At 45.9% G+C, this 56,856-nt stretch carries 62 protein-coding genes, 1 pseudogene and 1 riboswitch (2 of these 64 running past the window's edge); of the genes and pseudogenes, 46 read left to right on the top strand and 17 right to left on the bottom strand.

The window, feature by feature from the left end; all coding sequences use genetic code 11:
• The 4 genes from AC0OMU_RS17585 to AC0OMU_RS17570 form a co-directional block, all read left to right on the top strand.
• Positions 1-977, top strand: partial view of a M3 family oligoendopeptidase gene (locus tag AC0OMU_RS17585; RefSeq protein ID WP_474241378.1) — the 3' portion only. 820 nt of this gene lie to the left of the window's left edge; 977 of the gene's 1,797 nt are visible here — the last part of the coding sequence; its start codon lies off the left edge, out of view; its stop codon occupies positions 975-977.
• Positions 978-1,085: 108 nt separating this feature from the next.
• Positions 1,086-1,523 (top strand): YusW family protein, encoded by a 438-nt coding sequence (locus tag AC0OMU_RS17580; protein ID WP_017696422.1) that lies wholly within the window; start codon positions 1,086-1,088, stop codon positions 1,521-1,523.
• Positions 1,524-1,739: 216 nt separating this feature from the next.
• Complete coding sequence (locus AC0OMU_RS17575) at positions 1,740-2,567, top strand: ABC transporter ATP-binding protein (protein WP_010886609.1); 828 nt, start codon at positions 1,740-1,742, stop codon at positions 2,565-2,567.
• Positions 2,568-2,591: 24 nt separating this feature from the next.
• The gene (locus AC0OMU_RS17570; protein WP_003228549.1) at positions 2,592-2,879 is read left to right on the top strand and encodes a YusU family protein; all 288 of its coding nucleotides are present in this window, start codon (positions 2,592-2,594) and stop codon (positions 2,877-2,879) included.
• 19 nt (positions 2,880-2,898) lie between these two features.
• On the opposite strand, the gene AC0OMU_RS17565 is transcribed toward AC0OMU_RS17570, so the two are convergent.
• Positions 2,899-3,786, bottom strand: a complete 888-nt coding sequence (locus tag AC0OMU_RS17565) for a LysR family transcriptional regulator (RefSeq protein WP_474241377.1) — start codon at positions 3,784-3,786, stop codon at positions 2,899-2,901.
• Between the two features lie 133 nt (positions 3,787-3,919).
• Between AC0OMU_RS17565 and AC0OMU_RS17560 the strand changes: the two genes are divergently transcribed.
• Together AC0OMU_RS17560 and AC0OMU_RS17555 are read left to right on the top strand one after the other, a co-directional pair.
• Positions 3,920-4,660 (top strand): SDR family NAD(P)-dependent oxidoreductase, encoded by a 741-nt coding sequence (locus tag AC0OMU_RS17560; RefSeq protein ID WP_047183151.1) that lies wholly within the window; start codon positions 3,920-3,922, stop codon positions 4,658-4,660.
• Positions 4,661-4,678: 18 nt separating this feature from the next.
• Entirely contained in the window at positions 4,679-5,062 is a 384-nt protein-coding gene (locus tag AC0OMU_RS17555; RefSeq protein WP_015483672.1) for a tautomerase family protein, read from the top strand.
• A gap of 35 nt (positions 5,063-5,097) precedes the next feature.
• Here the strand turns inward: AC0OMU_RS17555 and mdtP are convergent, their stop codons facing one another.
• The 4 genes from mdtP to AC0OMU_RS17535 form a co-directional block, all read right to left on the bottom strand.
• Complete coding sequence (gene mdtP, locus AC0OMU_RS17550) at positions 5,098-6,723, bottom strand: multidrug efflux MFS transporter MdtP (protein ID WP_015384597.1); 1,626 nt, start codon at positions 6,721-6,723, stop codon at positions 5,098-5,100.
• Positions 6,720-7,187, bottom strand: coding sequence for a MarR family transcriptional regulator MdtR (gene mdtR, locus AC0OMU_RS17545; protein ID WP_042974696.1), 468 nt, complete (start codon positions 7,185-7,187; stop codon positions 6,720-6,722). Before mdtR ends, mdtP begins: the two co-directional genes overlap by 4 nt.
• A 157-nt stretch (positions 7,188-7,344) precedes the next feature.
• Positions 7,345-7,677 (bottom strand): spore coat protein, encoded by a 333-nt coding sequence (locus tag AC0OMU_RS17540; protein ID WP_003222766.1) that lies wholly within the window; start codon positions 7,675-7,677, stop codon positions 7,345-7,347.
• Positions 7,678-7,689: 12 nt separating this feature from the next.
• Positions 7,690-7,935 (bottom strand): hypothetical protein, encoded by a 246-nt coding sequence (locus AC0OMU_RS17535; RefSeq protein WP_003228567.1) that lies wholly within the window; start codon positions 7,933-7,935, stop codon positions 7,690-7,692.
• A gap of 94 nt (positions 7,936-8,029) precedes the next feature.
• Between AC0OMU_RS17535 and AC0OMU_RS17530 the strand changes: the two genes are divergently transcribed.
• Complete coding sequence (locus AC0OMU_RS17530) at positions 8,030-8,938, top strand: proline dehydrogenase family protein (RefSeq protein WP_015384595.1); 909 nt, start codon at positions 8,030-8,032, stop codon at positions 8,936-8,938.
• A gap of 24 nt (positions 8,939-8,962) precedes the next feature.
• Here AC0OMU_RS17530 and AC0OMU_RS17525 read toward each other — a convergent pair whose 3' ends face one another.
• On the bottom strand, positions 8,963-9,109 hold the full coding sequence (locus AC0OMU_RS17525) for a YuzL family protein (RefSeq protein WP_003240817.1): 147 nt from the start codon (positions 9,107-9,109) through the stop codon (positions 8,963-8,965).
• Positions 9,110-9,283: 174 nt separating this feature from the next.
• On the opposite strand from AC0OMU_RS17525, the gene AC0OMU_RS17520 reads away from it, so the two are divergent.
• The 21 genes from AC0OMU_RS17520 to AC0OMU_RS17420 all read left to right on the top strand — a co-directional run bounded on the left by AC0OMU_RS17520 (position 9,284) and on the right by AC0OMU_RS17420 (position 28,638).
• A complete protein-coding gene (locus AC0OMU_RS17520; protein WP_474241376.1) occupies positions 9,284-11,653 on the top strand; it encodes a 3-hydroxyacyl-CoA dehydrogenase/enoyl-CoA hydratase family protein in 2,370 nt (789 codons plus the stop codon).
• Between the two features lie 10 nt (positions 11,654-11,663).
• Complete coding sequence (locus tag AC0OMU_RS17515) at positions 11,664-12,839, top strand: acetyl-CoA C-acetyltransferase (RefSeq protein WP_015384592.1); 1,176 nt, start codon at positions 11,664-11,666, stop codon at positions 12,837-12,839.
• A 14-nt stretch (positions 12,840-12,853) separates the two neighbouring features.
• Entirely contained in the window at positions 12,854-14,638 is a 1,785-nt protein-coding gene (gene fadE / locus AC0OMU_RS17510; protein WP_251217559.1) for an acyl-CoA dehydrogenase FadE, read from the top strand.
• Positions 14,639-14,747: 109 nt separating this feature from the next.
• Positions 14,748-15,104 (top strand): arsenate reductase family protein, encoded by a 357-nt coding sequence (locus tag AC0OMU_RS17505; RefSeq protein WP_003222779.1) that lies wholly within the window; start codon positions 14,748-14,750, stop codon positions 15,102-15,104.
• A 66-nt stretch (positions 15,105-15,170) separates the two neighbouring features.
• Positions 15,171-15,554, top strand: coding sequence for a glycine cleavage system protein GcvH (gene gcvH, locus AC0OMU_RS17500; RefSeq protein ID WP_003222781.1), 384 nt, complete (start codon positions 15,171-15,173; stop codon positions 15,552-15,554).
• A 55-nt stretch (positions 15,555-15,609) separates the two neighbouring features.
• Positions 15,610-15,846: a YusG family protein gene (locus tag AC0OMU_RS17495; protein WP_003228581.1), complete on the top strand. Its 237-nt coding sequence runs from the start codon at positions 15,610-15,612 to the stop codon at positions 15,844-15,846.
• 77 nt (positions 15,847-15,923) lie between these two features.
• A complete protein-coding gene (locus tag AC0OMU_RS17490; protein WP_015483668.1) occupies positions 15,924-16,286 on the top strand; it encodes a toprim domain-containing protein in 363 nt (120 codons plus the stop codon).
• A gap of 1 nt (position 16,287) precedes the next feature.
• Positions 16,288-16,608 carry a thioredoxin family protein gene (locus AC0OMU_RS17485; protein WP_003228585.1) on the top strand — a complete coding sequence of 107 codons (321 nt, stop codon included), beginning with the start codon at positions 16,288-16,290 and terminating at the stop codon, positions 16,606-16,608.
• 106 nt (positions 16,609-16,714) lie between these two features.
• A complete protein-coding gene (locus tag AC0OMU_RS17480) occupies positions 16,715-17,059 on the top strand; it encodes an SCP2 sterol-binding domain-containing protein (protein WP_003228587.1) in 345 nt (114 codons plus the stop codon).
• A gap of 114 nt (positions 17,060-17,173) precedes the next feature.
• A riboswitch (SAM riboswitch) is annotated at positions 17,174-17,280 on the top strand.
• Positions 17,281-17,385: 105 nt separating this feature from the next.
• Complete coding sequence (metN, locus tag AC0OMU_RS17475) at positions 17,386-18,411, top strand: methionine ABC transporter ATP-binding protein MetN (RefSeq protein WP_085185820.1); 1,026 nt, start codon at positions 17,386-17,388, stop codon at positions 18,409-18,411.
• Positions 18,404-19,072: a methionine ABC transporter permease MetP gene (gene metP, locus AC0OMU_RS17470; protein ID WP_003228593.1), complete on the top strand. Its 669-nt coding sequence runs from the start codon at positions 18,404-18,406 to the stop codon at positions 19,070-19,072. The genes metN and metP overlap by 8 nt, the downstream gene beginning before the upstream one ends.
• 13 nt (positions 19,073-19,085) lie before the next feature.
• The gene (gene metQ / locus AC0OMU_RS17465; RefSeq protein ID WP_021480560.1) at positions 19,086-19,910 is read left to right on the top strand and encodes a methionine ABC transporter substrate-binding lipoprotein MetQ; all 825 of its coding nucleotides are present in this window, start codon (positions 19,086-19,088) and stop codon (positions 19,908-19,910) included.
• Positions 19,911-19,994: 84 nt separating this feature from the next.
• Positions 19,995-20,372, top strand: a complete 378-nt coding sequence (locus AC0OMU_RS17460) for a carboxymuconolactone decarboxylase family protein (RefSeq protein WP_014477920.1) — start codon at positions 19,995-19,997, stop codon at positions 20,370-20,372.
• 193 nt (positions 20,373-20,565) lie between these two features.
• Positions 20,566-20,703: a YuzK family famiily protein gene (locus AC0OMU_RS17455; RefSeq protein WP_003228600.1), complete on the top strand. Its 138-nt coding sequence runs from the start codon at positions 20,566-20,568 to the stop codon at positions 20,701-20,703.
• A gap of 193 nt (positions 20,704-20,896) precedes the next feature.
• Complete coding sequence (gene sufC, locus AC0OMU_RS17450; RefSeq protein ID WP_014477918.1) at positions 20,897-21,682, top strand: Fe-S cluster assembly ATPase SufC; 786 nt, start codon at positions 20,897-20,899, stop codon at positions 21,680-21,682.
• A gap of 17 nt (positions 21,683-21,699) precedes the next feature.
• Positions 21,700-23,013: a Fe-S cluster assembly protein SufD gene (gene sufD, locus AC0OMU_RS17445; RefSeq protein ID WP_014480787.1), complete on the top strand. Its 1,314-nt coding sequence runs from the start codon at positions 21,700-21,702 to the stop codon at positions 23,011-23,013.
• Positions 23,013-24,233, top strand: coding sequence for a cysteine desulfurase SufS (gene sufS, locus AC0OMU_RS17440; RefSeq protein ID WP_015714668.1), 1,221 nt, complete (start codon positions 23,013-23,015; stop codon positions 24,231-24,233). Before sufD ends, sufS begins: the two co-directional genes overlap by 1 nt.
• The gene (gene sufU / locus AC0OMU_RS17435; RefSeq protein WP_003222809.1) at positions 24,223-24,666 is read left to right on the top strand and encodes a Fe-S cluster assembly sulfur transfer protein SufU; all 444 of its coding nucleotides are present in this window, start codon (positions 24,223-24,225) and stop codon (positions 24,664-24,666) included. The genes sufS and sufU overlap by 11 nt, the downstream gene beginning before the upstream one ends.
• Positions 24,667-24,686: 20 nt before the next feature.
• Positions 24,687-26,084: a Fe-S cluster assembly protein SufB gene (sufB, locus tag AC0OMU_RS17430; RefSeq protein ID WP_003228608.1), complete on the top strand. Its 1,398-nt coding sequence runs from the start codon at positions 24,687-24,689 to the stop codon at positions 26,082-26,084.
• A gap of 457 nt (positions 26,085-26,541) precedes the next feature.
• Positions 26,542-26,880 carry a nucleotide pyrophosphohydrolase gene (locus AC0OMU_RS17425; protein ID WP_474241375.1) on the top strand — a complete coding sequence of 113 codons (339 nt, stop codon included), beginning with the start codon at positions 26,542-26,544 and terminating at the stop codon, positions 26,878-26,880.
• 3 nt (positions 26,881-26,883) lie between these two features.
• Entirely contained in the window at positions 26,884-28,638 is a 1,755-nt protein-coding gene (locus tag AC0OMU_RS17420; RefSeq protein WP_474241374.1) for a DNA/RNA helicase domain-containing protein, read from the top strand.
• Positions 28,639-28,983: 345 nt separating this feature from the next.
• Here the strand turns inward: AC0OMU_RS17420 and AC0OMU_RS17415 are convergent, their stop codons facing one another.
• Positions 28,984-29,259 carry a hypothetical protein gene (locus AC0OMU_RS17415; RefSeq protein ID WP_003243521.1) on the bottom strand — a complete coding sequence of 92 codons (276 nt, stop codon included), beginning with the start codon at positions 29,257-29,259 and terminating at the stop codon, positions 28,984-28,986.
• Positions 29,259-29,405 carry an acid-soluble spore protein SspG gene (gene sspG, locus AC0OMU_RS17410; protein WP_015384584.1) on the bottom strand — a complete coding sequence of 49 codons (147 nt, stop codon included), beginning with the start codon at positions 29,403-29,405 and terminating at the stop codon, positions 29,259-29,261. The genes AC0OMU_RS17415 and sspG overlap by 1 nt, the downstream gene beginning before the upstream one ends.
• Positions 29,406-29,563: 158 nt before the next feature.
• On the opposite strand from sspG, the gene AC0OMU_RS17405 reads away from it, so the two are divergent.
• From AC0OMU_RS17405 to frlD, 7 genes are all read left to right on the top strand, one after another.
• The gene (locus tag AC0OMU_RS17405) at positions 29,564-30,682 is read left to right on the top strand and encodes an NAD(P)/FAD-dependent oxidoreductase (protein WP_181220111.1); all 1,119 of its coding nucleotides are present in this window, start codon (positions 29,564-29,566) and stop codon (positions 30,680-30,682) included.
• Positions 30,683-30,784: 102 nt separating this feature from the next.
• Complete coding sequence (locus tag AC0OMU_RS17400; RefSeq protein ID WP_474241373.1) at positions 30,785-31,159, top strand: nucleotide excision repair endonuclease; 375 nt, start codon at positions 30,785-30,787, stop codon at positions 31,157-31,159.
• 215 nt (positions 31,160-31,374) lie between these two features.
• Positions 31,375-32,361, top strand: a complete 987-nt coding sequence (gene frlB / locus AC0OMU_RS17395; protein WP_047183145.1) for a fructosamine deglycase FrlB — start codon at positions 31,375-31,377, stop codon at positions 32,359-32,361.
• An 80-nt stretch (positions 32,362-32,441) separates the two neighbouring features.
• Positions 32,442-33,710: an ABC transporter substrate-binding protein gene (locus AC0OMU_RS17390; protein WP_474241372.1), complete on the top strand. Its 1,269-nt coding sequence runs from the start codon at positions 32,442-32,444 to the stop codon at positions 33,708-33,710.
• A gap of 57 nt (positions 33,711-33,767) precedes the next feature.
• On the top strand, positions 33,768-34,646 hold the full coding sequence (locus AC0OMU_RS17385; RefSeq protein ID WP_014477910.1) for a carbohydrate ABC transporter permease: 879 nt from the start codon (positions 33,768-33,770) through the stop codon (positions 34,644-34,646).
• A gap of 3 nt (positions 34,647-34,649) precedes the next feature.
• Positions 34,650-35,552, top strand: coding sequence for a carbohydrate ABC transporter permease (locus AC0OMU_RS17380; protein WP_474241371.1), 903 nt, complete (start codon positions 34,650-34,652; stop codon positions 35,550-35,552).
• A gap of 13 nt (positions 35,553-35,565) precedes the next feature.
• Complete coding sequence (gene frlD, locus AC0OMU_RS17375) at positions 35,566-36,420, top strand: fructosamine kinase FrlD (protein WP_015384577.1); 855 nt, start codon at positions 35,566-35,568, stop codon at positions 36,418-36,420.
• A 24-nt stretch (positions 36,421-36,444) separates the two neighbouring features.
• Here the strand turns inward: frlD and frlR are convergent, their stop codons facing one another.
• Positions 36,445-37,173, bottom strand: a complete 729-nt coding sequence (gene frlR, locus AC0OMU_RS17370; protein ID WP_014480777.1) for a transcriptional regulator FrlR — start codon at positions 37,171-37,173, stop codon at positions 36,445-36,447.
• A 181-nt stretch (positions 37,174-37,354) separates the two neighbouring features.
• Here frlR and AC0OMU_RS17365 point away from each other — a divergent pair, with 181 nt between their 5' ends.
• Positions 37,355-38,458 (top strand): ABC transporter ATP-binding protein, encoded by a 1,104-nt coding sequence (locus AC0OMU_RS17365; protein ID WP_322839876.1) that lies wholly within the window; start codon positions 37,355-37,357, stop codon positions 38,456-38,458.
• Between the two features lie 33 nt (positions 38,459-38,491).
• Here the strand turns inward: AC0OMU_RS17365 and AC0OMU_RS17360 are convergent, their stop codons facing one another.
• Together AC0OMU_RS17360 and AC0OMU_RS17355 are read right to left on the bottom strand one after the other, a co-directional pair.
• A complete protein-coding gene (locus AC0OMU_RS17360) occupies positions 38,492-39,358 on the bottom strand; it encodes an endonuclease I family protein (protein ID WP_015483662.1) in 867 nt (288 codons plus the stop codon).
• Positions 39,359-39,439: 81 nt separating this feature from the next.
• A pseudogene (locus AC0OMU_RS17355) lies at positions 39,440-39,560 on the bottom strand (hypothetical protein); the annotation flags it as partial.
• Between the two features lie 244 nt (positions 39,561-39,804).
• Here AC0OMU_RS17355 and allC point away from each other — a divergent pair.
• From allC to pucE, 7 genes are all read left to right on the top strand, one after another.
• Positions 39,805-41,043 (top strand): allantoate deiminase, encoded by a 1,239-nt coding sequence (gene allC / locus AC0OMU_RS17350; RefSeq protein ID WP_474241370.1) that lies wholly within the window; start codon positions 39,805-39,807, stop codon positions 41,041-41,043.
• Positions 41,044-41,059: 16 nt separating this feature from the next.
• Positions 41,060-42,310 carry a (S)-ureidoglycine--glyoxylate transaminase gene (gene pucG / locus AC0OMU_RS17345; RefSeq protein ID WP_474241369.1) on the top strand — a complete coding sequence of 417 codons (1,251 nt, stop codon included), beginning with the start codon at positions 41,060-41,062 and terminating at the stop codon, positions 42,308-42,310.
• Positions 42,311-42,536: 226 nt separating this feature from the next.
• The gene (locus tag AC0OMU_RS17340) at positions 42,537-43,529 is read left to right on the top strand and encodes an XdhC family protein (protein ID WP_474241368.1); all 993 of its coding nucleotides are present in this window, start codon (positions 42,537-42,539) and stop codon (positions 43,527-43,529) included.
• The gene (pucB, locus tag AC0OMU_RS17335; RefSeq protein ID WP_474241367.1) at positions 43,526-44,143 is read left to right on the top strand and encodes a xanthine dehydrogenase accessory protein PucB; all 618 of its coding nucleotides are present in this window, start codon (positions 43,526-43,528) and stop codon (positions 44,141-44,143) included. The genes AC0OMU_RS17340 and pucB overlap by 4 nt, the downstream gene beginning before the upstream one ends.
• A complete protein-coding gene (pucC, locus tag AC0OMU_RS17330) occupies positions 44,140-44,973 on the top strand; it encodes a xanthine dehydrogenase subunit C (RefSeq protein ID WP_474241366.1) in 834 nt (277 codons plus the stop codon). The genes pucB and pucC overlap by 4 nt, the downstream gene beginning before the upstream one ends.
• Complete coding sequence (pucD, locus tag AC0OMU_RS17325) at positions 44,974-47,211, top strand: xanthine dehydrogenase subunit D (protein ID WP_474241365.1); 2,238 nt, start codon at positions 44,974-44,976, stop codon at positions 47,209-47,211.
• Positions 47,202-47,723 carry a xanthine dehydrogenase subunit E gene (pucE, locus tag AC0OMU_RS17320; RefSeq protein WP_003228648.1) on the top strand — a complete coding sequence of 174 codons (522 nt, stop codon included), beginning with the start codon at positions 47,202-47,204 and terminating at the stop codon, positions 47,721-47,723. The genes pucD and pucE overlap by 10 nt, the downstream gene beginning before the upstream one ends.
• Positions 47,724-47,928: 205 nt before the next feature.
• Here the strand turns inward: pucE and yuzJ are convergent, their stop codons facing one another.
• The 6 genes from yuzJ to pucR form a co-directional block, all read right to left on the bottom strand.
• A complete protein-coding gene (yuzJ, locus tag AC0OMU_RS17315) occupies positions 47,929-48,060 on the bottom strand; it encodes a YhzE/YjcZ family sporulation protein YuzJ (RefSeq protein ID WP_009968115.1) in 132 nt (43 codons plus the stop codon).
• Between the two features lie 383 nt (positions 48,061-48,443).
• A complete protein-coding gene (gene uraH, locus AC0OMU_RS17310; protein ID WP_015384566.1) occupies positions 48,444-48,788 on the bottom strand; it encodes a hydroxyisourate hydrolase in 345 nt (114 codons plus the stop codon).
• Positions 48,788-50,272 (bottom strand): factor-independent urate hydroxylase, encoded by a 1,485-nt coding sequence (gene pucL, locus AC0OMU_RS17305; RefSeq protein WP_474241364.1) that lies wholly within the window; start codon positions 50,270-50,272, stop codon positions 48,788-48,790. Before pucL ends, uraH begins: the two co-directional genes overlap by 1 nt.
• Positions 50,273-50,284: 12 nt before the next feature.
• Entirely contained in the window at positions 50,285-51,577 is a 1,293-nt protein-coding gene (gene pucK, locus AC0OMU_RS17300; protein WP_046160815.1) for a uric acid permease PucK, read from the bottom strand.
• A 5-nt stretch (positions 51,578-51,582) separates the two neighbouring features.
• Positions 51,583-52,932, bottom strand: coding sequence for a uric acid permease PucJ (gene pucJ, locus AC0OMU_RS17295; protein WP_015384563.1), 1,350 nt, complete (start codon positions 52,930-52,932; stop codon positions 51,583-51,585).
• Positions 52,933-53,076: 144 nt separating this feature from the next.
• A complete protein-coding gene (pucR, locus tag AC0OMU_RS17290) occupies positions 53,077-54,672 on the bottom strand; it encodes a purine catabolism transcriptional regulator PucR (RefSeq protein WP_014477890.1) in 1,596 nt (531 codons plus the stop codon).
• Between the two features lie 174 nt (positions 54,673-54,846).
• Here pucR and AC0OMU_RS17285 point away from each other — a divergent pair, with 174 nt between their 5' ends.
• The 3 genes from AC0OMU_RS17285 to AC0OMU_RS17275 all read left to right on the top strand — a co-directional run.
• Complete coding sequence (locus tag AC0OMU_RS17285) at positions 54,847-56,187, top strand: allantoinase (RefSeq protein WP_015483655.1); 1,341 nt, start codon at positions 54,847-54,849, stop codon at positions 56,185-56,187.
• Between the two features lie 96 nt (positions 56,188-56,283).
• A complete protein-coding gene (locus AC0OMU_RS17280) occupies positions 56,284-56,631 on the top strand; it encodes a YunG family protein (protein ID WP_015483654.1) in 348 nt (115 codons plus the stop codon).
• Positions 56,632-56,668: 37 nt separating this feature from the next.
• On the top strand, positions 56,669-56,856 hold the 5' portion of the coding sequence (locus tag AC0OMU_RS17275; protein ID WP_003243895.1) for a DUF72 domain-containing protein. It continues 661 nt past the right edge of the window; the window shows 188 of its 849 coding nt (coding positions 1-188); it begins with the start codon at positions 56,669-56,671; its stop codon lies beyond the right edge, outside the window.

Here is a 56,856-nt window from a genome sequence, read left to right as displayed (position 1 = left end):
TCATCACTGAAAACAAGAAGCCGTTCGTTCAGTTTTTGAACCGGAAAGCATCCATGCTCGGCCTTGAAAAACTCAGTTGGTACGATGTCGAGGCACCGATCGGTTCTGACGGAAAGGTCTATTCATATGATGAAGCCGCAAATATCATTACCAGCCAGTTTTCAACGTTTGGCAAAAAGCTGTCCTCATTCACTGAAAAAGCGTTTCGGGACGGCTGGATTGAGGCGGAAGACAGGAGTGGAAAAAGAGTCGGCGGCTTTTGCACGAGCTTTCCAGACAGTGGGGAATCCCGGATTTTCATGACATTTTCGGGCAGCGCCTCAAATGTCTCTACTCTTGCGCATGAACTCGGGCACGCGTTCCATCAGGAAGCAATGCTCGACGTCAGGCCGTTAAACCGCTCCTACGCCATGAACGTTGCAGAAACAGCTTCAACGTTTGCAGAGATGATAGTGGCGGACGCGACTGTCCAGCAAGCCGAGACCAGGGAAGAAAAGATTGTTCTTCTGGAGGATAAAGTGCAAAGAAGTGTTGCGTTCTTCATGAACATTCACGCAAGATTTCTATTCGAAACGAGATTCTACGAGGAACGAAAGCGGGGAGTGGTACCGGCCAGCCGCTTGAATGAGCTGATGGAAGAGGCGCAAAGAGAGGCATACTGCAATGCGTTAGAAGAATATCATCCGCTTTTTTGGGCATCAAAACTTCACTTTCACATCACGAGGGTGCCGTTTTACAATTTCCCTTATACATTCGGCTACCTGTTTTCTCTTGGCATTTACGCGCTGGCGCTTGAAGAAAAAAACGCATTCGAAGAGAAGTATATGGCGCTATTGCGAGATACGGCTTCTATGACAGTGGAGGATTTGGCCATGAAGCATTTGGGTGCTGACATCACGAAGCGCGATTTCTGGGAGAATGCCATCAAGCTGGCTGTGCGTGACGCCGAAACCTTTTTGCAAATGACCGAATCTTAAAGAAAAGCCGTGGCGTTATATGCCTCGGCTTTTTCAATCCTTCTCTGAATGAGGATTTCATTCTCTGGATATACCTAAAATAAATGGAATCCTACAGGGGGGAAACATATGCATTTGGTCAGAGCAGCCGGGGCTGTATGTCTCGCAGTGGTTCTGATTGCGGGCTGCCGTCTCAATGAAGATCAGCAGCAGGCAGAAGGAGAAAATACAGCCGTCACCCAGCTGAAATCCGTTCCTTACAGCAATTTTTCGCTTCGTGTGAGCTACGGGGATGGTGAGCATAACCGTTATGAAGGAATCTATACAAAGAACGGGACTCAGGAAAAAGCGGAAATACAGGATAAGCTCTCCGGTGTCAATCAGGAGGGAGAAGAAGCATTGGATGAGATGAAAATGATTCTGAGCGAGCTTTCCGTGACAGACCAAATGGCTGAAACAGAAGTGATACACAGTGTGCTGGCAGCATTTAATCTGGACAGTCATTATGATCATATCGATTTAAAATTGAAACTGAAGGACGGCTCCATCAGAGAAATCAAGAAGTAATCTTGTGATAAAAAACCCATAAACGTCAATTATGTCCATAAAACTAATTGAAAATGATTTTCAAAGTCAGTGTTTTCTGCTACAATGAGGGATATATGACCATATCAAATGGCTGAATATCGGAATCACTTGCATTGATGACAATTGACTTAAAAGCATGTATATAGAAAACGTGCAATACATAGTGCTGCTAAAAGCCAGCAAAAAGGAGCGGTTATGGGTATGAGTGCAATTTCTACAGAAACGCTGAGCTTAGGATACGGGGATGCCGTTATTATTGATGAGTTGAATTTAACAATTCCCAAAGGTGAAATTACCGTATTTATTGGCAGCAATGGCTGCGGAAAATCGACACTTTTACGTTCATTAGCGCGCCTGATGAAGCCGAGAGGCGGTTCAGTACTGCTGGAAGGAAGAGCCATTGCCAAGCTTCCGACGAAGGAAGTCGCAAAAGAGCTCGCAATCCTGCCCCAAGGTCCTTCGGCTCCAGAGGGGCTGACGGTGCATCAGCTGGTGAAGCAAGGAAGATATCCTTACCAAAACTGGCTGAAGCAATGGTCAAAAGAGGATGAGGAAGCAGTTGAAAGAGCGCTTAAAGCAACAAAGCTTGAGGACATGGCTGACCGCGCCGTTGATTCTTTGTCAGGCGGACAGCGCCAGCGGGCTTGGATCGCGATGACGCTTGCCCAGGAAACGGATATCATCCTTCTTGACGAGCCGACGACGTATTTAGACATGACGCATCAAATTGAAATTCTTGATTTGCTGTTTGAGCTGAATGAAAAGGAAGACCGGACGATTGTTATGGTTCTCCATGACTTAAACTTGGCGTGCCGCTATGCGCATCATCTTGTGGCCATAAAAGACAAACGGATTTATGCAGAAGGCCGTCCGGAAGAGGTCATCACTTGTGATCTTGTGCAAAATGTGTTTTCTATGAACTGTCAGGTTACACAGGACCCGCTCTTCGGAACGCCTCTTTGCATTCCTCATGGCAGGGGCAGATGCATTGTCCAGGAAGCGGCTTTCACATCACATGGATAAATAACGCTGCGAAGGAGCTTTCAATTGAGAAAGCTCCTTGCTGTTTTTTCGAAAGGAAGATGGAAAATGGAACAAAAACTTCAGGAGCAGCTGGATGGATTGCTGGAGAAGTATACTGAGCTTCTGCTTGGTGAAACAAACGATGAGCTAAAAGAAGAAGTGAAGCAATGGATTTTGTACACCCATATAGCCAAAAGCATGCCTCCGCTCGCTAAGCATTGGAATGCGACATACCCCGACGCAAAGCAGGGCATTAAAGAGATCATTCAGCATATTAAGGAGTTAAATGAAGCGCATCGAAACAAACAATAGCCAAAAAGCAGTCTGTTCATTATAGCAGACTGCTTTTTTGTGATTCAGCCGTTTTATCTGGCGCAAAGGAATCCATAAAGGTTCTCAGCGCGCTGCTGATAAACGAATCTTTTCGAACAATAAACTCTGTTTTCATCTGGCTGAGAGCTTCAGGCAACGGGTACAATCGAATTGATCCTTCTGCTTCATGTTTCTGCACAACCGTTCTTGGCAGCAACGAGATGCCAAGACCTGCTGTAACCCCGCCGATAATTGCTTCAAGCGTCCCAAATTCCATAATGACCGGCTGTGTGACACCGACGGAGCGCAGCCATTTTTCAAGTGTTTCTCGATACGAGCAGCCTGTGCTGTATACGAGAATCGGCTTTGTGATGGCTTCCTCAACATCGGGCACGGAGGCAGCCGAAACAACTACTGGTTCTTCTTCAAACGCAGGATAGGATTCGAGCTCAGGATGATGGCATTCGCATCCGATAAACGCGCCGTCCAATTCATAACGAAGAACTTTATCAAGGAGAAATTGCGTATGTCCTGTTGTTAAAGACAGCTGGACGTTTGGATGTTCTTCATAATAAGATGCCAGGAGCTTTGGAAGCCTTACCGCGGCTGTTGTCTGAGTGGAGCCGATCATAAGCGGCCCGCTTGGTTCTGCTGAGGATGAGAGCGCTTTAGACGCTTCATCCAGCAGGCCGATAATTTTATTTGCGTAGTCCAGCAGCAATTTTCCGCTTGCAGAAAGTGTCATGCCCCGATTATGGCGCAAAAACAGTGTGGTACCCAGCTCAGCTTCCAATTGTTGAATTCTGGCCGTGACATTCGATTGCACATAGCCAAGCTGCAAGGCTGCTTTCGTAATGGTCCCTTCACGGGCTACCAATTGAAACACACGTAAATCTCCGCTTTCCATTTTGAACTCCTCCGTTCGTTTGCTATCAATCTGAGTGATATCTAGTATCTTTAACAATCATTATACGTAACATCAAAGCTGGATTACAATGGAATCAGAAATATACTTTAGTCAACAGCAAGGAGTGGCGGCAATGAATGTCTTGAACAAAATAGCTCTCGTAACGGGGGGCGGCACAGGAATCGGAAAAGCAGCCAGTATGGAATTGGCAAAGCGCGGGGCGATTGTGGCGGTGAATTATTCACGCTCGCAATCAGAAGCGGAGGAAACAGTGGAAAAGATTCGAAAAGCTGGCGGGCAAGCCTTCGCCATCCAAGCAGATGTATCCAAAAACAGCGACGTGCAGGATATGATTCAAGCAATCGTGAACACACACGGCACGGTTGATATTTTAGTCAACAATGCCAGCATTACATGGCATATTCCAATGGATGATCTTGAGGCTGCGACAGAAGACATATGGGATGAGCTGTATGCCGTCAATGTGAAAGGGATGTTTTTCTGCGCGCGGTCAGTGGTTCCGTTCATGAAGAAAAGCAAGGCCGGGGCGATTGTAAACGTCGGCAGCATCGCAGGGGTAACTGGTGCCGGCTCATCTATGCCTTACGCAGTATCAAAATCAGCGGTGCACGGTTTAACGAAATCATTGGCCCACGCCTTAGCGCCTGAAATCAGAGTAAGCGGTGTAGCACCAGGAGCTGTGGCAACGAGATGGTGGGCCGGCCGGGAAGAAAAAATGAAAAGCATGATTGGCTCTTTGCCGCTGCAGTGTATTGCTGAACCAGATGATGTTGCCAAATTGATTTGTTCACTAATTGAACAGGAATCACTCACAGGCCAAATTATCACAATTGACAGCGGACAGACGCTGTAAAGAAAGGAATGCAGGGAGATGCCATTTGTACAGATTCATTTACGGTCGGGAAGAAGCGAAGCGTGGCTTCAAAAACTGAGCAGGACTATCCACCAATCGATGATTGAAGAAATCAATGTGCCGGAAGATGACTATTTCCAAGTCATCAGACAATATGAAAAAAGCGAATTTTTTTATGATCCATTTTATCTCCAAGTCGAGCGTACTGATGAACTGATATACATTCATTTTACACTGAAACAGTCAAGAACAACTGAACAGAAAAAAGCACTTTACCGCTCAATCGCGAGTCGGATTCATTCCGAGCTTGGTGTCAGAAAAGAAGATGTGTTTATCATGCTGGCCGGAAATCAGGCTGAGGATTGGTCTTTCGGAAATGGAAGAGCCCAGATGATTGAATAAAAACCCCCGCGGATTGATACCCGCGGGGTGCTCTATTAATGGGAAGGTGATTCAACGGCTTTTGCCGCTTTCTCTTTTTCTTGTTGGTCTTCCGTTTTCTTATTTGATAGCTTGATAGGTTTTAAGAACAAGGTGAATACGGCTCCGACTGCGATAAAGATCAGGCCCGTATAAAACACGCTGTGGAGCGAATCCATCAACGATGTTTTTAAAATCGGCACAATATGGGATGAGAAAGCCGCAGGGATTTGTTTGACTGCGTCCGGACTGAACAGTGATTGCAGCAGTCCTTGCGGATTTGTATCAATCATACCCTTTAGCTGGGCGGCAAACGAGCTTGCCTGTGCCGGAAGAGAGTCTAAATATGGCACCAATTTATCTGTTAATAGATTTCCTGATCTCGCATTCATTACGGCTCCCAGCATGGTAATGCCGAATGTTCCGCCGATAGAACGGAAGAATTGGCTGGATGAAGTGACAACTCCAAGCTCCTCCTTCGAAAAGCTTTCCTGTAAAGCCAATGTCAGAATCGGCATAACAAGACCCATTCCCAGACCAATAATCGCCATAAAAGATGTAGCGACAAGCTTGCTTGTATCGAGATCCAATGTCGTTAACAGCAGGAATCCGCCGGCCATAACCAGCATGCCTGTAATGATTTGCGGTTTAATCCCAATTTTATAAACAAGCTGTCCGCCGATGATACTTGTGATAATCATAGAAATCATCATCGGTGTCATAATTGTACCCGATTCAGACGCACTTACACCGACAATTCCCTGCATAAAGAAAGGAACAAACGTAATGGCGCCAAACATACCGATACTCATAAAGAAGCCGATCAAGTTTAGAAATGTAAATGTTCTGTTTTTAAATAAATACATTGGCAGGATTGGCTCTTTTGCTTTTGATTCTACGATGATAAAGCTGACAATGCCGATCAGTGCGAGAGCGAACAACCCAAGAATCTGCCATGAATCCCATGCATAATCTTTTCCGCCAAAGCTTAAGGCGAGCAGGAGGCTGACCACACCGACAATCATTGTGAAAATACCAGCGATGTCGAAGTTGATCGGACCAGTCTGCTGACGTCCCTGTAATCCTCTGGCAATAAAAATAACCGCAATAATTCCGACTGGCAGGTTAATATAGAAAACCCATTTCCAGTTTAACGAGTCTACAATCCAGCCGCCGATTTGCGGCCCAATCACTGAAGCCAGCCCGTAAATTGCGCCAAAGACACCTTGGAATTTAGCACGCTGTTTTCCTGTGAACAAGTCACCGATGACAATCATCGCCATCGGCATCATGATGCCTCCGCCGATTCCCTGCAGTCCACGGAAGATAATCAATTCTGTCATGTTGTTGGCCATTCCGCACAAAGCAGAAGCGGCCATGAAAATAATTAAACCTGATACATAGACAATGCGGCGTCCCAATAAATCAGCCAGTTTACCGGCAATTGGAACAATGGTTGTTGATGTTAACAAATATGCAGTTGTCAGCCAGGTCATCATGCTTAAACCGCCCAGATCACCGACAATTTTCGGCATGGCCGTTCCGACAATGGTACCGTCAAGGGCTGAAAAAAACATGGCAATAATTAAGCCTGTTATTAATAACGTTCGTTTTGATTGTTTGCCTTCTTTACTCATTTTCATCCATTTCCTCTTTTCATGTTTTGCTTTTCATCCGTTTCTGCTGCTTGTGCGAGCTTTGCTGTAATATGCGCCGCCTGCAGCATCTCCTCCTCCGTCAAAAAGGAAAGATAGCGCGCCATAATGGCCTTTCTGCCTGCCAAAATCTCCTCGAACTTTCTGTCTCCTTCGTCAGTAAGACTGAGATCAATCACTCGCCTGTCTTTTGTGTTGTGTGTTCTGGCGATAAGATTTTTTTGTTCAAGGCGATCTGCCATCAGCGTCACCGCGCTTGGCTTCACCTCCATACGCTCGGCAATTTCAGAAATTTTGAGGCTGCCGTGTTTCTTTAGGCTGGCCAGCACAAACAGCTGCGCTGGGGTGACACCTTGTTTCTCCATGCTTTCCAGCATTTCAGGCTGTATCTTTTGAAAGAGCGCCTGAAGCGATAATTGGATATCGGACATTAACTGATCCGCACTCTTCATATTCAATTCCCCTCTGTTACATACACTGTATATATATTTTGATAACAAAATAGTTAATGCTTATTAAATATAAATAAGCGTAAATGAAAAGTCAACTGATTTTACACAAAAAAAGGATAGATGCCCGAAAGAACATCGTATCCTTTTACTGATATTGTTATTGCTGATAAGGAGACTGCTGCTGAATGGTCTGCTGGAATTTTTGATAGGACTGCTGCAGCTTTTGTGCATCCTCCGCTTCAACAGAATACCATCCATATTGGAACATGAGGTCATACAGTTTTCTTTGCGCTTTTTGTGACTCATCAAAAATGGATTGAATATCCTGATAAAGAGACTCGTGGCTGAATTCGTGCAAGGCAGTGCAATAAGCTGTTGTCATGTATTTTTCGGTTGTCAGCAATTCGTTGACGAAATCTCTGTCATTCATTTCCGATGTTGTCGGTACAGGTGTCTGCGGGTTGCTGATTTTTTGATTTTGCTGATTCATTCTGGCGCCTCCTTATTGGATGTAGCCGGACTGCTGCTGGCCTGGCTGCAGGTGCTTTAATATTCTTTGATAGTGATCATGATGCATGTGTCCGACGCGGTCGAGTTCTTGCTTTAACGTTTGATCCTGGCACTGCTGCGCCATGAAATGTGCTTTTTTCATCGCGAGCAAATTCCAGTTCAGCATGTCATTGAGATACAAATGATCCTTTGTCGAAATAACGGAAGGCGGCATTTGAGATTGCTGCTGATTATCCATTGTGATCCTCCTTTGGTTTCTGTTCATTTTATAGTTTCCTTCAGACTGGGAGTTATATACAGGTGTTTTGAAGATGACGGCGGGAGGGAGTCGGATGTTGAGACATGTGTTTTTATTCTTATCTCAAAATAAAACACTTACCAAGTTCGCAAAAGCATACGGAACGCGGCTTGGAGCACGAAGGTTTGTCGCAGGGGATACGATTGAATCGGCGGTTAAGACCGTCAAAAGGCTAAACAGATCCGGTTTGTGTGCAACAATTGATTATTTAGGCGAGTATGCAGCTTCGGAAAAAGAAGCGAACCAAGTCGCAGAGGAATGCAAGAAAGCCATTCAAGCCATTGCCGAACATCAATTGGATTCAGAGCTTTCACTTAAGCTGACCTCAATCGGGCTCGATCTTTCAGAAGAACTTGCTCTTACTCATTTGCGCGCCATTCTTTCCGTTGCGAAGCAATATGATGTTGCTGTGACCATTGATATGGAAGACTATTCGCATTATGAACAGACACTTTTTATTTACAGGCAATGCAAACAGGAATTTGAGAAGCTCGGCACGGTCATTCAGGCGTATCTGTACCGGGCGGCAGAAGATATCAGAAAGATGCGGGACTTAAAGCCGAATCTCAGACTTGTAAAAGGCGCTTATAAAGAATCTGCGGCTGTAGCGTTTCCTGACAAAAGAGGAACGGACCTTCATTTTCAGAGCTTAATAAAGCTGCAGTTGTTAAGCGGGAACTACACGGCTGTCGCCACACATGACGATGACATCATTGCATTTACGAAACAGCTCGTCGCCGAACATCAAATCCCCGCGTCGCAATTTGAGTTTCAAATGCTATACGGCATCAGGCCGGAGCGTCAGAAGGAACTCGCCAAGGAAGGCTACAGAATGCGTGTGTATGTCCCATATGGAACGGACTGGTTCAGCTACTTTATGAGAAGAATTGCCGAACGGCCTGCCAATGCAGCGTTTGTGTTAAAAGGAATTTTGAAAAAGTGAAAGCAGCCGCGGGAAGCAGCTGCATTATGATTGTTCCATGTTATGTTTTTTATACTGCTGATTTTGACTTGTCCGTTTTCCGCCGCCGTAATGCTGAGTCGGACCGGCATCTCCTTTTACGCTCGCCGCGCTGACTGCCGCTGAAGACGGATTTTTTTTCTCTCGTACCATTCCCTTCACCTCCGGGCTTAAGTTGCCCGACTTTTATAGGCTTCATACAAAAAAATAACAAATTAGCTATTGAAGTCGAACCGGAAATCTTTTAAGATGAAAGAAGAAACGGGTTTCATTTTTTTTAGTCAAAAAATGAATGACTATTCATTCAATGTTCAAGGGGGATATCTCATGCACAAACACATTCGGAAGGCAGCCGTTTTAGGATCGGGGGTAATGGGTTCCGGGATTGCGGCGCATTTGGCTAACATCGGAATTCCTGTCCTGCTGCTAGATATTGTGCCGAACGATTTGACAAAGGAAGAGGAAAAAAAGGGGCTGACGAAGGACAGTCCGGAGGTGCGCAGCAGGCTGAGCCGGCAGGCGGTGAAAAAACTGCTGAAACAAAAGCCCGCTCCCCTCACATCAGCGAAAAATACCTCCTATATTACACCGGGCAATCTGGAGGATGATGCAGAAAAACTGAAAGAAGCAGATTGGATTATTGAGGTCGTTGTCGAAAACCTTGAAGTCAAAAAGAAAATTTTCGCTCTTGTGGATGAACATCGAAAGACTGGAAGCATCGTCTCAAGCAACACATCCGGCATATCAGTACAGGAAATGGCTGAAGGCCGGTCGGATGATTTTAAAGCCCATTTTCTCGGAACGCATTTTTTTAATCCCGCACGCTATTTAAAGCTGCTGGAGATCATCCCGATTAAGGAAACCGATCCTGATATTTTGAAGTTTATGACAGCTTTCGGAGAAAATGTCCTCGGGAAAGGCGTTGTTACAGCAAAGGACACACCGAACTTTATCGCAAACCGCATCGGGACGTACGGGCTTCTCGTGACAGTCCAAGAAATGCTGAAAGGCGGTTATCAGGTCGGGGAGGTTGATTCGATCACAGGACCGCTGATCGGCAGGCCGAAAAGCGCCACCTTTAGAACGCTTGATGTGGTCGGCCTCGATACATTCGCCCACGTTGCCCGAAATGTGTATGACAAAGCTGATGGCGATGAAAAAGAAGTGTTTCGCCTTCCAAGCTTCATGAACGATATGCTGGAAAAAGGGTGGATCGGAAGTAAGGCCGGCCAAGGCTTTTATAAAAAAGAAGGAAAAACGATTTATGAGCTTGACCCAGTGACGCTTACTTACGGCGAGCGGACAAAAATGAAATCACCGGCACTTGAAGCGGCAAAACAGGCAAAAGGGACAAAAGCCAAAATGAAAGCGCTTATTTATACAGATGACAGAGCGGGCAGATTGCTGTGGAATATCACTTCTCAAACCCTGCTTTACTCAGCCGAGCTGCTTGGCGAGATTGCCGATGATATTCATGCGATTGACCAAGCCATGAAGTGGGGATTCGGCTGGGAACTGGGACCTTTTGAAATGTGGGACGCCATCGGCCTCAAGCAGTCAGCGGAAAAGCTTGAGCAGCTTGGAGCAGATATGCCTGGCTGGATAAAAGAGATGCTGGATAAAGGAAATGAAACCTTCTACATCAAAGAGAACGGAACGGTATTTTATTATGACCGCGGCGAATACAGAGCCGTGAAAGAAAACAAAAAACGAATTCATTTACAAGCACTTAAAGAAACAAAAGGCGTGATTGCGAAAAACAGCGGAGCAAGCCTGATTGACCTTGGAGATGATGTCGCCCTTCTTGAATTTCATTCGAAAAGCAATGCGATCGGCCTCGATATCATTCAAATGATCAACAAAGGATTAGAGGAAACAGAGCGGAATTACAAGGGCCTTGTCATCGGCAACCAAGGGAAAAATTTCTGCGTCGGCGCGAATCTCGCCATGATCTTAATGGAAGTCCAAGACGACAACTTTTTGGAAGTTGATTTTGTGATCCGCCGTTTTCAGGAGACGATGATGAAGATCAAATACAGTGCGAAACCGGTCGTCGCCGCGCCATTTGGCATGACGCTCGGCGGAGGAACGGAAGCATGCCTGCCGGCGGCGCGCATTCAAGCGGCAAGCGAAGCCTATATGGGACTTGTGGAATCCGGTGTCGGCCTCATCCCTGGCGGAGGAGGTAACAAAGAGCTGTACATCAACCATCTTCGCCGCGGCCATGATCCGATGAATGCGGCAATGAAAACATTTGAAACAATCGCGATGGCGAAAGTGTCCGCTTCCGCCCAAGAGGCTCGTGAGATGAACATTTTAAAAGAAACGGATCACATCAGCGTGAATCAAGACCACCTGCTGTACGATGCGAAGCAGCTGGCTGCATCTTTATACGATACCGGCTGGCGGCCGCCTGTAAAAGAAAAGGTCAAGGTGCCGGGAGAAACCGGTTATGCAGCACTATTGCTTGGCGCTGAGCAGATGAAACTGTCCGGCTATATATCTGAGCATGATTTCAAGATTGCGAAAAAACTCGCTTATGTCATTGCGGGCGGAAAAGTGCCGTTCGGTACTGAGGTTGATGAAGAGTATTTATTGGAGATCGAAAGAGAAGCGTTTTTGAGTTTGGCAGGAGAGGCAAAATCTCAAGCGAGAATGCAGCATATGCTTGTGAAAGGTAAACCTTTACGGAATTAGGAGGGAGCTTATGAAAGAGGCAGTCATTGTGTCAGGTGCAAGAACACCGGTTGGAAAAGCAAAAAAAGGATCGTTGGCCACCGTTCGCCCGGATGATTTGGGAGCGATTTGTGTAAAAGAGACACTGAAACGGGCAGGCGGCTACGAAGGCAATATTGACGATTTGATTATTGGCTGTGCAACGCCTGAAGCGGAGCAGGGGCTTAATATGGCGAGAAATATTGGTGCGCTCGCGGGCCTGCCGTACACAGTTCCGGCGATTACAGTTAACCGTTATTGCTCTTCAGGCCTTCAGTCTATTGCATATGCAGCAGAAAAAATTATGCTGGGCGCCTACGATACAGCGATCGCCGGCGGAGCAGAATCCATGTCGCAAGTTCCGATGATGGGGCATGTTACCCGTCCGAACCTTGCTTTGGCAGAAAAGGCACCGGAATATTATATGAGCATGGGCCACACAGCCGAGCAAGTCGCGAAAAAATACGGCGTCTCCCGTGAGGATCAAGACGCGTTTGCCGTTCGCAGCCACCAAAACGCCGCTAAAGCCCTTGCAGAAGGGAAATTTAAAGATGAGATTGTACCTGTCGAAGTGACGGTGAGAGAAATCGGAGAAGACCATAAGCCTATGGAAAAACAGTTTGTGTTTTCTCAGGATGAAGGTGTTCGCCCGCAAACGACTGCAGACATCTTATCGACATTGCGCCCGGCCTTTTCCGTTGACGGGACGGTGACTGCGGGCAATTCCTCGCAGACGAGTGACGGAGCGGCGGCTGTCATGCTGATGGACCGGGAAAAAGCCGATGCTCTTGGCCTGGCGCCGCTTGTGAAATTCCGCTCCTTTGCGGTAGGCGGCGTGCCGCCGGAAGTGATGGGAATTGGACCGGTGGAAGCGATTCCGCGCGCTTTGAAGCTTGCCGGACTTCAGCTGCAGGACATCGGTTTGTTTGAATTGAATGAAGCTTTTGCCTCACAGGCCATTCAAGTAATCAGAGAATTGGGAATTGATGAAGAAAAGGTGAATGTCAACGGGGGCGCAATCGCGCTTGGACACCCGCTTGGCTGTACGGGCACAAAGCTTACACTCTCACTCATCCATGAAATGAAACGGAGAAACGAGCAATTTGGAGTCGTGACCATGTGTATCGGCGGCGGGATGGGAGCGGCCGGTGTATTTGAATTATGCTAAAGGGGGAAAAACAAATGGCAAAAAAAGCGGCTGAAGTACAAAAAGGCGGCGGATTTTTAATCGAGGATGTCACATACGATCAAATGTATACACCGGAGGATTTCACTGACGAGCATAAAATGATTGCGAAAACAACAGAGGATTACATCGAGCAAGATGTTCTTCCTCATATAGATGATATCGAAAACCATCAATTCGAGCATTCTGTCAGACTGTTGAAGAAAGCGGGCGAACTAGGGCTGCTTGGCGCCGATGTGCCGGAAGAATACGGAGGGCTCGGCCTTGATAAAATCAGCTCGGCACTCATCACTGAGAAATTTTCGCGTGCGGGAAGCTTTTCTCTTTCTTATGGCGCGCATGTCGGTATCGGTTCCTTGCCGATCGTCTTTTTCGGATCAGAAGAACAAAAGAAAAAATATTTGCCTGGACTCGCTTCAGGCGAAAAGATCGCCGCTTATGCTCTGACTGAGCCTGGCTCTGGGTCTGATGCACTTGGAGCAAAAACAACAGCTGTGCTGAATGAAGCAGGAACCCATTATGTATTAACAGGGGAAAAACAGTGGATTACCAACTCTGCTTTTGCCGATGTATTTGTGGTTTACGCCAAGGTAGACGGCGACAAGTTTTCAGCCTTTATTGTAGAAAAAGAGTTCCCGGGTGTCTCCACGGGACCGGAAGAAAAGAAAATGGGAATCAAGGGATCATCGACAAGAACCCTCATTCTGGATCAAGCTGAAGTGCCAAAGGAAAACCTGCTCGGAGAAATCGGCAAAGGGCATGTCATCGCCTTTAATATTTTAAACATCGGCCGTTACAAACTGGCGGTTGGCACAATCGGCGCATCTAAACGCGTCATCGAGCTGTCTGCGGCATACGCAAATCAGCGCCGCCAATTTAAAACGCCGATTGCTGGTTTTTCATTGACACAGGAAAAAATCGGGACAATGGCCTCAAGGCTGTATGCGATGGAAAGCTCTGTATACAGAACCGTCGGGCTGTTTGAAGATAATATGAGCCAGTTCACGGCTGAAGATCTCAAGGACGGCCGGCAAATTGCCAAATCGATTGCGGAATACGCCATCGAATGCTCTCTGAATAAGGTATTCGGCTCTGAAACGCTTGATTATATCGTTGATGAAGGCGTGCAGATTCATGGAGGCTACGGCTTTATGCAGGAATACGAAGTAGAAAGGGCCTATAGGGATTCAAGGATCAATCGGATTTTTGAAGGCACAAACGAAATCAACCGGTTAATCGTGCCAAGCACCTTCCTGAAAAAAGCGCTTAAAGGCGAGCTGCCTTTATTCGAAAAAGCGCAGTCGCTGCAGGAAGAACTCATGATGCTTATGCCTGAAGAGCCTGGAAGCGGCGTCTTAGAGCAGGAGAAATATATCGTCAAGCAAGCCAAAAAAATTGCGTTGTTTGCTGCCGGCCTAGCCGCGCAAAAATACGGAAAAGCGATCGATCGTGAGCAAGAAATTCTCGTGAACGTAGCGGATATCGTCAGCAATGTATACGGAATGGAATCAGCCGTGCTCAGAACGGAAAAGGCCATTGCCGCACAAGGCGCTGAAAAAGCAGCGCAAAAGGTGCTGTACACAGAAATTTTCGTTCAAGAGGCCTTTAACGAAATTGAAGCGCATGCGAAGGAATCCCTTATCGCAATGGAAGAAGGAGATTCACTCCGCATGATGCTTTCCGCTCTGCGCAAGCTGACACGCGTAACGCCTAAAAACGTGATTCAGAAAAAACGCGAGGCGGCGGCAGGCATTTTTGAGGCTGAGAAATATACTGTCTGATTGGCCAAGAGCTCCGCATGCGCGGAGCTTTTTTTTAGAAGCACTGTTTTAGGTTTTTAAAACAAACTGTGTTAAAATAACCTCGATTATTTTATTGAGGGGGAAGAAGATGTCGTTAACTTTTTACTGGTACCCTAAATGCGGAACGTGCCGCAAAGCAAAGAAGTGGCTTGAAGAGCATGGAAAAGAAATAAACGAAATACATATTGCTGAGCAGCCGCCAAGCAAAGAAGAATTAAAAGCGCTTTATGAAAAAAGCGGGCTGGATCTCAAGAAATTTTTCAACACGAGCGGCATGAAATACCGCGAACTCAATCTCAAGGAAAAGCTGTATCACATGTCAGAGGACGAACAGCTCGAGCTGCTGGCTTCAGATGGTATGCTGATCAAACGCCCGCTTACAACAGACGGCGAAAAAGTGACTGTCGGATTTAAAGAAGACCAATTTGAAGAAAACTGGGCTTAATGTAAATTTTTTTTGAAAAGTGTGGTATCTTCTTATTGTAGTGCTGTAAAAAATGGAGGGATTCAATTGAGCATACCAAAAGATTTGCGTTACTCAGGAGAACACGAGTGGGTAAAAGTTGAAGGAGAAAAAGCCAGAATCGGAATTACGCATTTTGCCCAGTCCGAACTAGGCGACATCGTGTTTGTCGAACTTCCTGAAGTGGGCGCTGAAATCAAAGCGGACGAGCCATTCGGCAGTGTTGAATCCGTTAAAACGGTATCTGAGCTTTATGCACCGATTAACGGAACGGTTGTGGAAGTAAACGAAGATCTTGATGACAGTCCGGAATTCGTCAACGAATCTCCGTACGAAAAAGCATGGATGATCGTCGTTGAGCCATCTGACGCTTCTGAAATTGAAAAACTGATGACAGCAGAGCAATACGAAGAGATGACACAAGAAGACTAAAACAGGATAGCCGTAAAAGCAATTGGACACGCTAACGTTATGGGAGGTGTCCAATATGGCTTTCGACAAACAAAAGCTCGATGTCACCAATGACGTGACAGGCCGCTTTCAAAATGGCCGGCTCTCGTTATATCATGATAATGAGATGATCGGCCAAATGACAAGCATGAATGAATATGAGCTTAAGTCCGGTTATTCCTTTGAAAATGAGAAATTTTATAAGACAGCCGATGTGGTCTCTGGAGACGACGCAAAATATGTAGATTGTGACTACGAAAACGGCTGGTGTTAATGTTGGCGGTGAATTTCACTGCCTTCTTTTACAATCTGAACGTTTCAAATTTGACGCGGCAGGTGAACAAGATGAAGATGGATGAGCTGGAAAAGGTTATGATTGTCGAGGGGAAATCAGATAAAGAGAAAATCGAAAGCGTCCTGAATGAGCCGGTGCGCATTATCTGCACAAACGGAACAATCAGCCAGCTGAGGCTTGAGGAATTGGCTGACGAGCTTTATGATAAAGACGTCTATATATTAGTTGATGCTGATGAATCAGGTGAGAAATTGAGAAAACAGCTGAAGCGTGAATTTAATGAAGCCTGCCATCTCCATATCGACAGAGCCTATAAGGAAGTAGCGGCTGCGCCCAGGCACCACGTCGCCTCTGTATTGCTGCGTGCGAATCTGAATGTCCATACTATTTTTCTTGAAAGAAAGTCCCGAGGTGTATAGCATGAAAGAACTCCAAGAACACGAACTTGACCACATTGAAGATGATGTGTACCTTCTATATTTATATACTCCGTTTTGCGGCACCTGCCAGCTTGCAAGCAAAATGCTGACAGTGGTGAAAGAAATGCTGCCTGATGTCGCCTTCTATCAAAACAATGTCAATTACTCTCCGACATTCGCAAAAGCGTATCAAATTGAAAGCGTCCCTTGTTTTCTGCTGTTTAAAGGCGGAAAGATGGTCGAAAGAGGATATGCATTTCATTCCGTTTCTTATTTATATGAGCTGATCAAACAAAAATCATCTTCCGCATCCCATTTATGACATATTTCTCAGCATATCCAATGAAATTGTCGTTCGTTTTATAAAGGGGTTCTTGCGACAAAGAGAGAAATGTGTATGTATGACCAACAAATAGGAGGTTGTACATATGGAGAAAGCGGAAGTTTTAGAAGATGAGTATCAGCATCTGTTTTTAAAACCCCTTTTGAATGCCTCAACATTGCTCATTACCTTCCAAGGAGAAGCAGAAGCCTTAACCGTCTCAATAAACGAACAGGGAGAAATGAAAAAAGTTTCCCCGCCCCAAACGTCCAACCTGACCTTTTACGGAAACCAAACGGAAATTATTGATTTATTGCACGGAGACATTTCCCTTCAGCACCTCATTCAGAGCGGAAGCCTCAAAGTAAAGGGGTCATTCAGGGCCCTGTTAAAACTGGAAGCCATTCTCTGGCTGACAAATGGATTTTTTCAGAGGATTTTAAAAAATTAAAAAATAATAAATTATTATAATAGTAAAAGTTGACATCATTTATTTTATTGACATTTAATCATTCGCCGTGCTATTCTACATTAAGAATTTCCGGACGAAAAAGACTATATATTTCTCTTATCAAGAGAGGTGGAGGGAAGTGCCCTATGAAGCCCGGCAACCATCAACACTGTTGAAATGGTGCCAATTCACACGAAGCGTTCAGCTTTGAAAGATGAGAGAAAGGCATTTTATATAAGCCTTTCTGCTCAAGTGTGCAGAAAGGCTTTTCTTTTGCAGAAAAAACCGGAAGATTTCTTAGAATAGTGTTAAGGCAGGTGATTGCTTTGATCAATCTTCAGGATGTTTCAAAAATTTACAAGTCGAAACATGGAGATGTCAATGCTGTCCAAAATGTCTCGCTTTCCATTAAAAAAGGTGAGATTTTTGGAATTATAGGATATAGCGGAGCTGGTAAGAGTTCCTTAATCCGTCTGCTGAACGGCCTTGAGAAACCAACCTCAGGAACCGTGGAAGTGGCGGGAACCAAGATTAATGAAGTAAATGGACGCGGTTTAAGAAAAGCACGCCATGAGATCAGTATGATTTTCCAGCATTTCAATTTGCTTTGGTCGCGGACTGTCAGAGATAATATCATGTTTCCTTTGGAAATTGCCGGAGTGAAAAAGAGCGAGCGGATCAAGCGCGCCAATGAACTGATTAAACTGGTAGGTTTAGAAGGAAAAGAAAAATCATATCCGTCCCAGCTGAGCGGCGGTCAGAAGCAGCGTGTGGGAATTGCCAGAGCGCTTGCAAACAATCCGAAGGTTCTTCTTTGTGACGAAGCGACATCAGCATTAGATCCGCAAACGACAGATTCAATTCTGGATCTATTGTCCGATATTAATGAAAGACTCGGTTTGACGATTGTGCTGATTACGCACGAAATGCATGTCATCCGCAAAATCTGCAACAGAGTCGCCGTCATGGAAAACGGCAAGGTGGTCGAAGAAGGCGAGGTTCTCGATGTCTTCAAAAATCCAAAGGAACAAATGACAAAACGATTTGTTCAGCAGGTGACAGAGCCGGAAGAAACGAAAGAGACGCTTCAGCACCTTCTTGATGATACAGCATCAGGAAAAATGGTTCAGCTCACATTTGTCGGTGAGTCAGCTGAACAGCCTCTGATTACAGAGATGATCAGAAACTTCAATGTCAGCGTCAATATTCTGCAAGGGAAAATTTCGCAGACGAAGGATGGGGCTTACGGTTCACTGTTCATCCACATTGACGGGGACGAGGAAGAAGTGCAAAACGTGATCCGATTCATTAATGACAAACAGGTGAAAGCAGAGGTGATCACGAATGTTTGAAAAATACTTCCCGAACGTTGATTTAACTGAATTATGGAACGCGACATATGAAACACTTTATATGACGCTGATTTCTTTACTGTTTGCTTTTGTCATCGGGGTCATCCTCGGCTTGCTGCTCTTTCTGACGAGCAAAGGAAGCCTCTGGCAGAATAAAGCGGTCAACTCTGTGATTGCGGCCGTTGTTAACATATTCAGATCGATTCCGTTCCTTATTTTAATTATTTTACTATTAGGTTTTACGAAATTTTTAGTCGGCACGATCTTAGGGCCAAACGCCGCATTGCCGGCGCTGGTAATCGGCTCGGCACCATTTTACGCGCGCCTTGTTGAAATCGCGCTGCGTGAGGTGGATAAAGGTGTGATTGAAGCCGCTAAATCAATGGGCGCGAAAACGTCTACGATTATTTTCAAAGTGCTGATTCCGGAATCAATGCCTGCTCTTATTTCTGGCATTACGGTTACTGCCATCGCTTTGATCGGCTCAACGGCAATTGCCGGAGCCATTGGTTCAGGAGGCCTTGGAAACCTTGCGTACGTAGAAGGATATCAGTCTAATAACGCTGATGTTACCTTCGTTGCTACTGTGTTTATTTTAATCATCGTGTTTATTATTCAAATCATCGGTGATCTAATAACAAATATTATAGACAAACGATAAGGGAGGATTTACATTGAAAAAGCTATTTTTGGGTGCATTACTGCTTGTATTTGCAGGAGTCATGGCTGCCTGCGGTTCGAATAACGGCGCTGAATCCGGCAAGAAAGAAATTGTCGTTGCGGCAACAAAAACACCGCATGCGGAAATTTTAAAAGAAGCTGAACCATTGCTGAAAGAAAAAGGCTATACGCTGAAAGTGAAAGTGCTTAGTGATTACAAAATGTACAATAAAGCTTTAGCTGATAAAGAAGTGGACGCGAACTACTTCCAGCACATTCCTTACCTTGAGCAAGAAATGAAAGAAAACACAGATTACAAACTTGTGAATGCCGGCGCTGTTCACTTAGAGCCATTCGGTATTTACTCTAAAACATACAAATCACTGAAAGACCTTCCAGACGGTGCGACAATCATTCTGACAAACAACGTTGCTGAACAAGGACGTATGCTTGCAATGCTTGAAAACGCTGGATTAATCACTCTTGATTCTAAGGTAGAAACAATTGACGCAACACTGAAAGACATTAAGAAAAACCCGAAAAACCTTGAATTCAAAAAAGTGGCGCCTGAATTAACGGCAAAAGCATATGAAAACAAAGAAGGAGACGCGGCCTTCATCAATGTAAACTATGCGATCCAAAATAAATTAAATCCTAAAAAAGATGCAATTGAAGTAGAATCAACGAAAAACAACCCATACGCTAACATCATCGCAGTAAGAAAAGGCGAAGAAGATTCTGCAAAAATCAAAGCGCTGATGGAAGTTCTTCACTCTAAAAAGATCAAAGACTTCATCGAGAAAAAATACGACGGAGCTGTGCTTCCTGTATCTGAATAAGGCTGAAACCCCGGATGAGAAATCCGGGGTTTTTTTCGCGTATTTTCCTAAAAGCTGTTCATAATAAAAAGGAATGTTAAACAGATGGAGGGATTTTCTTTGAATCAAGACAGAGGAAGCATGCAGGACGCGTTAAAACAATATAAACATGGTTTAGGTACATTTGAACAAAAGATGCCGCTGATGGGAAGGAAATTTAACGAATTTACTGAACAGTGCTTTGCCGGGAATTCTCTGACTGAAAGAGAAAAACAGCTGATCGCCCTCGGAATTGCCATCAATGCTCAGGACGAATATTGCATGATCTATCATACAAAAGGCTGTCTCGATCAGGGAGCGACAGAAGAAAACATTCTCGAAGCCGTCAGTGTGGCAGCGGCATTTGGAGGCGGCGCAGCTTTCAGCCAAGGCGTGACAGTTGTTCAACAGTGCATTGAGGAATTCGGAAACACCACGCATTAAGAGAAGGAATATTCCGAAAAACCATTCTCATTTGTTCTGAAAGGATGCTTTCGTCTCATCTGCCGCTATTTCACGCCAAATCGTTTTTGCGGCATCCAACGCAGCACTGGTACAATAAAAAGCAAATATATGAAGGGATTGATTCATTATTTGCAGCAGCCAGGACAGACTGAACCTCGATTATACGTCAGAAATGGAAAAAGCGATGCAGCTGTCACACGGAATTGGATACGAGGAATATGGACGCCGGCTGGAAACAAGAATGAAGGTAGAGCGGCAGAGAGAGCTTGATTATGAAAAAAGCAAGCGGATTTCTGCGGGAGCTTATTGAGAAAATCAATCTTTTAAAAAAGGGTGGGAATCCACTCTTTTTCTTTTTCAATCGCTTTAATAAAGTGCTGATCTTTGTTAAACTTGAGGAATGTGCAAGGCACGATAAAAAGTTGTATTTACTTTTCATTTGTTATAAAATTAGAATGAGAATAAAATGAGAATAATGATTATATATTTTTGGAGGTATAGATATGGCTGCTTCAACATTAACGATCAAAGATCTTCACGTTGAAATCGAAGGGAAAGAGATCTTAAAGGGTGTAAACCTTGAAATAAAAGGTGGAGAATTCCACGCAGTAATGGGCCCGAATGGAACTGGTAAATCCACATTATCAGCTGCTATTATGGGGCATCCTAAATATGAAGTAACAAAAGGCAGCATCACGCTTGACGGCAAAGATGTACTGGAGATGGAAGTGGACGAGCGTGCGCAGGCAGGCTTATTCCTTGCGATGCAGTACCCAAGTGAAATCAGCGGTGTGACAAATGCCGACTTCCTTCGCTCAGCAATCAACGCGCGCAGAGAAGAAGGCGATGAAATTTCTCTCATGAAATTCATCCGCAAAATGGACGAAAACATGGAGTTCCTTGAAATGGACCCTGAAATGGCTCAGCGCTATCTTAACGAAGGCTTCTCAGGCGGGGAGAAAAAACGCAACGAAATCCTTCAATTAATGATGATTGAACCGAAAATCGCCATCCTTGATGAAATCGACTCAGGTCTTGATATTGACGCTTTGAAAGTTGTATCAAAAGGGATCAACAAAATGCGCAGCGAAAGCTTCGGCTGCCTGATGATCACTCACTATCAGCGCCTGTTAAACTACATCACTCCGGATGTTGTTCACGTTATGATGCAAGGCCGCGTTGTAAAATCCGGCGGTGCAGAGCTTGCACAGCGTCTTGAAGCAGAAGGTTATGACTGGATCAAACAAGAACTTGGCATTGAAGACGAAACTGTTGGCCAAGAAGCGTAAGCGTTAGGGGGATTAATATGACACTAGGTACAAAACTATCCGTAGATCAGGAGTATCTCAAAAGCTTTTCCGAAAAGCACCAAGAACCTGCCTGGCTGAAGAACCTGCGCTTACAGGCTCTTGAACAAGCTGAGGATCTGCCGATGCCGAAACCTGACAAAACAAAAATCACAAACTGGAACTTCACGAATTTCGCGAAGCATACAGTGGATAACGAACCGCTTTCTTCATTAGAAGATTTGACTGATGAAGTAAAAGCGCTGATCGACGTTGAAAACGAAGATAAAACATTATACGTACAGCGTGACCAGACGCCGGCATATCTTTCTCTTTCTCAAGAATTGAAAGACAAAGGCGTCATCTTCACTGATATTCTGACTGCTGCACGTGAGCACAGCGACTTGGTGGAGAAATACTTTATGAAGGACGGCGTGAAAGTTGACGAACATAAGTTAACTGCACTTCACGCGGCTCTTGTTAACGGAGGAGCATTCCTTTATGTTCCGAAAAATGTTCAGGTGGAGACGCCGGTTCAGGCTGTTTATGTCCACGAAAGCAATGATACAGCTCTATTCAACCACGTGCTGATTGTGGCTGAAGACCACAGCTCTGTAACATATGTAGAAAACTACATCAGCACTGTAAACCCGAAAGACGCTGTCTTCAATATTATCAGTGAGGTCATCACAGGTGATAATGCCAGCGTGACATACGGTGCGGTGGATAATCTGTCAAGCGGTGTGACAACTTATGTGAACCGCCGCGGTGCTGCGCGCGGACGCGACAGCAAAATCGAGTGGGCTCTTGGCCTGATGAACGACGGCGACACGATTTCCGAAAATACAACAAACCTTTACGGTGACGGCACATACGGCGATACGAAAACAGTTGTTGTCGGAAGAGGAGAGCAAACAGAAAACTTCACAACACAAATCATCCATTTCGGTAAAGCTTCTGAAGGCTATATCTTGAAGCACGGTGTGATGAAGGATTCCGCTTCTTCTATCTTTAACGGAATCGGCAAAATCGAACATGGCGCTTCTAAAGCGAATGCGGAGCAAGAATCACGCGTGCTGATGCTTAGCGAAAAAGCACGCGGAGACGCAAATCCTATTCTTTTAATTGACGAAGACGATGTAACTGCAGGACATGCGGCATCTGTCGGCCGTGTGGACCCTATTCAGCTTTACTACCTGATGAGCCGCGGAATTCCGAAAGAAGAAGCAGAACGCTTAGTCATTTACGGATTCCTTGCACCGGTAGTAAATGAACTTCCGATTGAAGGCGTTAAGAAACAATTAGTTTCTGTTATCGAAAGGAAAGTGAAGTAATGAATATCACAGATATTCGTGAACAGTTCCCGATCCTTCATCAGCAAGTGAACGGACATGATCTCGTTTATCTCGACAGCGCGGCGACTTCCCAGAAGCCGCGTGCTGTCATTGAAACACTGGATAAGTATTATAACCAATACAATTCCAATGTTCACCGGGGCGTCCATACACTTGGAACCAGAGCGACAGATGGTTATGAAGGAGCGCGTGAAAAAGTCCGCAAGTTTATTAACGCGAAGTCAATGGCTGAGATTATTTTCACAAAAGGCACGACCACATCACTGAATATGGTGGCGTTAAGCTATGCACGCGCCAACCTGGAACCTGGTGATGAAGTGGTCATCACCTACATGGAGCATCATGCGAATATCATTCCGTGGCAGCAGGCTGTAAAAGCAACTGGCGCCACATTAAAATATATTCCGCTGCAGGAAGACGGAACGATTTCTTTAGAAGACGTCAGAGAAACGGTCACAAGCAACACAAAAATTGTTGCGGTGTCTCATGTATCTAATGTCCTCGGCACGGTCAACCCGATTAAAGAAATGGCGAAAATCGCTCATGACAATGGGGCTGTCATTGTGGTGGACGGTGCACAAAGCACGCCTCACATGAAAATTGACGTGCAGGATCTCGATTGCGACTTCTTTGCGCTTTCTTCCCATAAAATGTGCGGACCTACCGGTGTTGGTGTGCTGTACGGAAAGAAAGCCCTGCTGGAAAACATGGAGCCTGCCGAATTCGGCGGTGAAATGATCGACTTTGTCGGGCTTTATGAATCAACTTGGAAAGAGCTTCCGTGGAAATTCGAAGCGGGTACGCCTATCATTGCAGGAGCAATCGGTCTCGGTGCCGCCATTGATTTTCTCGAAGAAATCGGTCTTGATGAGATTTCCCGCCATGAGCACAAGCTTGCAGCTTATGCGCTTGAACGCTTCCGCCAGCTTGACGGCGTAACGGTTTACGGACCGGAAGAGCGTGCCGGGCTTGTCACATTCAACCTTGATGATGTTCATCCGCACGATGTGGCGACTGTGCTTGATGCGGAGGGAATTGCAGTCAGAGCCGGCCACCATTGCGCGCAGCCGCTGATGAAATGGCTGGATGTAACTGCTACTGCAAGAGCAAGCTTTTATCTGTATAATACAGAGGAAGAGATTGATAAGCTTGTGGAAGCTCTTCAAAAGACAAAGGAGTATTTTACAAATGTCTTTTAATGCAAACTTAGATACATTGTACAGACAGGTGATTATGGATCATTACAAAAACCCGCGAAATAAAGGGGTTTTGAATGACAGCATCGTCGTGGATATGAACAATCCGACATGCGGCGACCGCATCAGACTGACAATGAAGCTTGACGGAGACATCGTGGAAGATGCGAAGTTTGAAGGGGAAGGCTGTTCCATTTCAATGGCATCCGCTTCGATGATGACTCAGGCGATTAAAGGGAAAGATATTGAAACTGCCCTTTCCATGTCTAAGATTTTCTCGGATATGATGCAAGGGAAAGAGTATGATGATTCTATAGATCTTGGGGATATTGAAGCCCTTCAAGGCGTTTCAAAATTCCCGGCCCGTATCAAATGTGCAACCCTGTCATGGAAAGCACTTGAAAAAGGAGTCGCGAAAGAAGAAGGCGGCAATTAAAAGGATTGGAGTGAAAATGGATGGCTAAAAAAATGCCTGATATTGGTGAATACAAGTATGGTTTTCACGACAAGGACGTTTCCATTTTCCGTTCAGAGCGCGGATTGACAAAAGAAATCGTAGAAGAAATTTCTCGCATGAAAGAAGAGCCTCAATGGATGCTTGACTTCCGCTTGAAATCACTTGAGCATTTCTACAACATGCCGATGCCTCAATGGGGCGGAGATTTAAACTCACTGAACTTTGACGAAATTACGTACTACGTAAAACCGTCTGAGCGTTCAGAGCGTTCTTGGGATGAAGTTCCTGAAGAAATTAAACAAACATTCGACAAGCTCGGTATTCCTGAAGCTGAACAAAAATACCTTGCGGGTGTTTCTGCTCAGTACGAATCTGAGGTTGTATACCACAACATGAAAGAAGATCTTGAAGCGCAAGGTATTGTCTTTAAAGACACTGACAGCGCGCTGAAAGAGAATGAAGATATTTTCCGTGAGCACTGGGCAAAAGTAATCCCGCCGACTGATAACAAGTTTGCGGCGCTTAACTCAGCTGTTTGGTCGGGCGGATCTTTCATCTACGTGCCTAAAGGCGTGAAGGTTGAAACACCGCTTCAAGCTTACTTCCGTATCAACTCTGAGAACATGGGTCAGTTCGAACGTACACTGATCATTGTTGACGAAGAAGCAAGCGTTCATTATGTTGAAGGCTGTACTGCGCCTGTTTACACAACAAACTCACTTCACAGTGCGGTCGTTGAGATCATCGTGAAAAAAGGCGGCTACTGCCGTTATACAACGATCCAAAACTGGGCGAACAACGTTTACAACCTTGTAACAAAGCGTACAGTCTGTGAAGAAAACGCAACAATGGAATGGATCGACGGCAACATCGGTTCTAAGCTGACAATGAAATATCCGGCTTGTATCCTAAAAGGCGAAGGCGCGCGCGGTATGACGCTTTCTATCGCTCTTGCGGGTAAAGGCCAGCATCAGGATGCAGGTGCGAAAATGATTCACCTTGCACCAAACACATCATCTACAATCGTATCAAAATCGATTTCAAAACAGGGCGGAAAAGTAACGTACCGCGGAATCGTCCACTTCGGACGCAAAGCGGAAGGCGCTCGCTCTAACATCGAGTGCGATACGCTCATTATGGATAACAAATCAACTTCAGACACAATTCCTTACAATGAAATCTTAAATGATAACATTTCATTGGAGCACGAAGCGAAAGTTTCCAAAGTATCTGAAGAGCAGCTCTTCTACTTGATGAGCCGCGGTATTTCTGAAGAAGAAGCAACTGAAATGATCGTAATGGGCTTTATCGAGCCATTCACAAAAGAGCTTCCAATGGAATACGCAGTTGAAATGAACCGTTTGATTAAGTTCGAAATGGAAGGTTCTATTGGATAACTAACGATTAACCCTTGTTTATCAAGGGTTTTTCTTATTTTTGATACGTGCCAAGTTTCTGTCAAGCTTTTATTATCTTGATATGTAAGATGCGAATTTTGCAAGTTCATCCTGTTCGATTTTTTCCATTATATGATGGTTTCACTTGTTGTTTTTATGCCCCAATCTTTTCGATACATAAATCAGGGAAGGGATGCACCTCATTCAAGCACAAGACAGTGTGTGGCCCCTATATTCGACCCCCGAAGCTTTATGTTAGTTCTGTTCTTATACAGCTATTTAATTTAGCTGCTCTTTATATTGAATTAACGGGGCAGGATAGTTGAAGAAGAAAGGTTCGTAACATAAACTAAATATGTACATAAATATGGAAGGATTGCTAGAAAAGAAACTTATATCTGGTTCAATAATTAAGAGATAAGGAAACATTTTCTGGAAGGAATGAAAGGGAATTATTATGAGTGAAACAATGCAGCGGATTAATCAATTTAGAGATGAGCGCAACTGGCGGCAATTTCATAATGAAAAAGATCTGGCCATTTCCATCTCTTTAGAAGCCAATGAATTATTGGAATTATTTCAATGGAAAACACCAGAGGAATCCAAGGGAAATCTTGAACGACTTAAAGAAGAACTGGCAGATGTGCTGATTTACTCTTATATGATGGCTGATAATCTAGGATTTGATATTGATGAAATCATAGCCGAAAAATTAAATAAAAATGCCCGGAAATATCCAGTTCCCAAAAGCTTTGGTCAAAAAAAGAAATATAATGAACTGGATGAGATGGATTAAGCAATGGCTAAGTACAAATGTATAACATTGAAAGTGAAAAATGGAGAATTGGATGGTTTCGATAGACTTCGTCAGCCTGAACAAAATATCCTTAAAAATGGCAATGTCGTTTATATCTATAAAGGGTCGAAGTCGAAAAAGATTTACATTGGACAAACGAAACAATTTACTTTGCGGAATAAGCAACACTACAATGGTGAAGATGAAAGATTTAATAATGCAGATTTCGACCAAGTGATTATTCTTTGTTCAGTTTATTTAGATGGTGGTACAGCTTTATATGATGTCGAAAGCCAGCTAATCACATACTTTAAGGCAGAGAATTCAAACTCTAGAAAGCAACTGGTTCATTATGACAATGATGACATTACTAATGGAAATAAGGGTATCAGCGTCAATGCCTATCGAGACCAAGAAAAGGTTGCTTCAGAAGTTGTTTTGCCTTTTTGGGAAAACGAGCTATACCCTAATGGATGGGTAAGCACACCGACTTTAAAGAAGTTGCGCAATGAAGCACTGGTCAAATATAGCCCAATCAAAGTAATAACAGAACAGCAAATGGACATTCTAGATGAGATTGAATCAAATCCTGATATAAGCTTTGTGATTAATGGTGATGCAGGTACTGGCAAAACCGTGCTACTGACTCATTTGGTCGCTAAGCTGTTGAATGATAAACCTAATCATAGAATAGCAGTCGTTTTGCAGCCTAACTGGATTAAAACGGCAAAGCAAATCTTTAGAGTATATGGAATGAACAACAATAACCTTACACTTGCTACTTCGACAAAGTTGATTAATGACGATGAAAATTATGATATTGTAATTGTTGACGAATCTCATAAGCTTTCCAGAAAATTTTCAAAGCAAATGGCATCTTTTAATAGTGTGTATAAAGGAAGATTTGCACAGGATGAGAACCACTTAGAGTGCTTAAAAAAATTAGGTCGTCAAATTGTGTTAATGTATGATGTATTGCAAGCTATTCGCCCTGCCAATATGACACGTGCGCAATTTAAGGAAGCAACCACAGATTTTGAAAAGAGATACTTAACAACGCAATTTAGAATTCAAGCTCCAAAAGGCAAGAACTATACATCAGAGGATTTCGTAAATGGCATAAAATATCTTTTGTATAAGGATACAGGTCTATTAGAACAAGAAGCAACGAATTTTAACCCGAATTTTAACAGAGCGGTTTTTCATGATGATGATGCAGATGCTTATTTTGGATATTTTGAAACAGAACCTTTAAAGAATTTGATTGATTGGGTAGAAGAAGACAGAAATTTCAATCCTGAACACATAAACCGCGTGTTAGGTGGATTAGTTGAACCTTGGAAGCAGGCTGATGGCAAAGACCATTCGATCACTCATTGGCATGAAGGGAATATCAAACGAAGATGGAATTCTACTCAAGAAAATTGGGTTTTTTCAGAGGATGCCGATGCCGAAGATCAGATTGGCTCTGTCTTCGCAGTTCAGGGAATCGATTTGAATAAAGTCGGTGTTTTAATCGGCAATGATCTGCAAGTCGACGCAAAGGGTCGGTTATTCGGTAATCCAGAGAATTTTCATAATGTAAACGGTAAGTTCTCAAAAGACGATGAAAGCCCTAAAAATGCACAAGAGTTTACCTTATTTGTGTTGAACATTTACTATATTTTGATGACTAGAGGAATTGACGGGATTCGTCTGGGATTCTGGAAGAATGAAGCATTTAAAAAGTATATGAAGGAAATATTGGAGATTAAATAAGTATCTGATACTTTGCATGTTCAAATTTTTTACAACTATTAACTAGTATTCTCAGGACTTATCTTTTTAGGATTGGCTGGGTTATTTGAGCCAAGTCACAATAGCTGTCTTCGACGATACATGCGGGTAACCTTATTCACATTGTATAGGAGTAATCAATGCATGAAATAACCATATTTCTAAACGATTTATTGGTGAATTCTAATCAAAAATTATAACTGTATTATTTACGATTAATTAAAGTTCATTCGGTTAATTCCTTCATAAAAAAGGACGTGACTGGTTTTCAGTCGCGTCCTTTTTGTATGCAGAAGAAAAACCGCTGGCCACAGGGCCCGCGGTTTTTTACTCTTCTTCTGTCTCCTGATTGATAATTTGCTTTACAGATGATCTGCTGTTATTTTCTCTGTTCATCTCTCGCAATTGAGTATAAGCCATATCGAATTCCTCTTTTGTCATCTGCTTTGCGGCTAATGCAGAGCATAATATAGCAAAAGCAATTGGCATTGTATCAATGTGAATGTCGATATGGACCTCTGAGTTGCCGCTGTTTTTGATAACAGATTCAGTAGTGGGTATCTCTTGAGTATGTCTGTTGAGAGGAATGATGTTTTCGTTCATTAGTCTTCTCCGTCTTGTGACTGCGCCTGTGCCTGATCCTGATCTGTATTCACGTTGACCACGACTTTTGCATTACCGCTGTTTTGGACTTTTGCGACTGCCGCATCGCGTCTGTTTTCTTCATTTTCATGACGATTTTCGCTCATGGTATCATCCTTTCTCTATTGATAGTGACAGGATATTCGATAGGAGAGTAAAGAGATTGGACGAACTTCGCGGTTTTTCCACATTAGGGCAAAAGGTCGAAGGAAAGCATTTGATTTGGTAAAATGAATAGACATTATAATAGAAAAGGTGTTTGCATATGAAATCGTACATCATCGTCGGCGCAGGGATTCTGGGCGCGTCGACGGCTTATCATCTCGCAAAATCAGGCGCTCGCGTTACTGTCATTGATCGGAAAGAGCCGGGACAAGCCACTGATGCGGCGGCGGGGATCGTCTGTCCTTGGCTCTCGCAACGCCGTAATCAGGATTGGTACCAGCTTGCTAAGGGGGGAGCACGGTACTATAAGGATTTAATCCATCAATTGGAAAAAGACGGTGAAACGGATACAGGATACAAACGTGTCGGTGCCATCAGCATTCATACTGATGCGTCTAAACTCGATAAAATGGAGGAAAGGGCATATAAGAGACGGGAGGATGCGCCGGAAATCGGCGACATTACCCGCTTGTCTGCAAGTGAAACGAAAAAGCTGTTTCCGATTTTAGCTGACGGCTATGAATCGGTTCACATCAGCGGTGCCGCCCGTGTGAACGGAAGAGCACTGTGCCGGTCGCTTTTAAGCGCTGCAGAGAAACGCGGCGCAACAGTCATCAAAGGAAATGCGTCTTTGCTTTTTGAAAACGGAACAGTCACCGGCGTGCAAACTGATGCAAAGCAGTTTGCGGCTGACGCGGTCATTGTGACGGCGGGAGCATGGGCCAATGAGATATTGAAGTCTCTTGGCATTCATTTTCAAGTGTCATTTCAAAAAGCGCAGATTATGCATTTTGAAATGACAGATGCAGATACAGGATCGTGGCCGGTTGTAATGCCGCCGAGTGATCAGTACATTCTTTCGTTTGATAACGGCAGAATTGTAGCCGGCGCCACACACGAAAACGATGCCGGTCTTGATGATCTTCGTGTGACAGCCGGAGGCCAGCACGAAGTATTGAGTAAAGCGTTAGCCGTTGCACCGGGTCTTGCTGATGCGGCTGCTGTTGAAACAAGAGTGGGCTTCAGGCCGTTTACACCGGGATTTCTGCCGGTCGTAGGGGCCGTGCCGAATGTTCAAGGCCTGTACGCTGCAAACGGTTTGGGTGCTTCTGGACTGACGATGGGGCCGTTCTTGGGTGCAGAGCTCGCAAAGCTAGTTCTCGGAAAGCAGACAGAATTAGACCTTAGTCCTTATAATCCAGCCGGAGCACTTGCATAATAAGTAAGAGCATAACAAACAAATATAATAAAGCTGTTCTAGCTTTTCTTTTCTGTATGTGTTAGCATTTATCTTTAATGAAAAAGAGGACGTGAACTGATTTTGATAAAAATTGATATACCCGCACCGAATGTTACCATCACTGAACGACAGCAGTCAGCTAATGATAACGAGCCGAAGATAAAACCGATTCACGGATTCATCGACTTTCACCAGATCCCAAGGGACAAAGGCGGCATTTTTATGTTTTACAACATTCATGACGAGCTGCTGTTTGTCGGTAAAGCTAGAAAGTTAAGACAGAGAATTAAGAAGCATTTCGAAGACACTGTTTCACCGATCAAACATCACAGAGATGAAGTATATAAAATTGAGGTATGTGTAGTTGATGATCCAATGGAAAGAGAGATTTACGAAACATATATCATCAATACACAGCAATCGAAGTACAATATAGACAAGGTATTTTTTAAATAAGACGTCAGTCTGCGGATTGAACAGCGAAGCCAGAGCTTAAGTCAAGTTCTGGCTTTTGATTTGGGCATTTTTTCGCTTATAGACCCTTTGTCTATCATTCGAATAAATTATTGAGAAATTTCAGAAAATAATGTTGACAATCCTACCCGCGGACTTTAATATAACAATATATAATGTTATATAACGTTATATAATAAAAACGGGGAGTGAAGGATTTGAGTCAGGCCACAGCAAAAGTAAATCGTGAGGTTCAAGCTTTCTTGCAGGATTTGAAAGGGAAAACCATTGATCATGTATTCTTTGTCGCATGCGGAGGGTCTTCTGCCATTATGTATCCGAGTAAGTATGTGTTTGACAGAGAGTCAAAATCAATAAACTCCGACCTCTACAGCGCCAACGAATTTATTCAGCGCAATCCTGTTCAGCTTGGTGAAAAGTCTCTTGTTATTTTGTGCTCGCATTCGGGAAATACCCCGGAGACAGTCAAAGCTGCTGCGTTTGCAAGGGGAAAGGGCGCACTTACGATTGCGATGACGTTTAAACCGGAGTCTCCTTTAGCGCAGGAAGCGCAATATGTTGCCCAGTACGATTGGGGTGATGAGGCGCTTGCGATCAATACAAACTATGGCGTTTTGTATCAAATCGTTTTTGGAACCCTGCAAGTATTAGAAAACAATACGAAATTCCAACAAGCAATTGAAGGCTTGGATCAATTGCAGGCTGTATATGAAAAAGCCCTTAAGCAGGAAGCTGACAACGCCAAGCAATTTGCAAAAGCCCATGAAAAAGAAAGCATTATTTATACCATGGCAAGCGGTGCAAACTACGGTGTCGCTTACTCCTACAGCATCTGCATTCTCATGGAAATGCAATGGATTCATTCCCACGCCATTCATGCCGGAGAATATTTTCACGGACCGTTTGAAATTATTGATGAATCCGTGCCGTTTATCATCCTGCTCGGTTTAGATGAAACAAGATCTCTTGAAGAGCGGGCGCTTACCTTCTCGAAAAAGTATGGCAAAAAGCTCACTGTGCTTGATGCTGCATCTTACGACTTCACTGCAATTGACGATTCAGTTAAAGGCTACCTTGCTCCGCTCGTTCTCAATCGTGTGCTGAGAAGCTATGCAGACGAGCTGGCAGAGGCGAGAAATCATCCTTTATCTCATAGAAGATACATGTGGAAAGTTGAGTATTGATCTGAAAATGAAGAACCATTATGCATTAGACTATAATGTTATATAACATTATAGTCTAATGTCCAGAGGAGGCCAACCCTTTGAAGAAAATGTTGTTGTTCTTGATCATTGCAGCTGTCAGTATGCTCACCATCGCAGGCTGTTCGAGCCAAAGCAGTTCAGCGGACGGAAAGGTGACATTGAAATTTTTCCACAGATGGCCAAAGGAGCCGGAAAAAAGTTATTTTGAAGAGGTTGTTAAGGAATTTGAAAAAGAACACCCAGATATCGATATTCAAATTGAAGCCGTTTTAAATGACTCCTATAAAGATAAAATTAAGGTCATGCTGGGAACCACCAGCCCTCCTGACATTTACTTCTCTTGGAGCGATGAGTTTGCTTTTAAATTTATCAGAGGCAATAAAGCACTTGATCTCTCGTCCTACTACAAAAATGACATCGATTGGTCATCACAGCTCGTTCAATCGCAAATTACACCATTTACTTATGAAAACAAGCAATATGGCGTGCCGTGGCAAATGGACGCTAAATCATTCTTCTATAATAAAGACATTTTCCAAAAGCTGAATCTTGATCCCCCGAAGACGTGGGATGAATTAATCGATGTGTCAAAAAAGCTGAAAGAACATGGCTACACACCGATCAGCTTCGGAACAAAGGCGACTTGGACAATCTCGCACTATATCGGCACGCTTAATCAGCGGATGGTCGATGAAAAAACACGGGAAAAGGACTATAACGCCAAAACGGGTGAATTTACTGATGAAGGCTATGTAAAAGCACTTGAAAAGCTTCAAGAGCTGATGCCTTACTTTAATAAACATGTAAACTCCGTCGACCACGAATATGTGAGACAGCAATTTAAGAGCGGAAAGTCGGCGATGATATATGCGGAAACAGCGGAAATCAAGCTGGTTGAACCGGTTAATCTGGGGATGTTCCCATTCCCTGAAATCAGCGGACAAAAAGGATCTTCAGAAGCGTTAACGGGAGCGCCGGAAGGATTCATGATTTCCTCAAGAACAAAACATCCGAAGGAAGCGATGGAATTTTTGCAGTTCTTGACGTCGAAAAAAATGGGCGAAAAGCTCGTGAAAGATGTCGGGAAATACAGTGCAGTGCAAGGTACGGCTACTGAAGAAAATGCAACAGCTATTCAGCGTGAAGCCGTTCAGCATATCGTTGATGCCAAATCAATGGTTCCATGGTTTGATATGGATGTCGATGTTGAAGTCGCAGATGCGTACCTAACGGGCGTCCAGCAAATGCTTGGCGGCGACATGACACCGCAGCAGGTGATGAAAGCCGTTCAAAAGGCAGCGAAGCAGGTGAGGGCGTCAGCTGAATAAATCAAAGAAAAGGTGAATCTTCGCACCTTTTCTTTTTATAAAGGAGATGAGATACCCTTGGTCAATCAGAATAAAATAATCCCCTATTTGTTTTTGGTGCCCGCTCTCGTTTTTTTACTTTTCGTTTATATCCCGATTTTTGAGAATGTATTCCTCAGCCTGTTTCAGTGGAGCTCATTTTCTCCGGAAAAAACGTTTATCGGCTTAAAAAACTATGTTGAATTATTTCATGATCCTGTCTTCTATCAGGCACTTACCAATAATGTGCTTTATGCAGTGATCTCAATTGTATGCCAGGTATTTGGCGGTTTGATTTTGGCGGCGGTGCTTGAGGATAAGCTGGTCAGAAAATGGTCGCCGTTTTTTCGTACCGTTTTCTTTTTGCCAGTTGTCATCTCAATGACGGTGATCGCGCTTTTGTTTGATTTTATTTACAATCCGGAGACAGGGCTTTTGAATCAGCTGCTTCAGGCAATCGGTCTTGATCAGCTGACGAGGGCCTGGCTCGGGGATGACAGCACAGCTATGCTTTCTGTCATTTTTGTGTCCCAGTGGCAATCTGTCGGTTATATTGCGATGCTGTACATCGTGTCGATTCAAAAAATACCGGATGAACTGTATGAAGCGGCCCGGCTTGACGGCGCTGGTAAAATTCAGCAGTTTTTTCATATTACTGTTCCCCAGACGAAAGAGATGTCTTTTGTTGCGGTGGTCATGACGCTGACCGGGGCCTTTACAGTATTTAATGAGCCGTACATTTTGACAGGCGGCGGGCCGGGAAACGCGTCAGAAGTCTTGAGCACGTTTTTATATAAAAGCGCCTTTACAAAGGATATGATGGGCTACGCCTCAGCGATTGCCACTGTCGTGTTAATCATTACGCTTGCATTATCGCTCATGCAAATGAAGTTCTTTAAAACCGGAAAGGAGGAGTAACTGATGCTGCCTCAGAAGAAGACAGATTCGTTCAGATTGGAGCCTGTACCTGACCAGCACATTGAGGTGAAAAGAAAGCCTAGACGAAAATGGTATATCGGAGAAACGTCTGTGTGGGTTTTTCTGTTTCTTTATCTGATTGCGATTGCCTATCCGCTTCTCTGGATGGTGATGAGCGCCTTTAAAAACTCTGACGATATTTTTGAGCACAGCTGGTCGCTGCCGTCTTCGTGGCATCCGGAAAATTTTGTTTCCGCCTGGAACCAGGGGATTTCTTCTTATTTTATGAACAGTGTCATCGTTACGGCGCTGACGTGTGTGATCACTGTCTTTATCAGTGCATGGGCAGCGTATGGCCTTTCCCGGTTTGAGTTTAAAGGAAAAGGATTCTTTTTGGTGCTATGTCTTGGCGGATTGATGCTGACGCCGCAGGTCAGTCTTGTGCCGCTTTATTCTATTATTCAGTCGCTTGGCCTGTACAATACGTATTGGGCGTTAATCCTGCCGTATGCGGCTTATCGGATCCCATTCACCATCATTTTGATCCGCTCTTATTTTCTTTCTATCTCCAAAGAATTGGAGGAGGCGGCCTATTTGGATGGGTGTACAAGTTTTGGATTATTTTTCAGAATTTTCTTACCAATGAGCGTGCCGATTTTGGTGACATCCGGCATTTTGACGGCTTACCATACATGGAATGAGTTTATGTTTGCGATTATTTTCATAGATGATGAGAATTTGCGGACCATTCCAGCCGGGCTGATGCAGTTCAGAGACGCGCTGCAGACAGACTGGGGCGTCCTGCTGGCGGGGTTAACGATTTCAGCCGCGCCGATTATTATTCTATTTTTATTGATGCAGAAATATTTTGTCCGCGGGATTGCAAGCGGCAGTGTAAAAGGATAAAGGAGGAAGCGCTATGAAATTGATTGCGGTTGGAGATAATGTTGTAGATTACTACCAGGATCAAGAAACATTTTACCCGGGAGGAAATGCCTTAAACGTTGCTGTGCTTGCCAAGCGGCTCGGGCATGAGTCTTCCTATATCGGAATCGTCGGCAATGACGAAGCCGCGGCGCATCTGTTGAACGTTCTCAAGCTGGAGCAGGTTAATGCAGATTATATTCGCCAGGCGCACGGAGAAAACGGGATGGCGATTGTCACCCTTGATGAACAGGGGGACCGCATTTTTGTCAGATCAAATAAAGGCGGCATTCAGTCTCGGCTTCGCCTCGCGTTTCAGGAGAAAGATGTATCTTTTATCAGCGGGCATGATCTGCTGCATACGAGCGTGTACAGCAGGCTTGAGAACGATCTTCCGCAGCTGTGCGGGCTTGTCCCTGTCTCATTTGATTTTTCAACCAATCGGGAGGATGATTATTTGAGGAGGGTCTGTCCTTATGTGACGTATGCGTTTTTTTCAGGAAGCGATTTGAGTGAGTCGGAATGCGGTGAGCTTGCCAAAACAGCTCATGGGTACGGAGCCAAAATGGTTTGTATGACCCGAGGGGGCCAAGGAGCAATCCTGTCTGCGGGTGAGCGAGTCTATCATCAGCCGATTGTGGAAACTGATATAATAGATACACTTGGAGCGGGAGATTCTTTTATAGCAGGCTTTTTGACTGCCTTTTGCGTGAAGCAGGATATAACGTACGCTTTGCGCCAAGCCGCCGAAACGGCTGCGAAAACATGCGGTGTGTACGGTGCTTTCGGCTATGGCTATCCTTATCGCTTGGAGGACGGGGGAAGCAGTGAAAAAACGAGAATACTATAAGCAGTGTCTCGTTTTTTATGCCTGTTATGTGTAGGGGCTGTTGATGGTAAAAGTGACACGGTTTGTGTGCATCAAAAACAATGAGCAATAGATTGGCTGGTCGTTTGATGTAAAAGCCGTTTTATCAATTTCAAACAGCGCATCCCCGATATCACAATCCAGGTATTTGCTTTCCTCCTGTTGGGCATATACAACGTTTAATAGCTTCGTATTGTGCGTGGGTACAACTTTGTACTGCTGTTTCAAAATATCATGCATGGAGACGCCGTCAGCAATAAAGGTATCAATGCCGGGAAACAAATCAAGCGGATAATGCGTCACTTCAAAGGTGAGAGGCTGATCATCATTATATAAAATCCGTTTTAATTCAACGACAGGGCTCTCGGGATGGATTTGAAGCTTTTCAGCGATGGGTTTTGACGCTGGAATGATGTCATGGGACAGCACATGATGCTTCGGTTTTTTGCCGGTTGATTCCATAAATTCCGAGTAGCCGTTTACAGCGATCAGCTCTCGTTTTAATTTAGGGCTTTTAACGAACGTTCCCTTTCCCTGCTGCCTGATCAGATAGCCTTCTTCGACTAAATCGAGAATGGCTTTCCTGACGGTGATGCGGCTGACGTTATACTTGGTGCAAAGCTCGTTTTCGGTAGGCAGCTTGGCGGTTGGGGAATACACGCCCTTTTTGATGTCATCAGTGATGATTTGTTTTAGCTGAATGTATAAAGGTGTAGAACTTCCGTTGTTTAACAAAGAGTAGCCTCCTTTTAACCTATTATTTATATTATAATGTATTATGACGTTATAATACAAATTTACATTTTTTATTTTAGAAATATAGCAAAAATAGGAATCGATTACTCTAAAAATAACAGAAAGACCAAGTTGTTTCCAGTGACGAAATAACGGGTCAAAAGATAGGGGGACTTTTCTGATGGCTTCATTAACATTTGAACACATCAAAAAATCATATCACTCACAATTAACCGTGAAGGACTTTGATTTAGATGTAAAGGATAAGGAGCTTTTGGTGCTGGTGGGGCCGTCAGGATGCGGAAAATCAACAACGCTGCGGATGGTGGCTGGATTAGAAAGCATTTCTGAAGGAAATCTTCTTATTGATGGGGAGCGGGTCAATGATCTTCCGCCGAAAGAACGTGATATTGCGATGGTATTCCAGAACTATGCGCTTTATCCGCATATGACGGTTTTTGATAATATGGCGTTTGGATTAAAGCTCAGAAAGATGGCGAAACAGGAAATTGCCGAGCGGGTTCATGCGGCAGCTAGAATTTTAGAAATTGAACATTTGCTGAAGAGAAAACCGAAGGCGCTCTCCGGCGGGCAGCGGCAAAGGGTGGCGCTTGGCAGGTCGATTGTGAGGGAGCCGAAGGTCTTTTTAATGGACGAGCCGCTTTCTAATCTGGATGCAAAACTAAGAGTGACGATGCGGACAGAAATCAGCAAGCTGCACCAGCGATTAGAGGCAACGATCATTTATGTCACGCATGACCAGACCGAAGCAATGACAATGGGAGATCGGATTGTCGTCATGAATGAAGGGGAAATCCAGCAAGTGGCGAAACCTCATGACATTTATCATTACCCGGCCAATTTGTTTGTCGCAGGCTTCATTGGCTCTCCTGGGATGAACTTTTTGAAAGGCATCATAGAACAGCAGCATGGCGAGCTGTTTTTCACAAATTCTTCGATCCGGCTTCATATTCCTGAAGAAAAAGCAAAGCGGCTGAAGGAAAAGGGATATGCCGGAGAACAGATGATTGCCGGTGTACGGCCGGAGCACATCACACAAATGACAGGAAATGACCAGTTGTTTGATTCAGTGTTTCAAGCGAAGGTGGAAGTGAATGAAAATTTGGGCTCGGAGCTCATAGTGCATGTCATGGCTGGGGATGAGCGGCTCAAGGTCCGTCTGGACGGAAACACGCGAATCGATGCAGGCGATTTAATCCAGCTCTCAGTGAAAATGGACCACGTCGTCTTTTTCGATGTGGAAACGGAAGAGGCTGTGTATTAGAAAAAGGTGCTCCTAAAAAGGAGCACCTTTTTCTTACGGCCAAATCTCGTCCGCCCATTCAGGGTGGTCGATAAATGGATTGCGGTTATGCTGATATTTTTCATAAATGATTTCATTTCTTTTCCGCTCGCGGTCGTCAACCGGATCCTGCTTATTCCATTCGAGCAGGACAGATTGTTTGCCATGATAAGGAGCTGAGCCGTTGCCTGTCTTATCATTAAGCTCAAGATCAGGATAGCCGTCATCACCCTCGTAACGGACAGCCATGTAAAACAGCATGCGGGCAACATCGCCTTTCACATCATCGCGGGGCTCCCATGAATCGCCGTCATAATAATTTCCGGGTGCCTTCGCATATTCAGTGCCGCCATTATCAAAATCCATATTTCCTCTGGCGCTGTTCACTTGAACATCAGCCGGGCGCAAATGATGAATATCAGTACCAGGTCCCTTGCTCGTACCAAAATCGCCATGGGATTTCGCCCAGACGTGCTCGCGGTTCCAATCGCCGACATTGCCGCCGTTCAGGTTTTTGGACCGCGATTCTTTCGTATAGAGCAGGATGACGTTATTCGGATTTCTCGGGTCTTCATCCGTTTCTTTCAGCGCGCTCCACACTTCGCTGTAGGACAACATCGTGTGTCCGCTGATAATACGGTGCAGGGTGCTTTTTAGCGAGTCTCCTGTTTTACCTTCAGCCCCTTCATAATAGGTATCTGTGTCAGCATAGGGTGCAGCGGGGGCGGCTAATGAGAGAAGGCTTCCTGTCCCTGAAGGGGAAGACGCCAATCGGTCATTAAGGCTTAATGCGGTTTGCGCGCTTGCTGAAGCTGCCGGCGCAAGCCATCCGGAAATCAGTAATACACAGACGAGCGGCAGAAACCATGCTTTTTTTGTCATCACTTGCCCTCCTTTTATCAGATCATGTCTATTATCTAAAATTGAAATAAAGGATAGAAGTGTCATTTTGTATATTTTTCATTAAAATTGTAAATTAATCCCTTTGGAGGAGACGGAAATCTCCTGTTCCCATATCTTTAGGTTCTGTTTTTTGCGAGCTGCCGGCATTTCCGTTTTCATCCGTACCGCAAACATCGCCTCTCCGGCAAGCTGAGCTTGTTCATATGAAAGGCATTTTGACCCTCTCTTTCGCTCTTGCTGGCTCTCTTCCTAACCGTGTTTTCTTTTGACCTTTACATCAAAATAGTTGTGACATGTAGGGTGAATCTGGTTGCTGGATAGATACTGTGACTAAAAAATAAACGTTTTTTTGGTTAATCTGTCAATGAACTATCATGTTCCTCCTTCTATAATGAAGTCACCATAGCGGCCAGAGGGGGGAGTACATGGAAAAGCAGAAGCTTTCAGTAAAAAACAGCATCACAGATTATATTGAATGGCTCGCCCAATACGGTGCGTCTGCGGATGGCGGCGTAACGAGGCTTTTATACACAAAAGAGTGGATGGACGCACAGCTTGCTGTGAAAACGGTAATGTCTTCTTTCGGGCTTGACACAAGATTCGACGATGTCGGCAATGTGTTTGGAAGGCTTTCGGGCACCCAGTCTCCGGATGAAGTCATTGTAACCGGTTCACATATCGATACTGTCATCAATGGGGGAAAATACGACGGCGCCTATGGTGTTCTGGCGGCAATGCTTGCGATAAAGCGGCTCAAAGAGACATATGGATCGCCGAAAAAAACACTCGAAGCGGTATCCTTATGTGAGGAGGAGGGCAGCCGTTTTCCAATGACCTACTGGGGATCAGGGAATATGACGGGTGTTTTTTCATTACAGGATGGCGCAGAGCCAAGAGACGAATCAGGAGTCTCGCTGCAACATGCGATGCATGAGAACGGTTTTGGCAAAGGTGTGTTTCAGGCAGCATATCGGACAGATATCAGCGCTTTTGTTGAGCTCCATATTGAACAGGGACAGACATTGGAAATGTCAGGACGGGATCTCGGGATTGTGACAAGCATTGCGGGGCAGAGGCGATATCTCGTCACGCTGGAGGGGGAATGCAATCATGCGGGAACCACCTCCATGAAATGGCGCAAGGACCCGCTCGCAGCCAGCAGCCGTATCATTCATGAGCTGCTGCTGCGGTCGGAGGAGCTGCCGGAGGAGCTCCGTCTGACATGCGGAAAAATAACGGCAGAGCCCAATGTAGCCAATGTCATACCGGGCCGCGTCCAGTTTTCAATCGATATTCGCCATCAGCATCAGCATGTGCTGGAGCAGTTTCATCAAGACATGGTTGCTTTGATCAATGGCATTTGCCATCAAAAAGGAATTCGCGCCGTGATTGATGAATATATGCGGATAGAGCCTGTGCCGATGGACGAAAGGCTGAAGGCTGCGGCTTTTGAAACAGCATTAGAGAACGGCTTCAGCTGTGAGGGAATGGTGAGCGGAGCAGGGCATGACGCGCAAATGATCGGAAGGCGCTATCCTGCTTGTATGCTGTTTGTGCCAAGCCGAGGCGGCGTCAGCCACTCACCGAAGGAATATACGTCAGCCAGACAGCTTGAGATCGGCGTCCGCGCACTGACTGATTTATTATACAAACTGGCTTACTGATAAAGGAGGAATGGCTGTGTCAGGCAGAAGAGAATTATGCACCCCGTTAAGAACGATTATGACGCCAGGGCCTGTTGAGGTTGATCCGCGTGTATTAAGAGTAATGAGCACCCCGGTTGTCGGCCAATTTGATCCGGCGTTTACAGGTATTATGAATGAAACGATGGAGATGCTTCGGGAGCTGTTCCAAACAAAAAACCGCTGGGCATACCCGATTGACGGCACTTCAAGGGCGGGAATTGAAGCAGTGCTGGCTAGTGTCATAGAGCCGGAAGATGATGTGCTCATTCCCATTTACGGCCGTTTCGGTTATTTGCTGACTGAAATCGCAGAGCGATATGGGGCAAATGTTCATATGCTTGAGTGCGAATGGGGAACGGTTTTTGACCCGGAGGACATCATACGGGAGATAAAAAAAGTGAAGCCGAAAATTGTGGCAATGGTGCATGGAGAAACATCGACAGGACGGATTCACCCGCTGAAAGCCATCGGCGAAGCCTGCCGCACCGAGGATGCATTGTTTATCGTCGATGCAGTCGCAACGATTGGGGGCTGCGAGGTTAAAGTCGATGAATGGAAGATTGACGCTGCCATCGGCGGAACGCAAAAATGTTTGTCTGTGCCTTCAGGAATGGCGCCGATTACATATAATGAGCGGGTGGCGGACGTGATTGCAGTTCGCAAAAAGGTAGAACGCGGGATTGCGTCACAAGCTGAAAGGGAAGCGCTTTCGGGAAATCGGCCAATCACAAGCAACTACTTTGATTTGAGCCAGCTTGAGGATTATTGGAGCGAAAGACGGCTCAATCATCATACAGAAGCGACGACGATGCTGTACGCCTTACGTGAGGGAGTCAGACTGGTGCTTGAAGAAGGCCTTGAGGCGCGTTTTGAGCGGCATCGGCACCATGAAGCCGCATTAGCAGCAGGGATAAAGGCAATGGGGCTAAGATTGTTTGGAGATGACAGCTGCAAAATGCCTGTTGTCACCTGTGTCGAAATTCCCGGCGGCATTGACGGCGAGTCTGTCCGTGGCATGCTGCTGGCACAATTCGGTATTGAAATCGCCAGCTCATTCGGCCCGCTCGCAGGGAAGATCTGGAGAATCGGCACGATGGGGTACAGCTGCAGAAAAGAAAACGTGCTATTCGTGCTTGCCGGGTTAGAGGCTGTGCTTCTCAGACATAACGCAGGAATCGAAGCAGGAAAAGCGCTCCAAGCAGCGCTGGATGTGTATGAAAACGCTGGCCGCCAGGCAGCGGTGTAAAGAAAAGCTTGCGGAACTCCGCAAGCTTTTTAGATATGATTTCGTGTTTTCTCCAATCTAATTTTCTTCGTTTGACTCTTTTTACAAATCCTCTTTCTATGTGTTTCATTTTCTGACAAATCATGAGTCATTTTTTCTTCCATCGTCTATTCTTTATACAAGTTACCTATAAAATCACGCTGAACTAGTTGTTTCTCACGGCAATTTTCGAGAGGAGGATGCGGCATTGGGGAATTTTAACACGATGTTAGATGCGCTCCTGGAAGACCAGGAGGAGGCTGTACTGGCGACAATTGTTCAAGTGGAAGGCTCCGCGTATCGAAAAGCAGGCGCCTCTATGCTCTTTAAGAAAAATGGCAGACGGATTGGCTTGCTGAGCGGCGGGTGTGTGGAAGAAGATGTAATCCAAAGAATCAGTGCGCTGGGCGATCAGCTCACACCAACGCTGATTCCCTACGACATGCGGTCGGAGGACGATCTTTCTTGGGGCATGGGAGCCGGGTGCAATGGCATTATTCATGTTCATGCAGAGCGAATCACTCAGGAAAAAAGGCGGCACTATGAGAAAGTGAGGGATTGCCTTCATTCAGGCAAAGCTGTCACTTCCGTTAAAAAGATTGGATCCTCCCATTATTTATTTCTGACGGAGAACGGGCATTTTGGCAACTGGCCGGACGCGCCTCTGCAAGATATTCAACGTACTGTTTCAACGCTTCATTTACCGCATTTCGATCCACCCACTAACATGTTTATTCAGCGAATTGAACCGAAGCCGCGCCTCATTCTGTTTGGGGCGGGTCCGGATACTGTACCGCTGGCCAAATTGGCGGCTGACACAGGGTTTTCTGTTATCGTGACGGATTGGCGGCCCGCTTATTGTACATCCTCTCTTTTTCCAAAAGCGGATCAGCTGATCACCGCTTTTCCGGAACAAATGCTTAGCGAATTTCAATTTTTTCCGCATGATGCAGCTGTTGTGGCAACCCATCATTATCAGCACGATCAAACAATCATCAACTTCTTATTTTCTCAAAACCTCCATTATATTGGACTGTTGGGTTCGGCAAACCGCACGAAACGGCTGCTGAACGGAAAACATCCTCCGTCTCACTTTTACAGTCCGGTCGGGCTGAAAATCGGTGCGGAAGGTCCAGAGGAAATTGCGGTAAGTGTAGTTGCAGAAATCATTCAAACAAGAAAACGGATAGCGGTTGTATGAGAAGCCCCTATCTGATCGGCGTGTTTCTCGCTGCCGGCAAAAGCAGAAGAATGGGCCAAAACAAGCTGGCTTTGCCGCTAAAAGGAGAAAACATAGGCTCACTTTCTTTGAAAACTGCTCTGTCGTCCCGCCTTGATCACGTGCTGGTCGTCGAGCGGACAGAACATGCTTCCCTTGAGTGGATAGGGGCGCCGTATCACGCTCCGCCTTTTCAAAAGCGCTGGAGCCTGCACGTTTGCCAAGACGCAGAAAAGGGTCAGGGGCATTCAGTCAGCAGCGGGGTGAGAAAAGCAGAAAGCATGGGGGCGGACGGCGTTGTCATTTTGTTAGCCGACCAGCCTCAGCTTTCCGTCGATCATCTTAATGCCCTTATGGCACTGGCTCCTGAGTCATTTGCCGTGTCATCGTTTTTAGGGGCGTTCACCCCGCCAATCTACTTCTCGTCGACATGTTTTCCTTATGTAAAGGGGTTAACGGGAGATGAAGGGGCTCGCAGACTCCTGAAAAGCGGACAGCTTGGAGCAGGAGCGGTTTTGGAGGCAAAGGATAGCGGCGAGTTGGACGATATTGATACACCCGAGGAATATGACATGGTAAGGAGGGCGATGGCTTGAACGGCCAAATGACAAAAGCAAGGATGAATATTCAATTATGGAGGCCGACAGAGCTTGATGAGGCCTACTCGCTTTTAGAGAAGCTTGCTCCGGATGTGTGTGCCGCATCGGGAAGCACGCTTCTTCAGCTTCAGTGGGACAAAGGAACTCTACCGAAACAGCACCTTGTCAGCCTTGAAGGGATTGACGAGATGCGAGGGATCAGCGCCAGTAACACCCATATGTCGATCGGTGCGCTCACATTACTGAATGAATGCAGAAAGAATCCTTTGATCAAGAGTGCGCTTGGCTGTTTCAGTGACGCTGCTTCCGCTGTCGCCGCACCGGGAATCCGCAGCCGTGCCACGATTGGCGGCAACATAGCGAGTAAAATAGGTGATTTCATTCCGCTTCTGCTTGTGCTTGATGCTGAGCTTATCGTATATCAAAAGAAGCTCATCAGGCTGCCGCTTGGCGCTTGGCTAAGTGAGGAAGACTTTAGAACGGCTATCGTCACGCGTGTCATCATCCCGCGGACGGAGGGAGAGCGTGTTTTTTATCACAAGCTTGGAAGGCGCCAGGCTTTTACAGGAGCGGCTGCTGTTGCAGCTGGACGTTTTTTGAAAGACGGCAGCATTCGTCTCGCCGCTGGCCATGCCGATATCACTCCTAGGAGATTATTGGACAGCGAAGCGAAATGGATGGCACCAGGGTGGGACTCGCATGAGCTGTACAAAACACTTATCCATGAGCTGCCGTTTTCCTCAGATGCTATTATGTCAGCGGCATACAGAAAAAAAGCCGCTGCCAACGTCATCATGGCAGAGCTGATGGCTGAGGGAGGGGAATAAATGATCATCAACAAACCGTCAAGAGTCAGGCCGGATGGAAGGGGTAAGGTCACAGGGGAATTGAAATATATGACCGATCTCAGCTTTCCGGGAATGCTGTATGGCAAGGTGCTGAGAAGTGCTTATCCTCATGCAGAGATTGTGTCGGTTTGCACCATAAAAGCTGAGAAAATGGAAGGCGTGCAAGCCATCGTCACGCATAAAGACGTTCCCGGCTTAAACCGATTTGGCATTGTCATCCCTGATCAGCCGGTTTTATGTGAGGACAGGGTGCGGTATGTCGGGGATGCGATCGCCGCAGTTGCTGCGGAAACGGAGGAAATCGCGGAAGCGGCGCTGGAGCTGATTCGAGTTGAGTATAAAGAGCTGGAAGTCATAGATTCACCAGAAAAAGCGCTTCGGCCGGATGCGCAAAGACTGCATGAGGACGGGAATATCCTGCACCGCGCATTTTTTTCAAACGGCGATGTGGAAGAAGGGTTTCAAGCATCTGATACAGTCCTTGAAGAAACCTATGAGCTGCCGCGGCAGATGCATACGTATATGGAAACGGAGGGAGGCGTAGCCGTTCCGGAAGACGACGGGGGTTTTACGATGTATGCAGGAACCCAGCACGGCTATAAAGACCGTTTCCAGCTTGCCCGTATTTTTGATATTCCTGAAGAGAAGATCAGAATTGTGTCAAGTCCGATGGGCGGCTCGTTCGGAGGGAAGGATGAGCTGAATATTCAGCCGTATGCTGCGCTTTTGGCCCTGAAAAGCGGACGCCCTGTCAAAATCCATCAGACACGAAAGGAATCTGTACGTTCTGGCATTAAGCGCCATCCGATGAAGATTACGATAAAAACGGGTGCAGATCATTCGGGAAATCTATTGGCGCACGACGTGAAAATTGTGGCGGACACAGGCGCTTACGCCACGCTTGGGCCTGCCGTTCTAGATTTTTCTGTCGAGCATGCCGCGGGGCCATACCGTATTCCGAATATCCGGACTGAAGGAATATCAGTATTTACGAACAACGGGGTGGCGGGGGAATTTCGAGGCTTTGGCGGCAACCAAATCACATTTGCACTCGAAACCCATCTCGATCGTCTCAGCGGCATGCTCGGCATCGACCCGCTGGAGCTGAGAAGAAAAAATATCAGAAAACCGCATGACTTGGGGCCTCTTGAGCATCGGATTGCATCGACTGACGGAGCAGCACAGGTGTTGAATGCCATATCTAAATCTCCCATTCTTACAAGAACCAACCGGAACTGCGGGTATCTGCAAAGAGGCACGGGAGCGGCAATTACAATGCACGGCGGCGGGCTGGGGTATGGCCGAATGGATGCGGCAGGAGGCCGTTTGTCCCTTTCGAGTGAAGGTGAAATCACAGCATCGTTCGGATTTGAAGAATGCGGACAGGGGATTCTAGCAGCGATTGAACAGATTGTCATGGAGGAGCTGGGTTGTGCCGCGGAAGATATTTCCATTGTTATTGGGGATACCGCAAAAGTGCCGAAGTCAGGCTCCTCCACAGCATCCCGCGGCACAAGCATGGTGTGGCACGCGATCCAGCGTTTGAAGAAGCCGTTTCTAGCCCAGTTGAAAAAACGGGCGGCAGAATGGAGCGGCTGTTCAGCGGAAAACCTTATTCCCGGCGCTGCAGGCTTGCGTGACAAAAACACAAAGGCGCTCGTGGTGACGTATAAGGAGCTGGCTGAAAAAGGCCCTTTGGCAGAGGAAACGGCCTTTGACTTTCCAACAACGCCTGATCCTGTGGTGGGCGGCCATTTCCTCTACTCATTTGGAGCGGCTGCCGTTGAGGTGGAGGTAGATCTGTTAACAGGCGATGTCAAATTGATAGATTGTGAGCACGCTATTGCGGCAGGTCCGGTTGTCAGTCCGCAGGGATATCGAGGTCAAATTGAAGGCGGCGCTGCCATGGCACTCGGCTATACGCTGATGGAGGAAGCGAAAATGACGGACGGCCGTTATGCCGCAGAAAATCTAGATCACTATTTGATCCCTGGAGTCAAAGACGTTCCTGACATGAAGGTGATCGCAATAGAAGAACTAATGAAGGGTGATGCATATGGACCGCGCGGTGTTGGCGAAATCGGAACAATCGCCATCACTCCGGCGATTGTAAAGGCAGTACATGATGCGGTCGGATGCTGGATAAACAAGCTGCCAATTTCAAGAGAAGAGCTGCTTGAAGCGATCGACAGAAAGGGGCTGAAGCAATGGACGTAAAAGAGGCCGGGCCATTTCCTGTAAAAAAGGAACAGTTCCGGATGACCGTGAATGGGCAGGAGTGGGAGGTTGCTGCCGTTCCTACGACACATCTGAGTGACTTGCTTAGAAAGGAATTTCAGCTGACCGGGACAAAGGTGTCCTGCGGAATCGGCCGCTGCGGAGCCTGCTCTATTTTAATCGACGGAAAACTGGCCAATGCGTGTATGACCATGGCTTATCAAGTGGACGGCCACTCCATTACAACAATCGAGGGCGTACAAAAAGAGGAACTGGATATCTGCCAAACCGCTTTTCTGGAAGAAGGAGGCTTCCAATGCGGCTACTGTACCCCAGGAATGATAATTGCGCTTAAAGCACTGTTTCGGGAAACCCCTCAACCTTCTGACAAAGATATAGAAGAAGGGCTGGCGGGGAACTTGTGCCGGTGTACCGGGTATGGCGGGATTATGCGGTCAGCTTGCAGGATTAGAAGAGAGTTGAACGGGGGTAGTCTGGAGTCCGGCTTTTAAGAGCCGGACTTTTTTAGCCTCAGTCAGACAGCGCGATCAAGTCGCAGAAGCGTTGTGGGAAAACACACGATAAATCTCGTAGAACTTGACAGCTTCTGGATTAGAAAATGATTAGTGAATCCATAGCAAAGACGCCATAAAAACTTCTTATGGCGTCTGTCGGACAGGGAGGTGTTGGATACGGCGGAGGCAAGGAAAGTTAAACTTAATAATTAAAGATAGCTGCTCCAACAATGATCAACAAAATGAATAGCACCACGATCAAAGCGAAGGAGCTCCCGAAACCGTTTGAGTAACCAGAGTTTCCACTATATCCACCAGAATTGTAGAATCCCATAATGTCACCTCCTTTAGTGGAGATAGTATAAGATATGCCAAACGATCATTTTCGACATAGATTTAAGTCTAAAAAAGAAAAAATGAATATTTTGTCTAAAGGTGTAAGAGAGAACGCATTATCAAAACTATTAAAACCGCAGCAATTGTCTTCAAAGTATTTTTTTGAGAAGCTTCTAAGAGCTGACTTATTAGTTTGAAACCCCGATTTATAAATGAAAGGACTACAGGATGTTTTTCTCGTAGCAATTATCCTGAAAAATATTGGTGAATGTTTATTCAAGCTGTTGTTTCACTAAGCGTGGGATCACTGCAAGTACTGTCTTAGGATCAAAAGTTTATTGAAGTGCAAATAGAAACCCGCCTCACCGGCGGGCTTCCTTCTTAACTCCCCCTATACACCTGATATCCAAACGGCGACAGCAAGAGCGGGATATGATAATGTGCATCTGGATCTGAAAGCTGAAAACGGACGGTGACTATGGTTAAAAATGGCTGGTCGACCGTATTCACGTTTTTATTCGCAAAATAGTCTCCTGCATGAAATTCCATCACATACTCTCCGGAAACCAGCTCTTCACCAGCCAGCAGAGGGACATTGGCTCTGCCGTCATTGTTAGTGTAAACCTCTTTCATAATACTTTCGCCCAGCCGCTTCAATTCAATTTTTACGTTCGCCGCTGGTTTGCCGCAGGTTAAATCTAAAATATGGGTTGTCAGTTTTCCCATCAGGCTTTCAGGCTCCGACATTTTTCAGCGGCTTTCTGTTTTTCTTTCTCGGCGTCTTCTCTTGTCACGGTAAAATGTTGGAAACCGTATGGCGGGCGCGGTTCGGTGTAGACTTTTCCTTTTGAGCCCGGGATTTCTTCGACAACCGTATCCCACGTGTGATTTTGAGATTGGAAGCTGACATCAGTGAGCTGCGGGAACCTCGCTAATATTCTGCAGCCGATATGATAGATTAAGTTTTGGATTGAAGGGGTTTCGAGCTCGTGAAAAACGGTGCTCGCTAAGTCGCGGACTTGTTCAGCCGCAACGTAGCGGGATGGATCAAAAGCGTATGCGTCATTGGTATTTTCATATTGCCAGCTGATGTTTAAATAGACAAACAGCGGGCGGTTGCCGTCTTCCGGGAGAGTCGTATATTCGTCCCGGATGAAGCCGACGAAGGAGTTGCCGCTCACCTTGACGAGCTGAAGATCCATGATTTCGCTGTATTGCTCTGTAATCGTTATGGTATTCCCGCTTCGTTCTGCTTTCAGCACAGAGCGGCTTCGTTCATTACGCGATCTTCTGAAGACGAGGCGGCTTGTGCTGAGCTCTTTCTCCTCGTATGCAGGCATTGCTTCAAACGGAATGTCTTCGCCAGTCAGAGTGATCTTGTCCATATGAGAATAGGTATCTAAAAATCGGTGAGCTACATAGTGTAGGAACCCCTCGGTTGTCGTTCCTTCATAGGATGCGAGATGGCGCTGGATAAAGTTTTTCATTGAATCCGTCGCCACGACGAGAGTATTGTCTCCGTCTGTAAATGATGGCAGGAAGGCTTCTCCGCCAATTTCGCATGTCACATCAACACCGACAAGGGTATTGCTTCTCCCGGCAAAAGATGATTCTGGGATTTGCTTCACTCCAGTGAGCGGTTTTAAAAACGTTCGGTATGCAAATACATTTCCTTTGCCATAAGACATAGTTCTTTTCATTTGCGTCTCTCCTTTTTCAGTGATGATGTCAGCCAGACGAAAGCGGGCGATTCGGTAAATTTCTATAAGGGCCTGCTGGAACTCCGTTTCTCGTTCGCTCTCAAGCCTTGCCAGCAGGGCTTGGTGAATGTCCTGTTTCGTCTTTCCCTTCACCGCTAAAATAAAAGGAAAGCCGAAGCGATCATAATAGTGTTCATTCAGCATGAGAAACTCCTCGTATTCCTGCTGTTCTAATTTGCTGAGCCCCGCGTTCTGCTGCTCTCGTACCGAGTCATCGCTCATTGTTTTCTTTGTTCCGAGCCGGGGATGCTTTTTGATTAAATCAAGCTGTGTCTCGCGATCCGCGGCTTTTACAATGCCAGTCATTTTGCGGTGAAGATCAGAAAGGGACGAAAACGGCCGTAGTGCTGCGGATCTCTCCGCAATCCATGAAGAGTGTTCAAAAATAGAGCCAAGTGTGTCTGTCAGTGTTTGTGTGTCCATTTGGTTCAGGTCATCCATTGTGAACATTGGCATCTTCCTTTACGTTTTTATGTCTGCGCCATTCGGCTGTTTGGTTTGAAAAAAAGCGTGCAGTGCAATGGCCGTCAAACTGCCGATCACAATTCCGCTTCCTGCCAAGACAGAGGCCGCGCCCGGAAGAGATGAAAACAACGCGGGAACTGTTGTAGCGCCAAGCCCCAAGCTGACGGAAGAGGCGATAATCAGCAGGTTGCCTTGCGAATCAAGGTCAACGCTGGATAGCATTTTGATCCCGTACGAAATGACCATGCCGAACATGACGATCATTGCGCCGCCGAGAACTGGGGTGGGGATCACTGTTGTCAGGGCCGCTGCTTTTGGAACCAGGCCGATCGCGACCAGTATGATTCCTGTGATGGCGATGACGTTGACACTTTTCATCTTTGAGAGCTGAACGATGCCGACATTCTGCGAGAAAGCTGTATAGGGAAACGCGTTAAATAAGCCGCCCAGCAAAATCGCAAGGCCTTCTGCCCGGTAGCCCTTTTCCAGATCTTTCTCCGACAGCCTGCGGTTTGTGATATCGGCAAGCGCAAAATAAACGCCTGTCGATTCAACGAGGCTGACAATCGCAACGAGAAGCATCGTGACAACAGCCGGCAGCTCAAAGGTTGGCGGTCCGAAATAAAACAGAGACGGAACATGAAGCCAAGACGCCTCCAAGACCTCAGAAAAATCGACCTTTCCCATGAAATATGCAGCCGCTGTTCCTGCGATAAGACCGAGTAAAATCGCTATAGAGCGGATAAAGCCTTTAAAGAAATAAAACAGCAATAAGATAAAAGCTGTGACGCCAAACCCGAGGAGCACATTGTCCAGTGAGCCGAATTCTTTGCTTCCTTCACCTCCGGCCAGGTTATTCATTGCCGTTGGAATCAGGCTGATGCCGATGATCATGACGACTGATCCGGTTACAACAGGCGGAAAAAAACGGACAAGCTTCCCGAAAAAGCCCGCGGCTAAGACGACAATCAGTCCTGCGGCGATAATGGCACCGTATATCGCTGGGACACCGTAAGTACTGCCGATGGAAATCATCGGGCCGACTGCGGTAAACGTGCATCCGAGCACAACGGGAAGGCCGATGCCGAAATATCGGTTTCTCCAGAGCTGCAAAAGAGTTGCCGCCCCGCACATAAACAAATCAATCGCGATTAAATACGTCAGCTGTCCCGCATTCAGCCCGATCGCCGCTCCGACGATCAGCGGAACGAGAATGGCTCCCGCATACATGGCAAGCATGTGCTGAAGCCCCAGCATCATCAGCTGTAAGGCATTGTGCTGTTCCTTCATCTTTTTTACACCTCTTTTTCTAATGCGAGTGTATGTTCTAATACCGGAAGTTCTGTTTGCTGTGCTGTTAATTCTTTTTTGTCGCGCAAGCTGAAAAATAGATTCAAAAAGATGGCGGTTAGGCTTCCGGTGATGGTGCCGTCACTGACCAGAATCCGGATCGGAGCGGGGAATTCAGCAAAAATCCCGGGGACCGTGCTGGCGCCGATGCCGAGTGCAATTGAGCATGCGATGGTCAGGAGGTGGTATTGATTTTTGAGATCCGCTGCGCTGAGCATTTTGACGCCGGAGGCAATCACCATGCCGAACATGACGACGGTCGCGCCGCCAAGTACAGCAGCAGGAACGGCAGAAGCAAGGGCGGCAATCTTCGGAATCAGTCCGAGACAGACAAGGATACAGCCTGCGGTAACGACGATGTTTCTTGTTTTCACTTTGGTCAGCTGCAATAAGCCGGCGTTTTGCGCAAAGGTATTATAAGGAAAGGCATTGAACAGCCCGCCGATGAGAATGGCGATTCCCTCCGCTCGATAGCCTTTGACGAGGTCTTTTTCAGTTAAAGATCTGCCGCATATCTTTCCGATTGCGTAAAAAACGCCGGTTGATTCCACAATTATGACGATTCCGACGATCAGCATCGTTAAGATCGGACCGATTTCAAACGTAGGGGCTCCGAAGTAAAAAGGCTTCGGGATTTGGAAGAACGGTGCTTCTGTAACAGAAGAAAAGCTGACTTTGCCCATGATCGCTGCTGCCGCTGTTCCGGCGGCGATGCCGATCAGAACGGACAGTGTTCGGGCAAATCCTTTGAGAAAGCGGTTGAGGACTAAAATCAGAACAAGAACACCGACAGAAAGAAGAAGGTTTTCGAGTGAACCGTATTCGGGGTTGGGGCTGCCGTTTATTTTTTCGCCGCCAGCCATATTTTTCACACCTGTCGGAACAAGTGAAAGGCCGATCAAGGTCACAACGGTACCTGTTACGACAGGAGGAAATAACACAGTCAGCTTGCCGAAAAAACGCGCAAATAAAAAGATGAATACACCGGCCGCGATGATGGAACCGTAAATCGCGTGAATGCCGTAATTGCTGCCGATTGCAATCATCGGTGTGACGGCCACAAATGAACTGCCAAGCATGACGGGAAGCCCGATGCCGATGTATGCTCCGCGCAAGGTTTGCAAAAGCGTCGCGACCCCGCACGTTAACAGGTCAATCGCCAATAGGTAGGACAGCTGTTCAGTTGTTACATTCAGCGCCCTGCCGACAAGCAGGGGCACCAAAATCGCACCTGCATACATGGCGAGCACATGCTGCAGGCTAAGCGTAAACACCTTAAACGATCTTTTTTTCACTATAGTCCCTCCCTGTATGTGAACTTTAGTAACATGATATCGTGCCGATCGAGGGGTGTCATTGGATACAGTAGCTGAAAAAGACAGGTGTGATTGCTGAAAGTGACGAAAAATGATTCGTTTTGTAAGAAAATGTAACAAACATTAGCTGATCAGCCGCTGCATACGTAAGGCAAGCCGCAAACGCATCGTTGTTTCAGGATCTTTTAAGCTTTTACCCAGAAGCTCTTCGCATTTTTCAAGGCGGTATATGACCGTATTGCGATGAACGTACAGACGCTTTGCCGTCTCTGAAATTTGGCAGTGTGTCTCTAAATAGACGGAAAGCGTATGAAGCAGGCTTTGATCCTCCTGCTGTTTTTCAGCGAGGCTCTGAAGCGTGGAGTTGTAAAATTTCTTCAAATCCTCAACCGGGAGCAAGCGCAGAAGCTCAGGCACATCTTTGGCGTGATACACCTGGATAAATGCGGTGCTTCTTGACAAATGCCCCGATTGCAGAGCATCAGAAGCTTCTGTGAAAGCGTCGGGAACATCAATGAGCTTTTGGCATATATTGCTGATGCCAAAGGACACGGTTCGTTTAAATTGAGCGCTGACCTGTGTTTGAAACTGTTCTAAAAAGCTGATCACCGAGGCGTGCATTTCACTCCAGCTGTCTGTCGCCTCGATTAGAATAATGCCGACATTTCCTTTCATAAAGAAGTGAGGCGGAAACGGGAAGGCTGATAGTTCACCTTCAAGAAATTCGAATACGCTGTCGGAAGCGAGCTGATTTTCTGTAAAACTGATTGATTCATCATTCCGATCGAGTTTGCCGGCAATGCACATGTATTTTTGATCCCAGCGCAGCTTGAATTCTTTCGCCCGGTTTTTGATTTCGTCATCTGAAGAAAAGGACCGCTCAATAAAATTGTTGAAAAACTCATTGCGGGCCCGCCGGCTGAACTGCTTCAGCGCATTTTCCTTCAGCAGTTCAAAGGAAATGACGTTGGCCGCTTGTTCAATCGTGAGGATCAATCCTTTGTCGCCTGCCTGCACCATGTCCGGTATCAGCAGGTAGCCGCAGTTTTTTTCGTGATTATAAATAGGCAGGACAGAATATGTTTTCTGATCTGAGATTGTAGAGAAACAAGTGAAAAATGGCCCGGATACGGTATTCAGGGTGCCTTTCAGCTTTTCGGTCTCAACTGAAATCTGATGAGACGCAGACAGCATTTTGGCATGCTGGTCAAGCAGCAGCACGGGAAGCTGAAGGAGGTCTGACACCTTTTTAAGGAGGGATTGCAGCCCCTTGCCGCTCATAATGTGGTTTGTGAATTTTTTGTGCGCGTAAATGGCTTGCTGCAGCTCGTTAGAACGCATATCGAGAATGTGGCTGAGTGTGGCATTTACAATATCGCCGAGGCGGATGTGTTCTGGAAGTTCAATGATCGGAAACGCATATGAATCGGCCAGTTCGATGATTTCCTTCGGGATATCTTCCAGATAGCGCTTTGTTTTAATGCCGAGGCCCGCGCAGCCGCGTTTTGCCATTTGCCGAATCAGTTCAGATAATTGATGCGGGTGATCCTTCAGGTGATAGGCGGTGGTGACGAGCAATTCATTCTTATGCAAAAAGTCTGCGATATCCGGAGCGTCCATCATATTGACATGCTGAACCTCTCTTTCCCCTCCTGCTTTTCCAGCGATTAAATTGGCGTTTTCAAAAGCCGGTATTTTCATCACATCAAAAATATTCATAGCGCATTCTCCTTTTCTATAAAAACATTGGTTAAGGTGAATAATTTTCAATAGGAATTCTAGCGGTTTTGCTGATGTAATACGATCATAGTAGCAGTAAACTGTTGAAAATAGAACTGGTTGTGTTACATAAACTGACATGAAAAATCGTCATCCTGACATGGGGGGATCAATATGGCTTACGATATGGTGATAAAAGGTGCGAAGGCAGTTACGCCAGATGGCGTTATAGAAGCTGAGATTGCAGTTCAAAACGGTGTCATTGCCGAGATAGGTTCTGACATTGAAGCAAGCGGGACGGAAATCATCCAGGCAGACGGGAAATACGTGTTTCCTGGTGTGATAGACTGCCATGTTCATTTTAATGAACCAGGCAGGGAGGATTGGGAGGGGTTTGAAACAGGTTCTCAAATGATGGCCGCAGGCGGTTGCACCACCTATTTTGATATGCCGCTCAACTGTATTCCATCAACCGTGACGGCAGAGCATCTTCTCGCAAAAGCTGAGCTAGGCAGGCAAAAATCTGCCGTGGATTTTGCGCTATGGGGCGGCCTTGTGCCAGGCCATATCGAGGACATCCGTCCGATGGCTGAAGCGGGAGCGATCGGGTTTAAAGCGTTTTTATCAAAGTCAGGCACTGATGAGTTCCGCTCTGTTGATGAACGGACATTGCTCAAAGGCATGGCAGAAATCGCGGCTGCAGGAAAAATCCTCGCTCTCCACGCGGAAAGCGACGCGATCACAAGCTACTTGCAGATGGTTTTGGCCAATAAAGGAAAGGTGGATGCGGATGCGTACGCCGCCTCCCGCCCGGAGGAAGCAGAAGTTGAAGCGGTGTATCGCACGATTCAGTATGCGAAGGTGACAGGCTGTCCGGTTCATTTTGTCCATATCAGCACGGCGAAAGCGGTCCGGCTGATCAGAGAGGCGAAACAGGAAGGTCTTGATGTTTCGGTTGAAACATGCCCGCATTATGTCTTGTTCAGCCATGACGATTTACGGCAAAGGGGCTCTGTCGCAAAATGCGCGCCTCCGCTCCGGTCACGGCAATCAAAAGAGACGCTGATCGAGACGCTCATTGCCGGGGATATTGACATGGTTTCCTCAGACCATTCCCCCTGCCGTCCATCCTTGAAACGGGAGGATAACATGTTTTTATCATGGGGCGGAATCAGCGGCGGGCAGTTCACTTTATTAGGAATGCTGGAACTGGCGCTTGAGCATCAGATTCCGTTTGAAACCATCGCAGAATGGACAGCGGCGGCCCCTGCAAAACGATTCGGCCTTCAGAAAAAAGGGCGGCTTGAGGCGGGGTGTGATGCAGATTTCGTGCTCGTCAGCATGGAGCCGTACACTGTTACAAGAGAATCGATGTTTGCAAAGCATAAAAAAAGCATTTACGAAGGACATACATTTCCCTGCAGCATTTCGGCCACTTACAGCAAAGGCCGGTGCGTGTACAATGACGGGGAAAAAGTCACTGAAATTGACGGAGCTCTGGTCGTTCCTTCGTAAGCCCGGCGGATTTTACCGCCGGGTTTTTTGATTTCCTCCGTTCTAGTTTTTAAAATCTCATCAACGTGGTATCTTTTTTAAAAGGAGGCGGAGGCAATGGAACATGTTAAATACATACTTAAGCAATCTTGGTCGCGCCATACGAGCTCTAAATGGACGGAAGAATGCCCGGCATGCGGCCAATGCGGCGTGACGGCATTGGTGATTCAAGACCATTTCGGCGGCACGATTTTCAAAACAAAAGTCGGTGAGAGCTGGCATTTTTATAACAGCATCATGGGTGTGATGTACGATTTTACGAGTGAGCAGTTTCAGGCGCCTATTGAATATCAGCATATTCCTTCCTCAAGAGAAGAGGCGTTTTTAGATACGAATGAGGAACAATATCAGCATCTTCGTTCTGCATTTTCCCGCCATATGTACAGCATTTCCGAGGAAACCTGAAAACACGTGTGATAAACTGGAAGAGAGGTGAATGAGTGTGATTTATATCGGACTGACGGGGTGGGGGGATCATGACAGCATCTATCCGCCGAAAACGGCCAGCCAGAAAAAATTGCAGGCCTATTCCTCCCATTTTCCGATCGTGGAATTAGACGCGAGCTTTTACGCGATTCAGCCGGCGCGCAATAATGAAAAGTGGGTGAAGGAAACGCCCGAAACCTTCCA

This window comes from Bacillus sp. FAU18 (genome assembly GCF_056033885.1).
Note: the sequence above shows the minus strand (reverse complement) of the source record. Positions and strands in the feature narration are given on the sequence as shown.

What these genes read in the sequence shown, in the direction of transcription:
- AC0OMU_RS17580 (WP_017696422.1), top strand. Translation starts at nt 1,086, where the DNA reads ATGCATTTGGTCAGAGCAGCCGGGGCTGTATGTCTCGCAGTGGTTCTG.
- AC0OMU_RS17575 (WP_010886609.1), top strand. Translation starts at nt 1,740, where the DNA reads ATGGGTATGAGTGCAATTTCTACAGAAACGCTGAGCTTAGGATACGGG.
- AC0OMU_RS17565 (WP_474241377.1), bottom strand. Translation starts at nt 3,786, where the DNA reads ATGGAAAGCGGAGATTTACGTGTGTTTCAATTGGTAGCCCGTGAAGGG.
- AC0OMU_RS17560 (WP_047183151.1), top strand. Translation starts at nt 3,920, where the DNA reads ATGAATGTCTTGAACAAAATAGCTCTCGTAACGGGGGGCGGCACAGGA.
- AC0OMU_RS17555 (WP_015483672.1), top strand. Translation starts at nt 4,679, where the DNA reads ATGCCATTTGTACAGATTCATTTACGGTCGGGAAGAAGCGAAGCGTGG.
- mdtP (WP_015384597.1), bottom strand. Translation starts at nt 6,723, where the DNA reads ATGAAAATGAGTAAAGAAGGCAAACAATCAAAACGAACGTTATTAATA.
- mdtR (WP_042974696.1), bottom strand. Translation starts at nt 7,187, where the DNA reads ATGAAGAGTGCGGATCAGTTAATGTCCGATATCCAATTATCGCTTCAG.
- AC0OMU_RS17540 (WP_003222766.1), bottom strand. Translation starts at nt 7,677, where the DNA reads ATGAATCAGCAAAATCAAAAAATCAGCAACCCGCAGACACCTGTACCG.
- AC0OMU_RS17535 (WP_003228567.1), bottom strand. Translation starts at nt 7,935, where the DNA reads ATGGATAATCAGCAGCAATCTCAAATGCCGCCTTCCGTTATTTCGACA.
- AC0OMU_RS17530 (WP_015384595.1), top strand. Translation starts at nt 8,030, where the DNA reads ATGTTGAGACATGTGTTTTTATTCTTATCTCAAAATAAAACACTTACC.
- AC0OMU_RS17525 (WP_003240817.1), bottom strand. Translation starts at nt 9,109, where the DNA reads ATGGTACGAGAGAAAAAAAATCCGTCTTCAGCGGCAGTCAGCGCGGCG.
- AC0OMU_RS17520 (WP_474241376.1), top strand. Translation starts at nt 9,284, where the DNA reads ATGCACAAACACATTCGGAAGGCAGCCGTTTTAGGATCGGGGGTAATG.
- AC0OMU_RS17515 (WP_015384592.1), top strand. Translation starts at nt 11,664, where the DNA reads ATGAAAGAGGCAGTCATTGTGTCAGGTGCAAGAACACCGGTTGGAAAA.
- fadE (WP_251217559.1), top strand. Translation starts at nt 12,854, where the DNA reads ATGGCAAAAAAAGCGGCTGAAGTACAAAAAGGCGGCGGATTTTTAATC.
- AC0OMU_RS17505 (WP_003222779.1), top strand. Translation starts at nt 14,748, where the DNA reads ATGTCGTTAACTTTTTACTGGTACCCTAAATGCGGAACGTGCCGCAAA.
- AC0OMU_RS17495 (WP_003228581.1), top strand. Translation starts at nt 15,610, where the DNA reads ATGGCTTTCGACAAACAAAAGCTCGATGTCACCAATGACGTGACAGGC.
- AC0OMU_RS17490 (WP_015483668.1), top strand. Translation starts at nt 15,924, where the DNA reads ATGGATGAGCTGGAAAAGGTTATGATTGTCGAGGGGAAATCAGATAAA.
- AC0OMU_RS17485 (WP_003228585.1), top strand. Translation starts at nt 16,288, where the DNA reads ATGAAAGAACTCCAAGAACACGAACTTGACCACATTGAAGATGATGTG.
- AC0OMU_RS17480 (WP_003228587.1), top strand. Translation starts at nt 16,715, where the DNA reads ATGGAGAAAGCGGAAGTTTTAGAAGATGAGTATCAGCATCTGTTTTTA.
- metP (WP_003228593.1), top strand. Translation starts at nt 18,404, where the DNA reads ATGTTTGAAAAATACTTCCCGAACGTTGATTTAACTGAATTATGGAAC.
- AC0OMU_RS17460 (WP_014477920.1), top strand. Translation starts at nt 19,995, where the DNA reads ATGGAGGGATTTTCTTTGAATCAAGACAGAGGAAGCATGCAGGACGCG.
- AC0OMU_RS17455 (WP_003228600.1), top strand. Translation starts at nt 20,566, where the DNA reads ATGGAAAAAGCGATGCAGCTGTCACACGGAATTGGATACGAGGAATAT.
- sufC (WP_014477918.1), top strand. Translation starts at nt 20,897, where the DNA reads ATGGCTGCTTCAACATTAACGATCAAAGATCTTCACGTTGAAATCGAA.
- sufD (WP_014480787.1), top strand. Translation starts at nt 21,700, where the DNA reads ATGACACTAGGTACAAAACTATCCGTAGATCAGGAGTATCTCAAAAGC.
- sufS (WP_015714668.1), top strand. Translation starts at nt 23,013, where the DNA reads ATGAATATCACAGATATTCGTGAACAGTTCCCGATCCTTCATCAGCAA.
- sufU (WP_003222809.1), top strand. Translation starts at nt 24,223, where the DNA reads ATGTCTTTTAATGCAAACTTAGATACATTGTACAGACAGGTGATTATG.
- sufB (WP_003228608.1), top strand. Translation starts at nt 24,687, where the DNA reads ATGGCTAAAAAAATGCCTGATATTGGTGAATACAAGTATGGTTTTCAC.
- AC0OMU_RS17425 (WP_474241375.1), top strand. Translation starts at nt 26,542, where the DNA reads ATGAGTGAAACAATGCAGCGGATTAATCAATTTAGAGATGAGCGCAAC.
- AC0OMU_RS17420 (WP_474241374.1), top strand. Translation starts at nt 26,884, where the DNA reads ATGGCTAAGTACAAATGTATAACATTGAAAGTGAAAAATGGAGAATTG.
- AC0OMU_RS17415 (WP_003243521.1), bottom strand. Translation starts at nt 29,259, where the DNA reads ATGAACGAAAACATCATTCCTCTCAACAGACATACTCAAGAGATACCC.
- sspG (WP_015384584.1), bottom strand. Translation starts at nt 29,405, where the DNA reads ATGAGCGAAAATCGTCATGAAAATGAAGAAAACAGACGCGATGCGGCA.
- AC0OMU_RS17405 (WP_181220111.1), top strand. Translation starts at nt 29,564, where the DNA reads ATGAAATCGTACATCATCGTCGGCGCAGGGATTCTGGGCGCGTCGACG.
- AC0OMU_RS17380 (WP_474241371.1), top strand. Translation starts at nt 34,650, where the DNA reads ATGCTGCCTCAGAAGAAGACAGATTCGTTCAGATTGGAGCCTGTACCT.
- frlD (WP_015384577.1), top strand. Translation starts at nt 35,566, where the DNA reads ATGAAATTGATTGCGGTTGGAGATAATGTTGTAGATTACTACCAGGAT.
- AC0OMU_RS17365 (WP_322839876.1), top strand. Translation starts at nt 37,355, where the DNA reads ATGGCTTCATTAACATTTGAACACATCAAAAAATCATATCACTCACAA.
- AC0OMU_RS17360 (WP_015483662.1), bottom strand. Translation starts at nt 39,358, where the DNA reads ATGACAAAAAAAGCATGGTTTCTGCCGCTCGTCTGTGTATTACTGATT.
- allC (WP_474241370.1), top strand. Translation starts at nt 39,805, where the DNA reads ATGGAAAAGCAGAAGCTTTCAGTAAAAAACAGCATCACAGATTATATT.
- pucB (WP_474241367.1), top strand. Translation starts at nt 43,526, where the DNA reads ATGAGAAGCCCCTATCTGATCGGCGTGTTTCTCGCTGCCGGCAAAAGC.
- pucD (WP_474241365.1), top strand. Translation starts at nt 44,974, where the DNA reads ATGATCATCAACAAACCGTCAAGAGTCAGGCCGGATGGAAGGGGTAAG.
- pucE (WP_003228648.1), top strand. Translation starts at nt 47,202, where the DNA reads ATGGACGTAAAAGAGGCCGGGCCATTTCCTGTAAAAAAGGAACAGTTC.
- yuzJ (WP_009968115.1), bottom strand. Translation starts at nt 48,060, where the DNA reads ATGGGATTCTACAATTCTGGTGGATATAGTGGAAACTCTGGTTACTCA.
- uraH (WP_015384566.1), bottom strand. Translation starts at nt 48,788, where the DNA reads ATGGGAAAACTGACAACCCATATTTTAGATTTAACCTGCGGCAAACCA.
- pucL (WP_474241364.1), bottom strand. Translation starts at nt 50,272, where the DNA reads ATGTTCACAATGGATGACCTGAACCAAATGGACACACAAACACTGACA.
- pucK (WP_046160815.1), bottom strand. Translation starts at nt 51,577, where the DNA reads ATGAAGGAACAGCACAATGCCTTACAGCTGATGATGCTGGGGCTTCAG.
- pucR (WP_014477890.1), bottom strand. Translation starts at nt 54,672, where the DNA reads ATGAATATTTTTGATGTGATGAAAATACCGGCTTTTGAAAACGCCAAT.
- AC0OMU_RS17285 (WP_015483655.1), top strand. Translation starts at nt 54,847, where the DNA reads ATGGCTTACGATATGGTGATAAAAGGTGCGAAGGCAGTTACGCCAGAT.
- AC0OMU_RS17280 (WP_015483654.1), top strand. Translation starts at nt 56,284, where the DNA reads ATGGAACATGTTAAATACATACTTAAGCAATCTTGGTCGCGCCATACG.